Consider the following 45,922-nt stretch of genomic DNA (forward strand, 5'->3'; position numbering starts at 1 on the left):
TTGTAGTAGTTGTGGTTGTCGACGTTGTTGTAGTAGTCGAAGTTGTCGTGGTAGTTGTTGTTGTAGTTGTCGATGTTGTAGTTGTGGTGGTCGTTGTCGATGTGGTGGTAGTTGTAGCCTCCGCATCATTTACTTTGATAACACCCTTTGCCTTATCAACTAAGTAATAACCTGTTTCGGAAGCTGCATCAGCTGCCTCCTTGAGGTCCTTACCGCTTGCTGATATGATCTTGCTTCCCTTTATTGTAAAGTTCAGCTCGGAAGGAATAACAGTGTATGTCTTGTCACCGTCGATGACTTCGTCGCCATCCTCCCTGAGGGTATAATCGCCGTCCTTGAGAGCTTTGATGATCTTTGCAGTATCACCCGAGATCCACTGGATACCGATTACATTGCCTTCGCTGTCCACAACATTTGAGAAGTCCTTATCAGCCTTATTAGCCTCTGTTATCGTTGCCCAGTCGATATTGTAGTTTGTTATCTCTATATGAGCATTCTTTACTTCATTATCGCCTGTGATATCATGCTTGCTGATTGTGAACTCGTTGTTGGTATCTTCAACTACAAGCTTGCCGTTTTCATCTACGTAAGCCTTACCGTCCGTTACTGTGCTTACATTTGTTACATTGCCCTTTTCGTCAATATCGAATGTGAACTTTGTAACCGTTGTGAAGCCGTCAGGAGCTGCTGTCTCTTCGAGTGAGTAGGTTCCCTTCTTCAGACCTGTGAAGTTTACGTGGTTGCCTGTGAATTCGTATGACTTGTCCTTGGCTGTAAGTGTCTTTGATGATGCGCTTTCGCCTTCACCCATGCTTACAGTTACGTTTTCAAGTGTTGCTCCTTCGTCCTCTGCTGAGAGTACGAATGTTGCACTTCCTGCACTTGCAGGTATCTCCTCACCGCCAAGAGCCTTCTTGTCCAGTGTGAGACCTGTCTTGTCATCCTCTACTACGAGGTGACCATTTTCGTCTACGTAAGCCTTGCCGTCTGTTACTGTGCTTACATTTGTTACATTGCCCTTTTCGTCAATGTCGAATGTGAACTTTGTAACTGTTGTGAAGCCGCTGGGAGCTGCTGTCTCTTCGAGAGAATAGGTTCCCTTCTTCAGACCGATAAATCTTACATTGTTGCCCTCAAAGGTATATGAAGCATCCTTAGCTGTAAGCTTCTTGCCGCTTGTAGCTGTTCCTGTGATAACCTCAACACCTTCAAGTGTATTGCCTTCACCCTCGGGCGCGATCACGAATGTTGCATTGCCTGCGCTTGCAGGTATCTCTTCGCCGCCGAGTGCCTTCTTGTCAAGGAGTACATTGGTCTTATCGTCCTGTACCTCAACGGTCTTTCCGTCGTCCTTGATCTTTACATCGCCGTCAGTTACTGTATCAACACCTGTGACCTTGCCGTTTTCAACAGTAAATGTGAACTTGGTAACTGTTGTGAAGCCGCTTGGTGCTGCTGTCTCCTCAAGGCTGTACTTGCCGTTCTTGAGACCTGTGAAGTTTATGCTGTTGCCCTCAAAGGTGTAGGACTTTGTGCCTTCCTTGAGAGTCTCGCCTGCGGCTGTGCTTGTAGCTACTGTTACTCCGCCAAGATCGCCGTTCTTGTCCTCGGCTGTGAGAACGAACTTAGCGCTGCCTGCTTCTGCAGGGATCTCCTCTCCGCCGAGTGACTTCTTGTCAATAGTAACTGTTGACTTTGCATCCTCAACTACGAGATGACCGTTTTCATCCACGTAAGCCTTGCCGTCTGTAACTGTGCTTACATTTGTTACATTGCCCTTTTCATCAATGTCGAATGTGAACTTTGTAACTGTTGTAAATCCGTCGGGAGCTGCTGTCTCTTCGAGAGAATAGGTTCCCTTCTTCAGATATTCAAATGTTGCATTGTTGCCGTCGAACTCTGCGGAGCTTACCTTTCCGAGAGCCTCGCCTCCGTTGAGCTTAACGCCCTCGAGAGTGCTTCCTTCGCCCTCAGCTGTGAGAACAAACTTGGCTTTGCCTGCTTCCTCGGAAATAGGCTCACCGCCAAGTGCCTTCTTATCAAGCTTGATAATGGGCATATCCTCTACCTTGACGCGTGTGCCGCCGTCAACTGCTGTAACGACTCCGTCTGTAACTGCGCTTGTCTTTGTTACAAGACCGTCAGCAACAGTGAATGTAAACTCGGAAACTGTTGAGAATCCATCGGGAGAAGCTGTCTCCTTCAGTGAATACTCACCGTCCCTGAGATATTCTAACTTAGTGCTGTTGCCTTCAAAATCGAAGGTCTTTACCTTGCCGAGAGCCTCGCCGCCATTGACCTTGACGCCCTCCAGTGTAAGATCGTCGCTCTTAGCTGTGAGAGTAAAGTGTACATCGCTGCCCTTTATGATCTCTCCGCCGAGGTCGGTCTTGTCAATAAAGAGTGTGGGAGCATCTTCAACGATGATGCGTCCGTCCTCGCCTACGCTTACCTTGCCTGTTGTATCAGCAAGTGATACCTTTGCAACATTGCCCTTCTCATCAACATCGAATGTGAATGAGCTTACTACGGAATAACCGTCAGGAGCAAATGTCTCGGTAAGCTTGTATGTACCCTTCTTGAGGCCTGTAAAGGTTATATTGTTATCGCTGCAAACGATATTCTCAGCTTTGTCTGTATCCTTGAGAGCCTTTTCGCCGTTGATGCTTACACCGTTGAGTGTAGCGCCTTCGCCTGCTGCTTCAAGAGTGAACTTAGCCTGTCCTGCCTCTGCGGGGATAGTCTTTCCGCCGAGAGCCTTCTTGTCCAGAGTAACTGTACCCTGCTTTGTGTTGAGAAGAGTCTCGCTGTTTCTTGTGCTTACGATCTCGCCTGCGGCATTCATCTCAGCGATAACGCCGTCAACGATAGTAAATGTCTTTGCCTCGGCAGACTCATAGCCGGTGGGAGCATTTGTCTCCTCGAGCTTGTACTCACCGTCGAGAAGTCCCTTGAATGTTCTGGGATTCTCACTTGATGTGTTCCACTCTGCCGATTCGCCTTCCTTGAGACTGTCTGCACCCGCAACGGGCTTTACAGCCTTGGCAGCAGATGCCTTTACGAATGTGAGCTTGAGGTCTGCGCCCTCAGTTGTGCCTTCGGGAGCTGTTGAACCTGCTGCATCGAATGTCTTTGTGATATTTATCTCCGAGATGTCATCCATGATTATGAGATGTGAAGCATCGTCGGGATCAATAACAGCCCTGCCTGTTGTGGAAGCTCCTGTAACAGTGATCTTGCCGTCTGTTATGTTGAAACTGAACTCGGATTCAACCTTTGTATATCCGTTAGGTGAAGCTGTTTCCTTGAGTACATAGTCTCCGTCTGCAAGACCTGTCATGGAAGCGTCTCCGCCGCTGAAGGAATACTTTGTTCCGTCCTCAGTGAGATCTGCCATTCTGGAAGTCTTTATCTCGGGAGCGCTCATCTCGGTTCCTATAACGGTTATCTCATAGACATTGCCGTCACAGGTAACTGTGTAAGTGCCGTCGCGGAGGCCGTCCAGCTTGATGCTGCCGTCAACGACCTTTCCTGTGTACTCGTATACGTTCTGGCCTGAGGAAGCATCAGCATCATTTACCTTTACATTATTAAATGTGGGTCCGATGATCCTGAATTCCTTGCCGTCCTCTAAGCCCGTGATCTTTACGCCCTTGGAATCAAGTGTCGTACCGATGGACTTCTTTACTGTCTCTGCCAGCTCGGGAGCGGGAACTGTGATATTTCCGAGAGCCGAGCCGTCCTTGGCTGTAAGCTCGAACTCAGCACCTTCGATGATCTTGGCGCCCATATCGCCCTTGCTGATTGTTACTGTCTGCTTCTTGTTTACAATGTCTGCGAGCTTCTGAGCGCTTGCAGCGGAGATATCTCCTGTTGCTGTGAGCTTGCCCTCAGAGTCTCTTGAAACAGAGAAGGTCCTTGCCTTCTTGTCTGATGCATAGCCTGCGGGAGCGCTTACCTCTACGATGGAGTAGTCGCCCTCGGGGAGGCCTGTGAATACTACGTCAGAGCCTGTTGAGTACCACTCAAAAGCTGCTGATCTGTCACTTGCGAGATTTCTGATCTCGTTGTGTGAATTATCAAGTCTGTAAGCCTGCTGACCGTTCGCATCAGTGCTGTACGCCTTGCCGTCTGCTGTAAAGTAAGCAGAGCTGTGAGCCTTTACAGTGCTGAGGTCAGCGCCGCTTGTGCTTGTGAGTCGGAGAAGAGCACCTGCAACGGAAGTTCCCTCTGCATTTGTCTTGTTCTCCATGACAACGAAAACTTCATCTGTAAGAACGATCTGTTCTTCCTTTCCGTTAACCTTGCCATTGTCTATTCTGAACTCCATGGGCTTGATGGGCTGATAGCCGATAGGTGCGATCTCTGTGAGCTCATAGAGTCCGTCGGGAAGTCCCTCGAATTCGATGTCGAGACCGACCGTAGTCCATGTGATAGTATCTTCGCTGTAAACAGGCTTGCCGTTCACGCTGTCGTCCAGGCTTGACTTTACGCCCGAATCGAGCTTGCTTCCTTCTTCAGCAGCTGCCTTGAGCTTCAGAGTGAGCTGAGCTCCGGAGATCCTCTCCTCAGCCGATGTGAAGGAAACGTCTGAATCTGTCTCGTTCTCTACGGTAAGAGTATCCGAGAGCTTTGCGATCTTGATCTTGGAAATGATACCTTCGCCTGTATTGGCTACTGTTATCTTCTTGTTTCCTGCTGTTACGCCGTTGCCTTCATAGGAAACAGTGTAGCCCTTGGGAACATTTTCCTCGACGACGTAGTAATAGTAATTATTGCCGTCAATATCTGTCTTTGCAAGATCAATCCATGTTTCTTTCCAGCTGTTTGCCTCTTTGAGTGTCTTTGCCTCGCCGATCTTCTTTGCTGAAATTGCTTCACCGCTGATCTCTGTAACCTTGCCTCCCGCAACCGTAAAGGTAAGGTCCGTGCTTGACATACCAGATCTTCTTGTGTATGTGTACGTACCGTCTTCAAGCGTAGATGTTACTTCGTCGCCAGACTTCTTGAAAACTACCTCTGTTGAGGGCTCTGCGCCGGGAGCGCCGCCTGTAACGATACTGATGGTCTTTGCGTCTGTATCTGCCGAAAGAGTCTTTGATGCTCCGGGACCGCCCGCGCCGGGGCCGCCTGCTCCCTCACGGTAAGCCGACATTCCTGTTGCAAGACTTACTGCCCTGACAGCGTCATCAAATTTGTTTGCAACGCTGAACTCGTCAAGAACGTTCTTGAGTCCGCCCTTGCCTGCACGGTAAAGTGAGATCTGCACCTCATCTCCGCTGTGCTTTTCGTCTCCGTCGCTCCAGGATTTCTCAGCAGAAACGCTGATGGTCTTTTTTGTTGAAAGAGGATTCTTGAAGTAAGCCGCGTGAGTCTCGTTGGTAGCGTCTATCTTGTTAGCGATGACAGCACCGTTGATCTGGCCTACCTTGAAGTCACAGTCGGGAGCCAGTGCCACACCCATGGGGATAGGAGCTGAACCGCCGAAGTATACCTCTGTTCCGCCTTCCTTTGCATTGTAGAAGTTGAGAATGATATTTGTACCAACATAGCAGGTCTCTTCAGCGCCGTTGAGATCTTCGCCGTCAACGCTGTAATAATGCCATGTCGGGTTCCATGTGAAGCTTTCAGCCTGTTCGAGGTTGATATTGACGATGAGAGTCTGTTCTCCCTCGTATACACCTCCGATAAGGCCTTCTGCTGTACGCTCGCCGCCTACAAGATTGATATCCTTGACAGTGACGTTTTTGTACTTTTCGGCATCGCTTGCATTGATGCTGAGTACATTGGCGCCTTCCTTGGCAAGAGTAAGTGTTGATGTACGCTCCGGATCGAGCAGGGGATCAGGCTCGTCCCAGGGGTCACCGGCATCCCACACGAAATCGGCATATCTTTCACTGAGTTGTGCAAAGTCGTCTGATTTGATCTTGTATTCCTTCTTGAGAGCCTCAAAGTCGATGAACTTGTCACCTGCATGACCTATATAGCCGCTCGTGCCGAGCTGTGAGCTGATCCTAAGGAAAGTATCCTTTTCTCCGTTTTCATACTGATCCTTAGTACCGAAAAAAACATTTGCAGAGCTCCAACCTGTGAGCTTTGTCGGGTAAGACAGCTGCGTCCTTTTATTTGTTGACGGAGGATTAGTTGAATAATCCACGGTGTCATTAGCCCAGATCTCATAATCCTTCGGCAGCATGGCATCGTTCATATTGTTCATATTCATCGAACAGTATTCCTTGCCCGACTGCCAGTCCTTACCGTGGTCTGCCTCCTCACCCCAGGTTATGCTCTTTGTGATGACGTTGAGCATCTTGACAACATCACCCGAAGGCTTGTTCGGACTTGCGCCCGATCCTTTCTCGACAACGAGATTTGGAGTGGCGATGTTACCGTTTACATGGTTTCTTGTTATGACCTCTTCGAAGCCGAACAGGTGAAAGTCACCTGCTACTCCGAGAGGATTGTTCATGTACCACTGCGTGTCTTCGTACCTGTCAAGTACGGGGAGCCCGTCAGCAGGATGTACACTGTCTGCTACTGCCTGCAGCGGACTCAATCCCGACGGCAACGCATATGTCACAGCCAGAAGTCCTGAGGTAACGCCACTTAAAAAGCGCTTCCCCATCGGTTTTTTCATGGTCATCCCATCCTTTCCTTTTTTGTTTTTTTACAATCCCCCGTAAGTCTACCCTTCTGCTTGTTCGCAGGATGATACCATACAGTTTTTGCACTTATATTATATCATATTAGTATACTATTTGCAATATTTCAGTATTACTAAAAATGAAAAAATTTTGAACGGAAATTGTGCAACTTGTTATTAAAAGGCGACATTTCGGGGTTTTGAATGGATGTTCCACAAATTACCACAGCAGCGGTCAACTGGTTAAACCAATCTGTGTGACTCTTCGTAAAAAACTGTTCAAATTCAACTCCTAGTGATTAAACTTTTAGTATTATTTTACATGCATATAAGCGCATACACTTTTTATATTAGTTGAATGTGTACTATTATTTGAACACTTGTTGGGCTATTTCTGTAAAATGAGCTATTTACAAGTATTCCAAAAAATGGTATTATATAAGTATTGTATTATATCCTCAATAAGAGGAGTAGTAACAAGGAGGAATTTAATATTATGAAAGCTAAGTTCAACGTACGTTCCTTGGTATTGCTGGGCCTTCTGACCGCCGTTGTGGCGCTCTTCTCGCTCACACCCATAGGATCCATACCGATAGGACCGCTGTCCATAACTCTCAACATCATCCCAATAGCAATAGCTGCCATTGCCCTCGGGCCAATAGGCGGACTTATAATGGGCATAGTGTTCGGTCTTTTCAGCTTCGGCCAGTGCTTCGGCATAGGTGTACTCAGCGGAATGGGCGCAATGACACTGGAGATCAGCCCCGTGCTCACATTCATTCAGCGTGTGGTATCCCGTGCTCTTGACGGCCTCTTCGTAGGTCTCATCTTCCTTGGCCTTTCCAAGATCAAATCGACAAAGAAGCTTTCCGTCATCACCGGAATGGTTACAGGCGCAGTCTTCATCGGACTGTTCCTTTCGATCATGCTTCTCATCTGCTACGACGAGAACGGTAAGTACAAAATGTCTGACGGAATGTATAAATTCATGACATCAGGTCTCCCCGTAGCCCTTGTGCTTCTCGCTGTATTCGCAGTCGGCTTCGGACTTGCATGGTGGTTCGTAAACAAAAAGAACCTTTCAAGATTACAGCAGTCATGTGCCGTATCAGGCTTCTCGGCTGCTATACTCAATACGATATTCTTCATGTCCGCGCTGGTGCTGCTCTTCAACCACACAGCAACAGGACTTGACAACAAATACACCATCACCGTAAGCAACGGTGTTATCTCCGAAGTAAAGGACAACAGCGGCAAGGATGTGGATTTCTCCGCAGACGGCAAACGTATCCTCTTCGGCAATGATCTGGTATTCACAGTTGCGGATTCCGACGATGCACTGCCCACGACCACTGATTCCGAGGCAGTTAAATTCGCACTCAGTTCGACAAGCCTCAAAGGTGCTTCACTCAACGGAAGGACGATCAAAGGCAAGTCCGCAAAGTTCAAAGAATCCTACGCAGACCTCAGAGGTCTCAGCGACGGTAAATACACACTCAAGGTATACAAGAAGTTCAACTACATCGACAAGCTCAGAAACGGCAAGAGCATGATGCTCTTCCTGATAACTTCAGTAGGTATCAACGCACTGTTTGAAATGGTTATCTCGACAATATTCACAACTCTTATCTGTACCGCCCTTTTCAAGGCAAAGCTGATAAAGACTCCCGAAAATCTCAAGGACTGACCGCAAAAGCCTTTTCCCGGAAGGGAAAGGGCTTTTTTATAACATTTTGTGCAGAATTCTCTTCGTGGCGCACACCTTTGGTCTGCTGCCGGATTTATGCATCACGCTAAAAAACTGACAGTATATTTCACTCACCGAAGCTTATAAAAATACAATGTAGAGCTAACCGATATAAGTTTCCCATATGTCAACAAATTGCTATTTTTAGCAGATTAATACCATTTCATCCAAATCTGCATCAGATTATCGACGCAGATGCGTTGATAATACGCAAAGTATAACTGAAACATTTTATAAAATTCAATTCGAAGAATGTGAATTTTTTATCATTTTTCTCAAATTTATCAGGAACGCCATTTTTACTATTGACAGCGTTAATAATAGATGATAATATGTATATATAAATAATAAGGAGTGTCATAATGTACAACCGCGCATTCCTGTTCAACGGCATCGGTTCCAAGCCTGAAAAACTTCTTGTGAATATGCCGCCGGAACTTATGGATAAGTATGAATTTTACCTTGATTCTGCATTCGGCAGACTTGGTCTCAGCAAGGACCTTGAAAAGAACAGCTCCTATGACGGGAGAGTCGCGGAATGGATAATCTCCCTGATCTGCGACAGAGTGGTCTTCGAGCACTACATAAGCAAGGGGATAATCCCGGATATAGGCGCAGGCTACAGCTCCGGCATAGTCAGCATAAGCGGCTGCTTCGGCTGTGTCCCCCACGAATTCGCCCATGACATCATCATGATGAACCGCGCTACCATGCGCTGTCTCGATGAACAGGGCGAAGAACTGGATATGGGCATAGTCATAGGCTTCTCCTATAACGACATAGAGGAGCTCCTCTCCGCAAGATTTTCTCCCGATGTGCTCGTTATCGGTAGCGGCAATTCAAAATTCCACGTGATGCTCAGCGGCCGTACAGAGGCCGTTGCGGAGGCTCTTGACCTCTGCCAGAGGGAAGGCGCCCTCAAGGTGTTCAGCTTCGGCACGGGAGTTGCCTACCATCACCCTATAATGGAAAAATATTCGCGGGAATACGTTGATTTCTGTGCTTCCACAGAGTACCGTGCTCCCGATTATCCCATGCTTTCAATATTTGACAGAGAAATAATGACCACCGGGCAGCAGGTAATGAGAGAAAATCAGCTGAATGTTTATACTCCCATACGCTGGGATCTGGCTCTTAAAAAGCTTGAGGAGCTTGGCGTGACCGAGTTCTTTGACGTGAGCCCCAACGGCGCGGTGAGCAAATTCTCGCGCGTAAACAGGAAATGTAAGATTTACACTCTCGAAGATGTGTGAATCTGCATATATAGCATACCCAAAAATGAAAGGGAAAAAATAGAATTTGGAGGTTTTATTTATGAGAGAGATTACAGAAGAGATCAGACAGGAGATCAAGGATATGATCTTCGACTACTACGCAGAGGAGTGCGAAGTAGAAAAGGACGAAATCACTATGGACACAAATCCCCAGGAGGATCTGGGCAGCGATTCACTTATGTTCGTCGAGCTCATCGAAATGACAGCTGACAAGTATGACCTCGATATCAAGCTCCAGAGCATCGGCAAGTATATGCTCAAGGCTCCCATGGACACTATGAGTGATGTCGTTGAGATGTTCTGCAAGATATATCAGTACGGCAACGATATCGTTAATCAGTAAAAGAGACAGGAATGCTTAGATCAAAACTGTCTGAGCTTCACGCAGAGGATAATATAGCCGTACTTACCATCGACAACGGTCCCAAGAACCTGCTTACCGCCCCGGAATTCATTGACCGCAGAGAGTTCCTCAGCTGGCTGGACCATAATCCTCAGGTGGGGGCTCTTGTCATTACAGGCCAAGGCAGACATTTCTCCCACGGCGCAGACGTTTCACTTTTCGGCGAAGGAAGCGTCACGGAGCTGTCGGAAAAGCTCGAAAGCGCAAGGGAGCTTCTGCGTACCATTGAAAGACTGCCGATAATAACCGCTGCCGCAATAAACGGAGGCTGCTTCGGCGGAGGACTGGAGATCGCACTGAGCTGCCAGTTCAGGATAGCTTCTCCCTCTGCTTTTCTCGGACTTCCCGAGATAATGCACGGCGTGGTCCCGGGTATGGGCGGTATGGAAAGACTTTACAGGCTCCTGGGAAAGGAAAAAGCTCTCGGCATGATACTCCGCGGCGAGATGATAGGCGCTAAAACAGCGTTAGAGATGGGACTCGTCACAAAGCTCAGCGAGAACAAAAACTCCTTCGATGAGACCATAGCCTTCGTAAAGGAGCTTCTCAGCGGCAAATCACTCACTCAGATACACGCAATTATCGACACCGTAAACCTTGCCGAAGAGGGCGCTGCGGATCCCTCAAAGGGCAAATTCGAAGCGGCACTGGCGGAGACGTCGAAAAAATGAAAAAAAGCACTTTTGATCTGACGGTAAGGGGATATGAACTTGATTCATTCGGTCATGTGAACAATGCGGTATACCTTCAGTACGCAGAGTCGGCTCTGTGGAACTTCCTGAGGGTGAACGGACTTCTGGAGATACTCACAGCCGAGGGACTCTTCCCGGTCATACTTGAAAGCCGTCAGAGATATATACATGAGCTGAAAATGTTCGACGAGGTAAAGATAGATACGGAAGTATCCTGCACCTGCGGCGTTGTCAGCTACAAGCACATAATAAGAAATAAAAATACAGGTCTTGTATCATGCAGGATCTCGGGCAAGCTCGCCTATGTCAACAGCGAACGCATTATTTGCGACATTCCTGACAGGGTAAGAGAGTGCCTGGAAGGGGAAAAAAATGACCATAACGAAAAATGACATAACTGCTGAAGTCAGCCATATAGGTTCGCTTTACGAGCTCCTCGGCCAAAGGGAACAGATTGACGATACCTGCTTGCTTCTCATCCGTGCGGATGAGAGCACCGTACTCGGCGCTGACGAAACCGAAAAGTCCGAAGTGAGAGAATATCTTGCTCGGGCGTCTTTTATGTCAGCTGTCGTCAGCGAAGACAACGACCGCAGTGAGCTCTCGGAGGCCGCCGATATGGTGATAACGCCTCAGGAAGCGGAAGACTTTGCGGAAAAACTCTTCAAAGACAAGACAAAAAAGCAGATACAGGAAATAAACTCCTGCTTCACTGCGGCAAGAACAGCTCCTGCGGAGGAGGTCCTCGGCACAGAGTCGAGAGCATTCTACCGCCTTATGTCAGAGAAGAACGGAGGACAGCTCCGATGAACGAAAATAACGGTATGATACTTGAGGAACAGGACGGAGTCCTCATACTCTCAATGAATATGCCGGGGAATAACCTTATGACAGCGGATTTCTTCAGGGAATACGAAGCCGTTATGGCGGAGATCGAAGAAAAAGCCGCAAAGAAAAGCTGCAAAGGGCTCATAATAAAGGGCGCAGGCCGTCACTTCAGCGTCGGCGCCGACGTTGAGGCACTTTCCGAGCGCTCGGCAAACGAAACATACGATGACGCCACGGGCATACTTCCCGAAGGCCACATCAGGCAAAAGCATTACTTCACTTTCCTGCGTCAGCTGCCGTTCCCGGTGATCAGCGTAGTAACGGGCTTCTGTATAGGCTCTGGAAGTGAGATCGCGGTAAACAGCCATTACAGGATAATCGAAAAGAATGCAAGAGCAGGTCAGCCCGAATCCACCTTTGGCATACTCCCCGCACTGGGAGGCGTTGCAAGGACCATCGAGATCTGCGGCATGAAAAACGCCTATACCCTCGTTATGTCGGGAGAGCTCTTCTCAGCCGACACAGCATACGAGCTGGGCTGGGCGGACATATACACCGAAAAGAAGCAGGGCGTTCCCGAGGCTATGGCGCTTATAGGCTATATCTCCGAAAACTTCGGAGACTTTGAGCCTTCGCGGTACAGAGAGTACATAAGCTCCTACAAAAAGGACAAGGGGGCGCAGGCATGAAGATAGGAATAGTCGGCTACGGAAAAATGGGAAAGGACATCTTTTCCCTCTTCTTCGACAAGCTCCATGACGCAGAGTTCGTTGTTGCAGACCTCTCGGGAGCTGAAGAAAACACCGCAGCTGTAATGAAAAGTCTGGGAAAGAGCCTCAAAAGAAAAAAAATAACCGAAGAGCAGTACGAATTCAAAAAGGATTCCTTCCTCTTTACGGACGACATCTCCGCACTCAGCGGCTGCGACGCCGTAATAGAAGCTGTATTCGAGGATATGGCCGCAAAAAAGGAACTCTTCGCAAAGGCAGCCGCCGCAGTCTCTGAGGACTGCCTGCTGCTTACAAATACATCATCGCTGGATATAGCTTCAGTATTCGCAGATATACCTCACAGGGAGCGCTGCTTCGGTATGCACTTCTTCTACCCTGTGAAGCTCACGGGCTTCGTGGAGCTGAATGTGCTCCCCGAGACCTCACAGAGCAATACCGGAAAAGCTTCAAAGCTGGCAGAGGCCGCAGGCAAAAAGTCCATAGTCTTTTCCGGCGAATACCACATATACTTGAATCAGATACTTGCCTGCACAGTATCACACGCCATATATCTCCGCGACCGCTTCGGAGCTTCGGTCACCGAACTGGGCGGAGCTCTTGAGGAGCTATTCCCCGTGGCAGGTCCCTTCGAGGTGCTGGACAGCGTGGGACTGGGACTTATGGCAGGAAGCCCTGACAGCTTTCGCATCGAACGCAACAAAGGCCTTCTCGGCTACGGCTTTGAGAAGATGAAGGGCTGGCTCTCGGAGGGCTGCCCGAGGGAGACCATGAACTTCCTTGACTTCATGGCGGAGCGCGATAACAAAGCAGGCGCCGACTGCGGCAAAGCTGCGCTTTATATGGCAGCGCTCATACTGAATGAAACAGTCAATGCCGCTTCGGAATACAGCGGCGATAAAGCAGTCCTGAAGGAAGCGGTGCAGGATACTCTCGGACTTGCCGGGACACTGTCCGACTGCTGTGAAAAATACGGCATCGAAGCACTCTTTGCTGCTCTTGACGAGCTTTACGCGGATACGGGCTTCGGTTCCTATGTACATCAGGATAAAAGCATATGGGAAATGCTTTTAGGTTAAACAATATACAGGAGATATGAGTAGATTATGAAAAAAGTTGTTATCACAGGCATCGGTGCCGTAACCTCCATAGGAAACACCGCCGCCGATTACTGGGAGGGTCTCATTTCTGGAAAATGCGGGATGAGAACCATCACAAGGATTCCCCTTGACGGCCACGATACCACAGTTGCCGCCGAGGTCGACGATTCATTTGAGACAGAAACATCAAAATACTGGAAAAAGCGTCAGCTTAATGCTGCCACTACCACTACAAGAATGGGACTTGCTTCCGCAGGCGAGGCTATTGCCGACTGCGGTATCGACACCGAAAGCTGCGACGGCTCAAGGGTTGGCGTCATCTACGGCGTCATAGATAATTCCTATGAGGATTATGAGCTCGACAAGCCCCTCAACATCACATTAAAGAAGATGCCCAACGAGCTCCCTGCCCTGGTATCCATAAGATACGGCTTTACGGGACCTGCCTTCAATGTAAGCACAGCCTGTGCTTCATCTGCGTATGCTATCGCTCTCGGAAAGCAGTTCATCGAATCGGGACTCTGCGATATGGTAATCGCAGGCGGTATCTCAAACACAGTAACACACCTTGTAATAAGCGGATTCAATCAGCTTCTTGCAATGTCGGTAAATCCCGATCCCGAAACAGCAGCCCGTCCCTTCACAAAAGACCGCGACGGCTTCATCATGGGCGAGGGCGGCGGTACGGTCGTTCTCGAATCGGAGGAGTCCGCAAAGGCAAGAGGCGCTAAGATATACTGTGAGCTGGCAGGCGCTGCAATGTGCGGCGAAGCATATAACCTTACAGCTCCCAAGACCAACGGCACAGGTATGGCAGAATCCATGAGAAAAGCTCTGGACAACGCAGGAATATCCCCCGATGCTGTTGACTACATCAATGCACACGGCACATCCACAGGTCTCAATGATCTTTACGAGACAATGGCTGTGAAAGAGGTCTTCGGCAAGAGAGCATACGACATCCCCATGTCATCTGTCAAGGCTTCCATCGGTCATACTCTCGGCGCAGGCGGAGCTCTTGAGGCCATCGCCTGCATCAAAGCAATAGAAACGGGCATAGTGCCTCCAACCATACACTATGATACACCCGATCCCGAGCTTGACCTCAACTATGTCCCCAACAAGCCGCAGGAGCACAAGGTAGATGTTGCAATATCCAATTCCTTCGGATTCGGAGGACACAATGCAACTCTTGTACTCAGAAGATACGAGGACTGATAAGCTCATATACTGCCTGTACAGACGGTACGCAAAAACCATAACTGAAAGGATAAATAAAGGATATGCCTATCGCACAGATGAAAACAAACTATCAATTCAGCTCTGCTGCCGACCGCACCTCATTTCTCGACGCGGCCGCAAAGGAGTTGTCTGATATACTGAAAAAGCCCCTGCCTGCTGTCATGGTAATGCTCGATGACTGTGCAATGTATATGAATTCCTCGGAGGATACCGTATTCTTCGCCGAATTCCGTTATATACTGCCTCAGGAGTATGCCGGCGACAAGGCTCCCTTCCTCAAGGAGCTTGCAGACAGAATGCTCAGACTTATTCAACATCACACCAAGGTCAATCCGTACCGCATCTATATGCAGTTCACCGAAATGACACGTGAAGGTGCTTGGCGGTATACGGGCTGACTACACGACGAAAGGACACGATAATTATGAAATGGGCAATCAGAGACCTTCTCAATCCGGTAGCAACACGCTCTCTCCTCTACGGTGCAGATCCCTTTGATCTGGAGTACATCCTCAAGAAGATCGACAATGTTAAAGTCAAGAGCGGCAAACAGATCCAGGCCGTATGGCTCGACGAATGGCATAAAAAGCTCAGCCGCTATGATGAGCTCCGCGACAAAGCGGAAAAGGAAGGAAATTTAATATCAGCAAGAGCATACGCAAAGCTTTCCGCTCAGTGCCATTATGCCTGCTTTATGATAAATATAGAAGACGTTGAACACAAAAGAGAGATATACAAAGGTCTCGAAGAAAGCTACAGACGCTATATAAAGCTCTGCAAAAATAAGATACAGTATGTGGAGATAGACACAAAATACGGCAAGCTCCCCGCATACATACACTACCCCGATTCGGGCAGAAAAAAGGATTATCCCGTGGTTATCACCTATTCCGGCATCGGAAGCTGCAAGGAAGAGCTGGAAATGCTGGCTGCTCCTCTCAATAAAAGAGGTATAGCGGTAATAACTCCCGATATGCCCGGTGCAGGAGGAGCAATAATCCATAACAATATCAAATGCGGCGGCAAGCAGCTGGAAGCTGCTTTCGACGGTATATACAAATTCATCGACAGCACCGACAAGCTCAGCAGCACAGAAGTGGGCAACTTCGGCCTCTGCATGGGCGGCGGCTATGCCTTCCGCTCCACTGTAAAGCGCAAGAAGGCAAAGGTATGCGTAAGCCTCTTCCCCCTCCTCATGAACTTCGCCGATCAGGACAATATACCTGTATGGATGAAGCGCGGCAAGTGGAGCTCATACCAGTACAGCGAGGACTACCTTGAGGGTATGAAAAAGCTGGAGGAAGGCACACACAAGACAGACTTCCTTATGGTATACAGCAGCGATGACAACTGGATGACTCCCGAAGCCTCACAGAGACTTCTCGATAAGGCTAAGGGCTATAAGGAATGCATACATATAGAAGATAAACCTGCATATGTCTCGGAAGAGACCATAATGCACGCAATGCCCGTGGGCGAGCAGTACCACTGGGTAAAGCACATAGCAGCGGATTTCATCGCTACAAGACTTAAAAGGGGAAAATAAAGGTGTCAAAGAAGTTTTTTGATTACTACAGCAGATACGCTCAGGAAACGCCTGACAAGGTTCTACTGAGGATCGATGAGAACGAGCTCACCTACGGCGATTTTATGAAAAAGACCGCAGTTCTGGGCTCTGCATTGAAAAAACAAGGCATAGCCGAAAATGACAAAGTCGGCATATGTATGCCAAACAGTATAGAGTGGTTCCTGGTATTCTGGTCGGCAGTAAGAATTGGCGCACAACCTGTTCCGATGGATCCCCAGAGCGGCTCCCTTGAGCTGTCAAAGCTCATACCGGCAACTACATCAAAGGTGCTTTTCGTAACAGAAAAATACAGAAACAACAACATTATCGCAGCAGTCAGCGACCTTATCCCTTCAAAGATCACTCTTGACAAGGTGATATGCTTCGCTGATGACAGTGTTATCCCTCAGGACAGCTGCTACATCTCGGCAGACAGGTTCATGGCAGAGTACGGCAGCGATCAGTGCGAGATATACGCCCCCGACTATCTCCACACAATGTCTCTCGCCTGCACTTCAGGCAGCACTGGCACACCGAAGATACTTTCCGTACCTTCGGGAGGCTTCCTTGCCGCACAGGAGGATATGGGCGACTATCTGGAATTCAGATCCGATGACGTAATGATGCTGGGCATGACGCTCTATCATCAGGGCGGCTTCGGCATGGGACAGCAGATGGTCCTCAAGGGCGGTACGGTAATGTATCAGCCTCAGTTCAACCCTGTAACATTCCTCGAAACAGTACAGAAGTACAGGATAAGCGTTATCCAGCTCACCTCAACACTGGCAAAGGTGCTTCTCTCAACTCCCGACTTTGACAAGTATGACCTTTCAAGCGTCCGTATAAGCTACTGGGCAGGAGAAGTCCTTCCCAAGGAGATAGCAGATATATTCGTTGAGAAGCTGGGTATCCGTGTAGTAAACGTTATCGGCTCGTCCGAGACCTGCACAATGGTAGTATGGGACTCAGCAAGAGATGCAGGCACGGATCCAAGCGATTTCCGCAAGCTCAGCTTTACAGATTACCGCGTTATCGACGAGAACAAAAACGACGTTCCCGAAGGTGAAGTCGGCGAGCTCTGCGTATACACAGACGGCGTTATCACTGAATATTTCGGCAACCCCGAGCTCTCCGCAGAGAAGATACTCACAGACGAGCAGGGACGCCGCTGGTTCTGCACAGGCGACCTCGTAAACAAACTTCCTGACGGTATAGTACGTTTCGCAGGCAGAAGCAAGCGTATAATCAAGCGCGGCGGCAATCTCGTTCACGCTGAAGAAGTTGAAGCTTGTCTCCTTACTCACCCCAAGATAGCAGCTGCGGCAGTCACCGATGAGCCGCACCCCGTTATCGGACAGCAGATAGTTGCCTACATACAGCCCAAGGGCGATGAAAAGGTGACACGAGGCGAGCTGGCACGCTATTTCGACGGAAAGCTCTCTGCATACAAGGTGCCCGACAAGGTGGTCCTCGTTGAAGAGATACCCAAGGATATAGGGAAGATACAGTTCAAATACCTCAGGAAAAAGGAGTATAAATAATAATGAATAATCTTGATTTTGAAGAGTTTAAAAAGGCTATTTCGGATTATGTGGGCGTAGACACTGAAGAGATAAATGAGAATACAGATGTTTACGATGACCTTTATCTCGATTCGCTGGGACTTTTCGGCCTCGGCTCGGAGATAACCGATATATTCGGCCTTACTGTTCCTCTTTCGCTGGTCGCTTCTATCAGCAAGGTCGGTGAGATATTCGACCTGCTCAACGAAAAGGGCATACCCGCTGAGGACTGACATGGTATTATTCTTTCTCCCTCATGCAGGGGGCTCAGCCAAGAGCTACAGCGCCTTCAAGCGCTTTCTGCCCAAGGAACTTACCGTAGTGCCTATGGAGCTCTCGGGGCGTTTTACGCGCTACTCTGAGCCGCTCCTTGACACTGTGGAGGACTGCGTTTCAGACCTCATAGAAAAGCATTCAGAGCATTTCAGAGGAAGCTACGCACTTTTCGGCCACAGTATGGGAACAGTTCTCGTCACGGAGCTTGTGAAGCAGGCAAGGGAGAAGGGGCTTGAAATGCCTGTGCATATTTTCCTTTCGGGAAAAAATCCTCCCGATGATGATGTCAACTGCTTCGAGAACGTACTGAACGCGACGGATGATGAAATAGTATCGTTTTTTTCGGCAAATGCACTTTCGTCATCAGCCGCCGTACAGGATGAAGGACTGGTGCGTATGCTCAACCGCATACTCTGCACTGATGTGCGTATGGCAGAGCGCTACAGCGTATCCCCTGCTGACGTGAAGTTCCCCTGTGATATTACAGTGATATACGGCACAGAGGATCCCCTCATGCAGAAAGTGGATATGAGCAGCTGGAGGAGATACACCGACGGCAGTTATGAGATCTACCGCTTCTCAGGCGGACATTTCTACTATCAGCAGCACAGGGAAGAGGTCTGCGGAATCATAAAAGAGAAACTGAATTTGTAAGGACGGACAGTATCCGTCCTTTTTGTTTTCGGTACAAACAAAGCTCGTATGCGTTACCGGAACGCACAAAGAAACGCCATGGTACTTCTGACCATCATATCAGAAGCACTATGGCGTATATCTTTTATATCAGCGCTGTTCCTGTACAGTGCCTTTTATTACCAAGCCCATTCAACGTCAGTGATATAATCCTTGACGTCATCATATACTCTTGCTGTATTGCTTGTGACCTGAGTAACAACATATCCGCTGTAGTCATATGTCTTTACTACGCAGCGGTATTCAGTAAAGTAACGGATAAGATAGTGCAGGTCGCAGCGTCCGCCATACATTTTGCCGTCGCATGACGAATTATTGTGGGTATCACTTCTCTTGACAGTTAAAGTAGGCTTATAGCAATTTGCACTTACCCACTGACCATTGACATACTTCTGCCACTCATAGCCGTATGTTCCTGTTCCGCCAATTACTGATACTGAAAGAGAAGCTGTATCGCTGTATGAATTTGAAGTTACTGTAGTAGGCTGCTTTGTAAATCTGAGGATCTGATCATGTACAGTTACCTTTTCGCTGGTAACCTTGTCGTTGTATCCGTCATAAACGTTACAGTAGTATTCGCCTTTCTCGGTTGCATTGATGGAAGCTGTCTTATAGGGCATGATATATCCGTCGTGGATCCATTCGTATCTGTAAGGAGCCTGTCCGCCGGCAGCCTGTACCGAAATATTATAGCTTCCGCCTGCTGAATAGATATTGCCGCTTCTTGTAGTATATGTGATCCTCAGGAAATCCTCCGTAAGAGTTGCAGCTCTGCTCTTTAATGTTCTGCCCTTGCTGTCTGTTATTATGCACTGATACTTGCCGGGAGTGGTAACATTTATCATAGTCTTATTATGAGCAAGAGGCAGAACAGTACCGTCAAGTGTCCAGTCATAGGTATAGGGAGCAGTACCGCCTGTTACGCCTATATAGAGCTGACGTGAGAAATGCCTCTTTATAACAGCTTCATCCTGCGGCTGTCTTGTTATAGTGAACTTATTTACAACAGTTGCTTTGCCTGTGGTGAATGTAGTTGTCCTTGTAATATTTTTGCCGTCTGCATTTTTAGTGTTCACTGTCACAATGACCTTGCAATAATAAGTACCTGTTGATTTTGCAGCATAGCTTGATGATGTTGCTCCGGAAATAGCGCTGTCGTTCTTATACCACTGATATCTGATCCTTGGATTGCTGCCTGTGATCTTGCCTGACTGCACTACTTTCATAGTGACGCTTCCTCCGCTGGGAAGCTCGGGATCATAAGAATCCAGCCCGAAATACAACGATTTTCTTACACCAACTGAATATGTTGTACTTGCAGCAACACGGGACTCGGCATATGCCGGTACAGCACCTGCGGCACTGAAAAGAAGAACTGCACTTGATAATAAGCTGATGACCTTTTTTGATATTGCTTTCATAATAATACAACCTCCATTAAAATAATATACTGTTTTTTTATTAGTTTTGTCCGGCGCCTGAACAATACTGTCGTTTGGTATGGTCTTATTCTATCACGCTTTGACAGACTTTTTAAGATGTCATATGTCATTTCTCCGGTGACATATGTAATTTGATGAGCTACATATGTCATGGAGGCCGGTATTACGCAAAAAGCTCCTGCTTTGATGCAGGAGCTTCAACATGGATAATATATAATTTGCGGAATGTTATTGCTTTCCGCGGAAGTCTTCTTATGCGGCAGAGCTCAGCTCACAGCAGCCTTCTTTACGGCTGTGCCTATGGAAGCACCGCTGTATCTGATCCTGCGGACCAGAAGAGTAAGAGTCACAAATGCTGCGATGAAAGCAAGCTGCATAGCATAGCACTGGAATATCTTATCCTTATCAAATGCCTCGATATCGGCAATCATATTATTTGCCCTGATGTACCAGTATGCAGGCATGAATCTCGCCACGGAAAGAACTCCGTCGCTGAGTACATCCATGGGAATGAATATACCGCAGAAGAAGCTCATTCCCAGTCCCGTTATCTGAGTGATAAGGCTGAGCACGTTATCCTTGGGATCAAAGCTTGCAATGAATACTGCCATTGCAGCCACGATAACAGAGAATATCAAGCTGTTGAGCACCGCATACCACGCCCTGCCGGTATACATCTCCTCATTGAGCACTGCACCCACCGCGATAAGCAGCAGCCATACCGCAAGCACAAAGAGTCCGCTGCCGATGAAAAGCTGGGCTGTGTACTTTGAATTCTTTATGCAGGAGCAGTTGGTGCGGTAGCGTATATCCTTCTTGTTCATAGTCACCAGTACCTGACAAACAACTGCTAATATTACCGATATGAGCACATAGGGCATATACTGGAAATATCCTGCGAAATCCACACTGTAATGCGAATTTCCGCCCTTGTCGACTCTCAGCATATTCACCTCTGTCTGTACCGACAGAGCTTCCTCCGCAAGAGCTATTGCCTCGTCTGACGTCTTGCCCATGGCAAGGTAAGCCTTTATCGAGCTTGTATACTCGTTCAGGAACTGACCGATATATACCGTCGAAAAGCACTCATCCAGGTGGTAATTTCCGAAAAGGTCTGCCGTTTCCCCTGCCTTCAGCTTTTCCGCATAGCCCTCATTGATTATAAGGGCATAATTCAGTTTCTTATAGTAAAGAGCGTCGATGATCTTGTCCTTGTCGTCCTCTATCTCAACTATATCATTATTTTTTCCGAGGTACTCCGTAAGAGCGCGGCTCTCGGGAGTATCATCGTGATCGAACACGCTTATTTCCATTCTGCTCGCCTTGAACTGATTGTCCTTGGATGAAGCATTGGTGACCAGAACAGAGATCGTAACAAATACGATAATATAGACCATCGCAGAGGGAAGCCTCTTTTTCACGATCTTGAACATTGCCTTAAACACTTGCATATTTCTTCCTCCTTGAAGATATAAAGCCCAGGAATATGAATATCACGGTTATTACCGCAATATTTATGAGCTTGGATATAAATCGTCCGTAATCCTCGTAGATATTGAGACAGTAGAAGCAGTCCGATATGAGTGCCGCAGGATTTATATTATTGAACCAGGGCATCTTCTCAGCTATGAAGAGCTTCATATTTGCCATCATAAGACCGCTGCAGAAGCACATCAGCATGGCTGCAGACGTAACGATCGCTGTCTTTGCCTTTTCTCCCACGCGGGCAAGAGAGCCGACGAAGAAGCCAAAGGATACTCCCAGGATACCGCCCAGTATAGCCGCAGGATATACCAGCAACAGTCTGTCGCCGAAGTCCACCTTCAGTATAAAGGCAACAAAGGAGACACAGAGTATCATGCAGAATGTCTGCATAATGAAGCTTCCTGCAAGACAGGCAAGTATGCTGACTGATTTATGTGCGGGAGAGCAGTTGTTCCTTGCGCCCAGTGCCGAAAGATCTGCCTGATTCTGTATAGTGATGTGAACTCCCGTATTGCAGCCGAACAGTGCCACCATAGCGATGAGGTTGTAGAAATACTGGATATACAGATCGGGATTGCCCTGAGTAACGGGAATATCCCTGCATGAGGATTCCGTATTCTCCGTAAGTGCCGCTATGACCTCCTGAGCCTTTTCGGGAGAAGTCTTTATAGCATCGGAGATTATCCTTTCACGGACTGTAAACTGCTCCGTGAAGAATTTGAGCATGGTCTCGCGGAGTCCCTTCTCCTTTACTGTAAGGCTCAGTTCATCCCCTGAAAAGATTATTCCCTCCACCTCACCGTCGTCAAGGAGCTTTTCCGCTTTTTCCCTGGTGACGAAGCTTGCCTTCAGGAAGGGCTCCTCAGAGCTCTCTATGCTGTTTATGACCTGTCTGAAGGCCTCGTTCTCATTCTCCTCAACTATGGCTACGGGAATGCTGCTGAATTTTTCCGTTTTGTCGTATATGCTGCCGAAGGCTATCTTGAAGCATATGCCGAGGGCTATGGGAAAGAGTATGAGCCATATCATAAGGTCCTTTGTACGCAGACCGTTTTTCAGCTCATATTTAAGTATATGCAGGAACATGGTCAATCCTCCTTGTCTCTGAGAGCCTTGCCCGTTATCTCAAGGAATACGTCATTAAGTGTAGGCAGCTCTGTGTAAACTCTGCCGAATCCAAGCTCATGCTTATGGAGCACATCGAGAACTCTTGTGAGGTTATGCTTGCCGCCGGAGCAGCTGAGCACGAGCCTGCCGTCCACGTAGTCTGCGTCATATATATGAGGCAGACCCGCTACCTCGCCCAGAACCTTTCCGGGCAGCTCAAGTATCTCTATGGTTATGGTCTCTGTATTCTTTATCATGCGTTTGAGCTCGTCCTTGGTGCCCTCAGCGACCTTTCTGCCCTTGTCCATGATAGCTATGCGGGTGCATATCTGCTCAACCTCTTCCATATAGTGGGAGGTGTATATAACCGTAGCGCCGTTCCTGTTGAGCTCCTGTATACCCTCGAGTATCCTGTTTCTGCTCTGGGGATCAACTGCCACAGTAGGCTCGTCAAGGATTATGAGCTTCGGCTTATGGGCAATACCGCAGGCGATGTTCAGTCTGCGGAGAAGTCCGCCCGAGAGCTTCTTGGGATAGAATTTACGGAAATCCTCAAGCCCAACGAACTTTATAGCCTCCTCGACGTACTGTCTGCGCTTTGCCTTGTCGCTGATGTAGAGGCCGCAGAAGTAGTCTATATTCTCGTACACGGTAAGCTCATCGAATACCGCAACGTTCTGCATGATAACGCCTATCTCCTTTTTGATGTCATAGCTGACGGGAGTCATTTTCTTTCCGAATATCTCTATATCACCCTTGTCAAAGGAAAGAAGCGAGAGCAGACAGTTTATGGTAGTGGTCTTGCCCGAGCCGTTAGGTCCGAGAAGTCCGAATATCTCTCCGTCCTTTATCTCAAGCTCGAAATGATCCAGCGCAATAAGATCGCCGTAGCGCTTTACCAGGTCTTTGATCCTTACAACTGTATTTTCCATATTGATGTCCTCCTTGTGTTTTTCACTGTCCTTATTATACCTTACGGAAAAGACTTTTTGTAGTGTCCACAGTCAGTTTCTCATATGACATTTGTCACATTTCAACCCGCGGAATGTCACTTGCAAATACTGCGTCTTCATGTTATAATATATGTTATGACGGCTATAATGTCGGGTAATGTTGTAATATACATTATTATCAGCTGAGAGAAATCCTCTTTTCGTTCGTCTAATAAGTGAAAGAGGGTTATCTTCGGAAAGGAGGCGCTCATGGATAACGGTGCGAGCAGCTACCGCCGTTACCTGGACGGTGATGACAGCGGACTGGTAGAACTGATCCGCGATTACAAAGATGGTCTTGCCCTCTATCTTAACGGCATCACAGGCAATTTCTGTATTGCCGAAGAGATCGTTGAAGATACTTTCTTCAAGCTTGCTGCGAAAAAACCCAAGTTTTCGGGAAAGAGCTCGTTCAAGACATGGATATACGCCATTGCGCGAAATGCAGCCGTAGATCATATGAGAAAGATGCGCCGCTTTTCCGATACTCCTTCCGACGAATTTTATGATCTTTCCGATGAGCGTGACATAGAAAAGGATTACCTCAGGGAAGAACAACAGATCTCGCTCCACAGAGCTATGGAGACTCTCAATTCCGATTACAGACAGGTGCTTTACCTCACCTTCTTCGAAGAACTGAGCAATTCTGAGGCTGCTCATATCATGCACAAGAGTAACCGCCAGATAGAAAATCTCCTTTACAGAGCAAAGCTTGCGCTGAGATCAAAGCTTGAAAAGGAGGGCTTTGAGTATGAAAAACTATAACGATATAGCTGATCGTGTTTTTCGGCGCAGAGATGAGTACTTAGAAAAAAAGAAAAGGAAAAAAGCAATATTTATAAGACGTGCTTCCATTGCACTCAGCTGCTGCCTTATGATACTCGTGGGTATAGGAATCTGGAAAGCAGATGTCCTGCTCTCATTCATGCCTCCAAAGGACAGCAATCAGTACACCACCTCGGAAGCAGAAACGGCAACATCTGCAACAACTGCTGCAGCGATCACTGAGACCACTGCCGATATAACCACAACGAAAAACGCTGCCGCTACTACCGTGGCAGTAACCGAAACTACAAGGCCGACTGTCCATACAACTGCGGCCCTGTCAACAGCGGAAAGGACTTCCGCTACCACAACAAGAGGCGCTCCCTCGGGAAATAAGGATACTGCCCGTACTACCGCTTCGGGCATGGAGGTCACATCTCCATCACGTACAACGGTCACATCGGATAAGACATCATCCAATAGAACTTCCACAAGTACCCGCATCACATCATATATCATCACATCAACTTCGCGCACAACAAGTATCACACGGACCACACGAACTGCCACCAGCACTTCTGTGACCGCCCGTATAACCACTACATCTGTCAGAACTACCACTCAGAGCGCTGCGGTTGCTACGACATCAGCGGGAACGATGCCGCCGCCTGCTACCTCTATTGCATACACAACTATCACGGAAACTGCCCATACCACGGAACACTATGCTACTTTCCCGGTAGGCACGACCACCACCGGTGCCGCTGTACACACCACCACTACCACACAGGCAGCACCGACTACCGCAGAGACTACAGCAGTGACCTACAATAATTTCTATTACAATTACGTCCGTTACACCATAACAGAATGGCAATACGAAGCTGCGGATATAAACGGAGAGGAGCTGTCTCAGGGCAGGATGTATGTCGATTCCGTCAGCAGATACGTGAGATATACCGTATACAGCTACGCTGATTTCGATCCCAAGTTCCTGTGCATGGTAAAATTTGAAGATTCCGATGACGTATATATCGGCGTGAACGAAAAATTTACCGCCGAGACTGTTGCGGATTTCATAAATTCCACTAAAATATCAAAATACGCAAAACACTTCGATATGTACCTGTACGATACGGACGAGGTATACAGTGAGCTGCCAAAGGATAAGGTGATGGAGCCGTTTACAGACCTGCGGCAAGAGCTGCGGCAGCAAGACGAAAACACTGAAATGTCATGGGTCTCCATATACTTTATACTGTATGATCCATTAACATACGAAAGAATGATCAAACTAGGCGAAATCCGGATAAATCACGGCAACAATGCCACTATCTTTATGTTAGAACAGCCTCTGACATTTGATATGGAGCCTGACGCAGTCAACAAACTTATAGACGATCTGAAATAACCAAAAGTGCTCATACCGACCGCAATTTTTGGTCAGTATGAGCACTTTTTTGCATTTCCGTCATTTTGTCCACCAAATATTTATTTTATAGGTTGTTATCAATTCATATTTTATTTATAATAAAAATATAGCAATAATAGGTTGCTTAAAGGGATATATGATCTGAAGTGATCTTGTACGCACGTCAGATACATCGGTCGCAGTGCTCATGGACGTCCGGTGTTAATATATCGACTCCGAGGAATGAAGTGGAAATACTAAAAGGCCTGTTACCCCTCCCATAAATAACATATCCTGTATCAAGTATTTCCACATTTCCTTTGAGAAAAAAGTCTCCCTGCAAAGCTTTTTCACGCAAAAGCTTTTTTAAGACGAATACAAAGGCATAAAGACGGACCCTCTCCCGTCTGCCTTTGTTTTCGCCGTTCGTTATTTTATATGGGACACAGTTAATATAATGAGCTGTTTTCGGCTCAATAAAGCTCCGCACCGAAGCTTATCGGTGCTCCCTCATGTCAACAGGCCCGCAGGCGGGGAGATCTGCACTTTACTCCCCCCACCTGCATTCGGGTTTGCTGTTCCCGCGGTCTCGGTAGGATAGCTCAGGACTGCGGTTATATACAGTATCACGCAGAGATCGTATAACACACTTTACAAAGACTTTTGGGCGGTCTTTGTGATATATTGTAAGTAATTCCTTTTGCTATCCATCCTTTTGTAAGAGGGCAGATCAGAACAGTCTTATCTCCGATCAGGCGGGGGTAGGGCTGTTGCTCTTTTTACAGGTATATACCGACTATATCATCAACAGGTATGCGAAGCCCGCCGACGAAGACCAGCTGCCGCGTGGCTTCCTCTATAAGGCGCACATTCCCTGCTGCGGTGATATAAGTTCCTCCCGGTTTATGCTTATCCGGGACGAAATATGTGATCTTACAGTATGGCTCAGAGGCGATACGTGCGCCTATGAGCTGTATTTTTCTGTTCAGCTCCGCTGCGTCGTCGGCACATAGCTCCGCTTTGCAGTCGGTACGGCGTGCGGACTCGCCGATAGCGTCCTCATAGCCGTTAAGAGCCGCAAAGGGTGCAAACTGTGCTGCACGGCTGCGGCGGGACATCTGTGCCCTGCTTTCCGACACATGATGCGGCATATTTATTATATCGTCATACTGCCCTGACATAGTAAAGCCTCCCTTCCGAACGAGCTCTTTTGCATAACCATATCCCGCAGGATACCTGAATTTTCCCTATCAGCATTATTACAGCAGGTCACGCTTACGAAGGACTTAGGCCTCCGAAAGTCTATTTATAGTTTACCCCAACATTTATGCCCTGTGACCTCCTATCTGCTGATTGCGCGAACGTGCGGTGGCTCCCTCGCAGAGATTTGTTCCGCGCAGCACCGCGTTCCTGCCGTACCTCTCCTTTATATCCAGCATCGCCAGCTGAAGACTGTTCTCTCGCCTCAGCGCCGCCTCCCCGGCAGTGCGTCTGCGCTCTTCCTCCTCAAAATCGGTAAAGAAGTCCAGCTGCCGCTGTTCCTCACAGACCGTAGACTCAGGCCGCACCCCTTCGGCACATATAGTTATCCTGCGCACGGAGAGAAGAGCATCGGTAATACGGTCAAAAAGCTCCACAGCCGCCTCGGTTATCAGCTTTGACGACGACACGGGAGCAGTAAGATTGATCGTACCGTGAGCGTGTGCAGGCACATCCCTGCCGTAATGGTCGAGAACTACTTTCCCCTTGTAGCTCTGTATTATATCGTCTCTTCGCAGATTTTCCACATCATAGCCGATGGTCAGCGTAAGCTTGCCTGTCACAAGTCCTTTCCCCGCAAGGTCCAGTGAAAGCAGATCCGCCATCTCCCATGTGATAAGACGGGCGGTATCGTTGGGAGTTGCCTCCTGAAGCACCTGCCCCGAGCTTATGCTGCTGCTCTCGGGCCGATAGCCCTTTATATCAGCGATGGTACAGGGTTCCCAGCCCCATGCGTGATCTATGAGCAGCTCCGCATTCACGCCGAACATTCTGTACAGCGCACTCTCTCCGAACTCCGACGTTGACATACGCGCTATATCCCCCATAGTGAATATGCCGCTGTGCTCCAGCCTTCTCGCATAGCCTCTCCCCACCCGCCAGAAGTCCGTAAGCGGGCGATGCTCCCACATGAGGCGGCGGTAAGAAAGCTCGTCCAGCTCGGCTATACGCACTCCGTCCTTATCCGCAGGCATCTTCTTTGCGACTATATCCATCGCTATCTTGCACAGGTAAAGATTAGTTCCTATACCCGCCGTGGCAGTGATCCCCGTTGCCCTGAGCACATCCCTTATCATGATCATTGCAAGCTCATGAGCAGTCACGCCGTAGGTCTCAAGATATGGCGTCGCGTCTATTAATACCTCGTCTATGGAGTACACGTGTATATCCTCAGGAGCTACATATTTAAGGTATATCTGGTATATCCTCGTACTGTAAGCTATATAGAGCGCCATTCTCGGCACAGCCACTATGTAAGACAGCTCCAGTGAGGGATCCTTTTCCAGCTCCGATGCCAGATACGAGCTCCCTGTAAATCTGCGCCGCGGAGCCTTGTACCTGCGGACCGCATTTACATCGGCAGTCTGCGCCACGACTTCAAAAAGCCGAGGCCTCCCCGGAATACCGCAGGCCTTCAGTGAAGGAGATACCGCAAGGCATATGGTCTTGTCTGTACGGCTCTTGTCCGCCACCACCAGATTCGTGTCAAGAGGATCCAGATCTTTCTCCACACATTCCACCGAAGCATAGAATGACTTCAGATCTATTGCGATATATTGCTTTTTCACGGCGCACCTCCTCACTTATAGAACATTTGTTCTGTTTATATTATAACACTGCTTTTCTGATTTGTCAAGAGCCTCCCAAAAAAGAAAATATGTTTCCTTTTGATGCCGCTTCACGTTTTTTTACAATATTTTGCAACATATTACCATAGCATTAATATCAGACAAATATTTTCACTTCTGATTGTGCACATCTTACAAAAATCAACAACTTAAATCTTCCAATAAGCTATCGAGATAATATTGACACTTAACCCATTAAATGGTATAATTTTCATATGGGGACTGTTGCGGAAATATACATATATACCGCGATATATACACAAATACTTAATCGCACCTTCACTGCCGCTTTTACGGTGAAAAAATTCAGAAAGATACTGCAAAGGTGTAAAAAGTCCTGCTTTATTATTATTTTTTAGGGAGATGTGTAACAACATGAATCAGGATTACATTTCATTTGATCTGGGCTGCAATTTTGATTACAAACTTTTTGACTTCGTTGACCAGTATGACAAAAAGCACTCGATCACCAGCTTTTTCGGGAAGCTGAAGCACGACGGGCTCCCCGGAGGCCGTACCGCTTCTATCATTCCCGATTTTTCCTTGGATCAGCTCGCTGATTATGTAAAGGAATGTCAGAAGCGCGATATCACTTTCAATTACCTTATCAACCCGCTTTCAATGGATCAGAACGAGATCGATCCCGTTGTGGGCAAGCAGATCCGTGACTTTATCCACCAGATGTACGATATGGGCATCAGAGCCTTCACTCTCAATTCCCCTATCCTCATAAAGTACGTAAAGAGAGAGTTCAAGGACGTTTTTGTAACTCTCGGCCTTTACGCTTACCCCACAACTATCCAGCACATCGAATACTGGCGCAACTGGGGCGTTGACGAGATCACTCTCGATCACGGCTTCAACAGAAGATTCGATCTGCTCAGAAAGCTTCTCACACAGTACAAGGATACAGACCTTCATCTCCGCGTTATCGCTAACAACCTCTGTCTGAGAGAATGTCCCTTCCGTCTGGCACATGGATGCTTCGTAGGCCACTCGGATCCCGACAGGTTCTCTATGGACTATTCCCTTGTTAACTGCGCATACAAGAAGGTAACTCATCCCGCTGCTATACTTACAGCTGAATTCATCCGTCCCGAGGACGTTCATTTCTACAGAGAGCTGGCAGAGGAAACAGGCAACAAGCACTTCTCCATAAAGCTCATAGACAGAACAAGAACTACGGACTTCCTCCACAGAGTCGTAAAGAGCTACATGGAAGAATCCTATGACGGAAACCTTCTCGATATAGTAAACTGGCCTCAGGCCAAGACCATAGCTACACGCCCCGACGAAAAGGATCCTCTCCTTGCAGAAGGTGCAGGTGCTCCCGCTGGTGCTCCTATGGGTGCAGGCGGACCTCCCGCAGGTATGCCTGCCAGCGGACCTCCTCCGTGGATAATGGAAGGCAGACCTCCCAGACCCGGCGAGCCTGAGGAATGGGGAAAGGCACACGGCATCACAGCACCTCCTGCTGGTATGCCTCCCTTCGGTGCCGGCGCTCCCGCTGGTGCTCCTCCTATGGGTGCAGGCGGACCTCCCACAGGTATGCCTGCCGGTGGACCTCCTCCGTGGGTAATAGAAGGCAGACCTCCCAGGCCCGGCGAGCCTGAGGAATGGGGAAAGGCACACGGTATCACAGCACCTCCTGCTGGTATGCCGGCCGGCGGCCCTCCACCCTGGGCAGCAGGTATAAACGGTCAGCCTCCGATCGGTCCTCCTCCCGGAGCTCCCATTATGAGATGGATGGAGAGACTCAAGCCCGAGGCTATGATGAGATACGGCAGAACTATGCACCTGCCTAAGCTCTATGTGGACAACAAAAAGCTTGACGGCTTCCTTGAGCACTTCATAAACAACAATAACTGTGCAAGCTCCCTCTGCGTAAACGATATACTCGAAGAGGGACAGACTGCTCCCAATGCCTGCGCACACTGCAGCAACTGGGCAAAGAAGGTCATCTCCTACGACGAGGCTGAGGTGGCACAGTGGAAGGAGCTCTGCTCAAGCGTGCTCCAGAGTCTCGAAGACGGCTCTATCTACTTTGAACAATAATGCACATACGGAAAAAGCGCTGTACCGAGGTACAGCGCTTTTTTATGCCGAAAAAATATCCCCCCGTATATCCGGGGGGATAAAACATTTTATGGACTGGGTTCAAAACTGTTTTTACGGAATCTTCCGCCGCTTTCGATATAAACTCTGCCGTTGGCACATTCATACCAGCCTGCGGGGAATCCTGCCTTGCCCATATTTCCTGCATTATTATCTGTTCCTCCATTAACCGAATCTGGCAGGAGGATAGGTGTATCTGTGCTGAATGTCCATGTCTTTATAACATCTATTATAGCCTGATTTGACAGTGACGTACAGCCGTTGAACATATTGGTAACTGAACCACATTCCGTCATATCAGCACCCTTAAGGAAGTCGATATTTGTCAGACTGCTGCAGTTCAGGAACATTTCCTTGAACGACTGATTGTAATTGTTAGCATAAGTGAAGGAATCATCAGAAGTGCTGCTGTAAGGTCTCAAGGTCGTATCCTTAAGATTTACAACAGATTCAAGCGAAGTACAATTAGCAAACATCTGATTGAAGATATGTATGTGTTCAAGATTACTGTTGAAGGTAACATTCTTCAATGAAGTATCTCCGCTGAACATCGTTTTGAAGCTTTCACACCTCGGAAAATCGCCGTTTATTGTCACATCTGTAAGTGATGTACAGCCTGAGAACATACTAAGCGCAGTAATACAGTTATCAAAATCACTGTTTATAGTTACCGATGTCAGAGCAGGACAATTTATAAATGCTCTTTCCATTGTAGTTACGCCTGAGAAGTCAATGTCCTCAACTCCGCTTACGTCAGTAAGATTTACAAATTTATTGCCGTGGTAGAAGAGATCTTTGCAACTGCCGTCAATGAGTACTCTCGGTGATTTGCTGAACCAGTACACATCATATCCGTCCGCCTGAGTATCCGTGCGGTTCACAGCGTAGAGATATACTACATCCGGATATTCGGGATCCTCAGGATTGTTCGGATTGCGCGTTACCGATATTATAGCAGCCTTATGGATATTGCCCGCTATTTCATGATCATACAGATCATTTATTTCATAACGAACTTTCGTACTGTCGGGATTCTTCAGACATCTCTGCCACATTGCCATACCTTCATCGTAATCCACGTGTTGGAAACTTCTGAATCTTAAATATCTGTCATTACCGGTGGTATGTGCAACCCAATTCAGATTCTGTATAAAGCTGGTTTCTCCCGTATTAGTAGTATTAATTATCTTCGCAGTGGGATCAGGGTGGTTTTCCAGCTGAGCCACAAAGGTAAATACAGTATTGCCCTCATTCTCGGAGCTGAAAATAAAGTCCTTTATCTCCTGCTCGTTATTGAAGGTCTGCTCGGTAAGCTGTCCGTTTTCGTCCTCGTACTGCCAGCATTTAAATACATAGCCCGAATCCAGTATATGAAGCAGATGCTGATCCATATCGCTGGTTATCTCACCTGTGTCCGCAGACTTGGTGAATACAACATCTGCGGAAGTCTCGTCATCACCGAATACAGAGAGGTTATTGCTGTCCTGCCGCAGTGTGACATACTTCTTTATGTCGGACTTTGCTCCCTCATAGCGTATCAGGAGCTCAGCCGTCATGCCCGAACCGTCAGTGACCGTTACTGTCCTGCTTAACAGGCTGTAATCCTTGGTGTTGGGAACTTCGAGGTAATAGCTGCCTCCGTCCTCAACGATATTCACACTGTAACCGTCGCTGCCCGTATAGGTCAGGCTGCTCTTCTGCTCTGTATCCAGTATCTCTGTCTCGTCTTTGCTGTCTGTGCGGCTTACAGCTATATCATCGAGAGGTATTCTGTACGTCGATGAAGCTGCTCCCGAAACGGGAACGTAGCCGTCGTATACCGCTCTGATGCCTGTTATGTACCTGTTGGCCGCAGGGAAACGGTTATTTACAGCCGTAACATGGCTGAGTCCGTCAAAGCGTTCTATACTGTTGCGGTATTCTGCCCTGTACTGCGGTATCTCTCCCTCGGGAGCATCGCGGAGGTCGCAGTATGCTTTCCGCGAATCGGTCTGTACAGTACCTGCCGCAGGATAATAGCTGCTTATATTCGTATCATCCGTCACTGTTGCAAGGCGGCTGAACTCATAGCGTGAAACGCTTATCTCCTCGATCATATAGCAGCCCTGTGCAACCGATACCGCTGTATGTCCTGCGGTATCTCCCGCGCTGAAGCTCATGAACTCGGTGTAGCTCATGCCGTTTGCAAGAGGTGTACGGTCTGTAAGATTGTTTATTTCGGTTATCTTATAGATGAATGTAGGAGTTCCGAAGGCATCGGAATAATCTGTCCCCTCGGGGAGCAGCTTATCTATAAGGATATTCGCCATTGCACGGGGCTCTTCACATTTGCGGTAGATCTGCTGACTGCAGCTCTCCCTGTCCACTGTGAAGCTCTCCACTATGGTAGAAGCATATCCCCTGGGAGGCTCTGTCTCTATGAACTCATATGTGCCCCATACAAGACCTGTAACGTTTATCTGTCCGCTGCTGTCGGTTATAAGCTCCGTAACGGCGCCTGATGTGCTGCTGTCGGCTATTCTGTAAACGCTGCCGTCCCTGACAACGCTGCATCGCTTTGCGGTACCGTCTGAAAGCTTCTGCACAAGTCCGAACTTAGCTCCCGCAAGCTTCTTTTCCTCATGATCCTTTTCGTACTTGTCAAGAACCACACTGCCGCTTCTGGGATCGTTGTCCATAAACACACGGTTAACAGAGCTCGAGGTCTTTGCGCTCACTCTGAACTCCCTGGAGGTATCGTTCAGCTCATAGCCGGTAGGAGCACTTATCTCCTTGAAGTAATACGTACCCCATTCCAGATTGTCTATTACCTGAGTCCAGCCGTCGCTGTCGGTAACAAAGTCGTAGGAACCGCTGTGATATATTACCGTATCGTAATCCTCTTTATTGGCCAGCTCCTCATAATTACTAAGAGGAGGCGGATTCTGCTCGTCGCCGAGCTTCCTCAGCAGCGCGAATCTCGCACCCGAAAGAGGCGAACCGTCGGCGGAGCTGAGCTTCTGTATCTGAGCCTTGCCCTTCTTGCGGACGTCGTTATGCGTCATTGAGAAGTCCTTATCGGCTGCATTTGCATGAGCAGCCGCGCTCTCTGCGGTTATGGTGATTATACCCTCGCTTATTGAAGGATCGCTGCTGATATAGCCGTTCCTGTTGTTGTTTCGCTTGTATCCCGTAGGAGGAAGCTCCTCATACAGGAAGTATGTGCCGAAGGACACGTCGCCTACAGTACCCACGCCCGAAGCGTCGGTAATGAGCGTCTTTTCGGTCTTTGTCCAGTAACTGAGAGTACTTTTTCCGTCCCAGCTGTATATCTCCGACTTTGCAGCCTCCAACAGCTCATCATATGTACTGAAGCCCTCGACCTCCGAAAGCTCCTTCAGCTGATAGAGGATATATCTTGCACCTGCAAGATTTTTCTCCTGATCACTTTCATTTTCGTCATGCTTTACCAGTCTGAGCTCGGAACGTATCTGACTATTGAAGATATTGCTCACATCATTGAGCTGTCCCTCGTCAGTGAGGTCTACCATGCCGTTAGTGTCGATATTGCCGAGTCTTACCTGGAATTCCGTCATGCCTGTCGGAGCTGTGTAGCCAAGAGGTATAATTATCTCCTCCAGCATATATGTACCGACTTCAAGCTCAGAGATAAGGAATTTTCCGTCCTCGTCAGCGGTTATCACATCAGAGCCCTCTTCGTCACAGACATAGCGGTTCTGTGAGCTGTTATAAGTAACGTTCACTGTCTGTAGCTCACCGCTGTCATCGTACTTGTAAAGTCTGAAGCCTGCTCCGGCAAGGGGAAGGCCTGTGTCCTGATCGAGCTTTGTAAATTCAGCTGCTCCCACGGTATTTGCTCTGTTCCTGACATTGATTATGCCATAAATACCTTCGTTGTCCGTTACCAGCTCGGAATCGCTGGTAAACAGAGAAAGCTTCTGTCCGCCCTCTCCGTCATCTCTTATGTCGTATGTGTTCTTCAGCTGCGCCTCGCCCTTGTCATTGAAGTATATAAGGTAATACAAGGCGCAGTCTCCGTCATAGCCCTTGGGCGGATCCGTCTCTCTTATGAAGTAGAATCCCGGCGGGAGATTCAGCTCTGCAACGCCTCTGGGATCGACCTCAACGGAATCGAGAGTCTTTTTATAATACTTGTTGGTCTCCTCGTCGTAGACATTATATCTTACAGGAACTATCTCGTCCATGCTGAACTCTTCCGGAGCGAAATGATATTCCTCGGGAGACATATGATCCCTGAATGTAAGGAATTCGAATTTGGCACCGCTGAGTCCCTTGGTGCGGTGTTCGTAATCCACCTTCTTGATCTTAAGGGTATTCAGCAGCGTAAGATATGTTGAATTGCTTTCGATATAGCTGTAATCTTCCGAAATGCTGTCTCCGAAGGCTTCTACTCCCGTCATTGCAGAGAACCTGTTCAGAGCCATACAGTTGATCTTGTCATCATCTACCTCCGGAGCTGACATATTCAGATATATTGCCGAGCGGAATACATATCCACCGCTCATGCTCTCCATCGGCACCTTTGGGTCGTCCCTGGTAAGAAGAACAGCCGCAACAGCATAAACGGGCTCAGTCTCCCCTGAGGGAACTGTCCATATTCTGCCGTCCTCCGAATCCATAAGCTTCCAGCTGCTCTCTGAAGCCAGATGAGCTGTCATATCCGAAGCCTGATTCGTGCTCATGGACTTAGGCGTGAAGTATGCATTATGATCGGTAGTATAGTAGACCTTTGCGTTTGCAGGCAGATTGAGTTTGTCCACTGCCTCGCCTATGTCCACATAATTCAACTCGCCCTGCCATTTTGAGTTCTTGCCCGAGTTCTCATCCGAGTTCTCTCTGAAGTCCTCTATCTTATCCGTCAGAACTATCTCATTTACAGCTCCGTCATCACTTCCGAAGACGTTGAAGCTGAGCCTGTAGATATATTCCGAAGGCCTGTCCTCGGTGCTGCCTCTGACAGACGAACTGCGCAGATACAGGCCGTTGCTGAATTCGGTAAGGACACGCTTATCCAGCTCTGTGGTCAGTGAAATATCGGTAGTTCCAATATAGGAATCCGCATGGGACACAACAGTATCGCTGCCTCTCATGGTGCCGTTGTTCCAGCCCGCAGCAACAACGACCTTTCTGCCCGTATCCTTCAGCTTTGTGGCAGATTCCACTCTGAAGGGGCGTTCCTTGTCTATATATGGATTATCGTCCTCAACGTAAACATCATAGCTGAATTTCACAGACGTGAGCTCGCTTGCAAGGAGAGGATTTCCCGAAAAATCAAAATCTATCTCTATGGTCCTTGAACCGTCGGGATTTTCATGAAGACTGAAGGCCGTATTCTCACTGGTGAGTATGGACGAATCATATTCCGCCATGGTTCCGAAGTCAACGCCTCTGAATTGGATGGTATCTCTGAGAGACGCAAGAGTGGGATCTCTCAGCTCAACGTACTGAGGTATATTTGCAGTCAGTGTGAACTTCCTGAGAGTACCGGGGTTATCCGAAATGAGACTGCCCTCGGTAGTAACTGTTCCGTACCATCTGTCCATGCTGCTCTTGGAGTGATCGTCCCAGTGCTTGTTTCTCGCAAGAGGTGAGGTATATTCAGTCCTTGAAGATAATGAAGTCACATCGGTGCGCAGAAAGACATTTGAATAGCTTCTGCGAAGATAAGCGCCTCTTTCAAGGTCGTTTGTACGTCCGTTGACGATATCCTCTATGACCGAGTCACCGTTAACGCTGTTGCTGTAAGGAGTATCCTCAGCCGCCAGATCATAGAGATGTCCGTCCTTTTCGTAGATCATCTGCATATAGCCGTAGTTTACGACTCTTACATCAGAATCCTCGAACACGCTGTCGCTTCTGAGGAGGAGCTGGTTCTCTTCCTTATCGTGATCCAGTGTGAATTTAACATTTGCAGTAAAGGTCTTTTCGTTTACGACCTTGTCCATATCCTTTATTACGAGCCTGAAAGCGTCGCCGTTTATACGTACTGTCTGAGCGGCGTCCTTCATGGTCCTGCCCGTGACAGTGGGAGTATAGCTCTCGCCTCCGTCATTGCTCACATAGAGCACGAATTCATATCCGTCGCCCTCTGAGAAGCCTTCACCGTCACTTGCATGGAATATGCCGGCAGGAATTATAACATCTGTGAACTTATACTCATCCTTGTCAAGAACGCGCGGTTCTCCGCCGCTCTTAAGGCAGATACCGAGGGTATCGTCGCCTATTACCAGATCATATTTCACAGAATCGGGAATCTGCGTGTCACCTGCGCTGACAGCTGCATTAACTGCCTCCCTGACTCTCTCCGCAACGGTTATAAATCCTCGCGGCGCAGGACAGGGCTCAGCCTTCTTCAGTACGGATACCTTCAGCTTGAAGGGGATTATCTGACCGTTGAAGAGATTTCCCGAGAGGAGCTTCTTGGAGTTGTTATCTCCGGGATCGGTGTGGTTCTTGTTTTCGTATTTGTCATTGCTCTTTGCAAAGGTTATCTTTGACGCATCATAGAACTGATCGCCGTAATCGGGGATCTCAACGACGGTCACGTCCGTTACCTCTCCTGTATTTTCGTATATTGTCCTTGCAGTAGCACTTTTGTACTCAGGAGTATTCTCATCGTTGAACACTGTTCTTGTGATGCCTGTGAATCTGAGGATATTATTCTCCTCATTCTCACTGTCTATCTTAGTCCTGAGGACTCCCACGCGGTAGTCCCTGCTGTAGCTGTTTATGTCGCCCTTCCTGTTCTTGTACTCATAGAAGCCGAGACGCTCCACGCCGTCGATGGTCTGTGTAGTCAGCTCGACAGGCCTTCCGCTGCTGTCAAGAACGGTAATATCCGCAGGGTCCATTCCTGCGGGAATGTCCAGAGCGATAAATAGGTCTGAATCGTGTATTCCTCTTGCTTTCTTTTCCTGATCCACCCTGACATTGAAGTTGTACCAGGAATACCTGTTGTTGAGGTCCTCCGCCTGAAGTGCGGTAACGGGCTTTCCCGTAACGTCTATATTCAGCTCGTCGTGCTCGGAGAAATACCTGAATATAAGACTGTTTGTATCAACGGGCTCGCCGTCGAACTCCAGCACGGGAATGCCGGCCTGAGCACTGCCCGTTGCAGGGACACCTGTGATGGGATTGCCGTTGGTATCTGTTTTCCTGTGTCCCTCCTGATCGACCTCATAATAAGTATCGGTCTCATCATCGTAATAAAGTCTTGCTCCCTCTTCCGTGCGGTAATATCTGCCGTCAAAGAGGTAGCCGTACATGGGATCGCTGTCATCTTCGGGGATTATGCCCAGGAGCACGCCGTCGCTTCCGATACGTGCATACCTGCCTGCGCTGTCTCTGAGGTAGCCATCGTCATCAATGATGTTATCGTTTTCGTCCAGACGCTGTCCTTCGGGATCCCTCTTGTACCTGTTTATCTCATATGAAGCCTCTATGGTCCTCATGAACTCAACGAGCTCGTCGTTTTCGTTCTCCTCGAGGGCTACGGCGTCACGGGAATTTATCTCCCAGTGGAGAGTGGTGAGGACCTGCTTGTTTATGGGCTTTTTATTCACGAGCATATAACTGTTTCTGTCAATGCCCTCTGCAACTATCATCCAGTTTTCCGAAAAAACAGGATCGTCCTCAACGATGGTGAGCACGCCGTTTCTTTTCAGATTGGCAAGGCTCGATATATTGAGTATGAACTCTCCGGGCATGAGAGCCTGATTATTGGCATTCTTGATATTGATTCCCATGTAGATATACTCAAGCTTGCTCTGTGTCTCGTGTATATAGTATGGATCCTCGGCATTTCCCGAGTTATCGTCCTTACGCCAGATTATACTGGCAGAATACTTGTCAGCCTCATTTTCCGTCTCGGCCGCAAAGCCTCTCAGAGCCTCTGCCAGACCGCCGCTGCCCAGTATCATGGATATGCAGAGCAGCATTGAAACAACTTTTATAAGGATGCTTCTGTTCTTTTCCGTCATCATTCTCCCCCCCTTCGAGAGATCTCAATTATGTCAGCTCAGAAAACCGTTCCATGCGGCGGCATAGTCCGCATAGGTCTTTTCCTGACCGTTTTCCTCGTAAACGCAGTCCACCGACTCCGCATAGACTGTCAGGTCTGCGGCTTCGGGAGCGTCGCCTGTATGTATCATTACACTTTTGAACAGATCGGCGGTCTTTTCGCCGACCTTCACGGGCTTTTTGTAATAATAATATCCCCTGAGCTTCTCGCTGCTGTCGTCATCGGGAACGAATATCCAGTCTCCATCCTGACTGTTCAGCATATTCACAAAGCTCTGTGTATGTATGATCTTTCCGTTATCCTCCGATGAAGTGTCCGCGGAAAGCCCTGCATCCCTTACGGCGCTGTAATAGTTTACGCCGTCCGCTGAGTAGAAGGACTCCGCCGCCGCCGCAGAATCGGGAAGATCCGCATATACTCTCACATAGCAGTCCACATTGCCAGTATTTGCAATGCCGACTTCCTTGGTGTAGTAATTGTTCGCATTGCTTTCAAGATCCGACGGCTTCGGAAAATTTTCAGTGACTGCTATCTTGTCGTGAGCCACCTCCACAGTATTTTCGGCATCATCGGAAGCTCCGAGATACGCCATTATGCCGCCTGCCGCCGCAAGCACCGCAAGCAGGACAGCCGAGCCTGTAAAGACTTTTCTTTTTTTCATTTCCTGCCTCCGATCAGTTCTGTTTATTCAGGCATATATCGAATATATCCTTCAGATTCTGTACTGTAAGGCCGCTGCCGTCATCGGGAAGACCGCTGACTCCGCTTATGCTGTCCGCCTGTATGCCGTAAGCATTTACGGGAACGGTAAGCTCCGAGCCGCCCGGCACCTCTTCTTCTATAAAGCTTCTCAGTGCAAATTCATCAAAAAGGCAGACCGTTTCATCTCCCGGGGAGATCTTGCTGCTGTAACCGAAAACATAGGAAGCACTGTCCGAGGACTCCGTCCTGCTGAGGAATACCCAGCCGTCGTTCTCTACGGCAGCCCTGTAACTGAAATTATCACTTCCGCTGACAGCAGTACCGCTGCTGCCCGCATAAAAACCGAAAAGCTCACGAGGAGCCTTTGGACCTGCGGGAACGCCGTTTTCAAGGAGAGTGACCTCTCCCTTCGGCACCTTCACCTCAAGGAACACGAACTCGTCGTTTTTGCCTGTATTCTTCACCTTAGGATCCTTGCTGAGCCTTATATCCGCCCTTGCGAGCTGACCGCCGGTGAAATTCTCTTCCCTGAGCTCAAGGTCTACATTTCCCACTGTGAAAACGTTGGTTTTTGTATCGCTGTCGGTAAAATAGGCAACAGCTGCACTGACGGCTATCAGCATAACGCCTGCCGCAGAAGCTGCTATGAGCTTTTTCTTATCCATCTGCCTATCCTCCGTTTCCGTCATTTTTTCTTTCCCTTCTTTTTATCGGGTATGACCATTCCGATGAGTATGAACGCCGCCAGCGAAGCCGCTGCGGCAATAAGGCCGTGAGTGGTATGCACGAAGCCTATGAAGTAACCTACCGCAGGTATCGAGAATATGGTCCTGCCGATGAAGTTCCTGCTTGTTACGGGATCCGTATCCTCGGTATTATTCGCGTCGCCCTTGGTGCTGATGCCCTCATCGGTCACTCTGACCGCACGGTGAGTCACCAGAGTGCTGTCACCTGCCTTGAAGGCTATGATGTCGCCTTTTTTTACTTTTGAGAAGGAAGCATGATGATTTACCACGCATATGCTACCGACCTTTATAGCAGGCTCCATAGAGCCCGACACCACGGCATAAGGTCTTATCCCTGCCACCCAGAGCACAGCCGTGACAGCTCCCAGAGCTATCAGCGCCGTTGCAATGAGGTTATATACACTCCTGAGTATCCTTACGGCAAGCTTCTGCTGCTTTTTTTCTTCCATTACGCTCCTTCTCCCGAGCCGCTGAGAAATGCCCAGACGCTTTCGGGCTCCGAAGCCGAATCAGCACCGAGATACTCTGTCTGAATACCTCTTGCATTGACTCTTATGCTTACGGACTTGTTTTCTATGAAGGGCTCCGTGTCCGCCTCGCTCTCGCGGGCATTGCAGAACCTGACCGCGTCGAACAGCTTTCCCGTTACCTCATCGGGAGCAACTGTCTCCATAGAAGCGGCATCTGCACCTGTATAGGCATATATATACCTGAATACCTTGTTTTCCTCGTCCTTTACGGGAGTACCCGTCATTGCTGTCCAGCCGCTGTTAACGAGCTGAGCCTCTGTCTCAGTAGTGTCATAGCTTCCGCCGCTGACGAACTTCACCACAGGCAGGGACTTCTTGGCAGCCCCCGTACCGTCGGAGTTTTCGGTGACCAGCTCATCGTAATAGGGAACAATAACCTCTGCAAACACAAAAGCGTCAACATCGCCCTTGTTCCTTATCTGCGGATCCTTGGGCAGCTCCTCATTGGGCACGACCTTGTCGTGGCTGCTGCTCCAGCTTGGTTCCTCCAGCATTATATCGAATTTTCCTGACCTGAATCTGTTGGACACCTCGTCCGAGGACGAGAGCATAGCCGACATAGCCGCAATAAGCAGCAAAACGCCTGCGGAAACAATGAGCAGGATCCTTTTTTTAGGCGACATAAACTCCCCTCCTTTGCGAATATCCTATGGTCGGAATTGCATTATTATCCTATCATATTATACCATCTTTTTTTTATATAATCAAGAAAACAGCCACATTTAAAATAAAGAATTACCTTTTGTACAAGTGCCGCCGCCTCGGTTTATGAAAGTCGCACAAATAATCTTTTACATTCATTTACCAGCAGGAATTTTTGTGGAACAATTTACACTGCGCCCTCCTGATACCGTATATACAAAACAACAGGCCGCCGCTGCATAGTATTGCAGCGGCGGCCTGAGGGTATGCTGTTATTCATTCAAATCGTCCTATGCTCACCAGCTGAGCCGTAAAGTTCTGACACTTCGGACAAAAGGTCACGGAGCCTCTTGTCTTTCTCAGGAGAGATGAATGACAGGCAGGACATTCATGACGGAACTCCACGGACATATTGAATTCGTTCCTGTGCATATACATCTCCTTTGCTATCTGGACGGAGAACTGTCTGCACTCCATGCACTGATAGAGATCGGTATCACAGTTTATAACGATATTGTCCCTTTCATTCCTGACCAGCTGGCGTATGCTTTCGCCGTACTTTCCGTAAAGAGCGGCGCTTCTGAGCTCCTCCTCAGCTTCCTCGGTACGTTTATGATAGTCCTTTGTCATGATTCTGCCGCCTGTGAAGAACTCCTCCTCATAGCCGCAGTTATCGCATTTGTACTTGTATGATGTTCCCATAGTCACCGCCCCCTTATCGTTTTACTCTATATTATCACAAGTTCAGTGAAAAAGTCAAGTATAATGTGTTGACATTTATGGCGGAATGTGTTATAATCAGGCCTGCATCTTAGAAGGGACAGGTGAGATCAATGGAAATACGTCATATAAATCCCGGCGACGACCTTGCTGCAGTCAGTGAGGTCTACGAAAAAAGCTGGAAATACGCCTACAGGAATATTATCCCTGATGAGTACCTTGACAGCATACCCGCGGGAAAATGGATAAATGGCATAAATAAAAACGGAAGGACGGACATTATCGCCCTTGACGGCGGAAAAATCATCGGTGCGGCAAGCTTCTGCCCCTCCCGCTGGGAAAAATTCGGCAGCTGCGGCGAGATAGTTTCCGTATATCTTCTGCCCGAGTATACAGGCAGAGGCATTGGCTCGGAGCTTCTCAGGGAGTGTATAAGAGAGCTTGAATGGCTGGGCTACAGGAGCATACTGCTCTGGGTGCTTGAAGGGAACGTTCCCGCAAGGCGCTTCTACGAAAAGCACGGTTTTGTTGACACTGGCGACTCAATGGACGACAATATCGGCGGCAGAGATCTCCGTGAAATAATGTACATCCGCAGAGAATGAAAAGCAGCCTGTGAAGCTCACGAAGCAGACCAGATATGAACAAAAAGTAAACAAAACAACGCATTTCAGGCAAAAAAACTGCATTTCATGCAAAGACTATTGAAATTGACACGGAAATATATTATTATAATTATGTTGCTTGTGATGAGCAGCAAAAAGAACGCACCATGCATATATAACCATCTCAAAACATAAACAGTAACATCCTAATCACTATCCCCATGTATGGCTGCGAATCTTTTCTACCTTCACAAAGGACGTTTGTTATCTTGGCTCCTTTGTGTTTCCTCACTTGAAAAACAGACTCTGCCGCGGGTCTGTTTTTTACTTTATACGCATTAAAAAATCCGAAAGCGATCATATAACGACCGCTTTCGGTTTTTTTTGCTTATGAAGTTATTCTTCTTCCATATGCTCTTCCATGTATTCAAATGCGTCCTCGAATATCTCTTCCTCAAAGCCTGCCGACTCCTCCAGCTCAAAATCCTCGGTGTATACAGCATACTCCCCTGTCTGAGAGTTGAAAACGAGATAATCGAAGCAGCCTGTGAGACCTGCAAGGATAACATACTCCACCCCGTCGATCGGATCAAGCTTATAACCCTTTCTCAGAGCGTCAAGGCTGAGTATGAACTTATGCCCAAATTCGCTTCCATTTGAGATCTTAACCCAGTTTCTGTACTCCTGCGGCAGCTTCATGCCGTTCTCGGCTTCCCATCTGCACAGAGCCTCCTCGTCAGCAGGGGGCTCCAGAACTATGTTCATCTTGGGGAGCGGCCCGTCGCCCGCAAATTCCAGAAGCCTGTCATACATAGGTCTCAGAGGATTGTTCCTGCTTTCCTCAAGAAGCAGCCTGTACTTTTCCGAATTTGCCAGTTCCTTTTCAAGGTGCTTTATCACAGGCTCCAGCACCTCTTCCGCAAGATCCTTTACGGGCTGATATTTGCAGCGCTCATACTCTATAAAGACCTGCCCGGAAAAGACATCAAAATAGAGACAGTGATGATTTATCCAGCCGAAGCATGACTTGAATGGTATCTTCTTTTTCAGCATATTAAGCTGATTGACAGTAAAGCACTGCTCAAGATCGCGTTCCGTATCAAAGGACTCTATCCTGAAATATCCCACCGTAGAAGAGTAATCCACCGTGAAACCATTTGCAACGGTGAGAATGTCAATGTATTCACTGGGAAGAGAGATATTATACTTTTTTTTCCACTCCTCAAGCTTCTCATGGGATACAGGCTTACCTGCAGCGCAGTACCACCATCTGGCTTTTTTCTGTATCTCCTCAGAAAGCTCAATTATACGTGACATTTTTTCTTTAATGAGCTTGTTTTCAGTGCTTTTCTTCGTCATAATCGAACTAATCTTATCTATCAGACTCATAAAATGTCCTCATCCGTTTATTGAAAATATTACTATCACTTGTTATAGCCGTCGGGATTGTTTTTCTGCCAGTTCCACGAATCACGGCACATATCCTCAAGGGTTTTCCCGGTCTTCCAGCCCAGCACCCTGAGAGCCTTGTCCGCATTGGCGTAGCATTCAGCAAGGTCACCCGCGCGTCTTGCGCCGTAAACATGGTTTACCTTTATATTATTGACCTTCTCAAAGGTGTCAACTATCTCGGTAACACTGTAAGGAACACCTGTGCCAAGGTTGAAGATCTCCACGCATCTGTCATTTGAAAGTATATAATCTATAGCCTTGACGTGTCCCTTTGCAAGATCCACAACATGGATATAGTCACGGGTGCAGGTGCCGTCGTGTGTGGGATAGTCATTGCCGAATATAGTCAGGCATTCTCTCTTTCCCACAGCAACCTGTGAAACATAGGGCATAAGGTTATTGGGTATGCCCTGAGGATCCTCGCCGATAAGTCCCGATTCGTGAGCACCGATGGGATTGAAGTATCTGAGAAGTATCACGGAGAGCTTCTTATCTGCCGCGGCAGCGTCTTCAAAGATCTGCTCCATCATAGCCTTTGTCCAGCCGTAGGGATTTGTGCAGACACCGCGCTTCATGGTCTCTGTATATGGAACGGGATTTTCCTCTCCGTAAACCGTAGCGCTTGAAGAAAAGATGATATTCTTTACATTGAATTTCTCCATAGTTTCAAGCAGAGAAAGTGTCGTATCAATATTATTGCGGTAATACATCACAGGCTTCTGAACGGACTCGCCTACAGCCTTAAGGCCTGCAAAATGGATAACAGCGTCGATGTTGTTTTCGCTGAATATCTCCTCAAGCTTCTTATTGTCTCTTATGTCCGTTTCGTATAGCTTTACAGACTTTCCCGTGATCTTCTCAACTCTTTGTACAGCTTCGGGAGAGCTGTTGTAGAAGTTGTCAGCAATGATCACCTCATAGCCTGCATTAATAAGCTCTACAGCGGTATGGGTACCTATATAGCCAGCACCGCCTGCAAGAAATATCTTTGCCATATTTTTACACCTCTTATTTCTATGGATTTATATACTGATCGCCGCGGATCAGATCTTAACATATAGTAAAAAGACCACTTCCGAATGAAAGTGGTCTTAATGGCTCCCCCTGCCCGGCTCGAACGGGCGACAACTCGGTTAACAGCCGAGTGCTCTACCGACTGAGCTAAGGAGGAATATATGTGTCGGCACTGATCTAATTTCCCGGGCCGTCGCCAGCCAAGTATCATCGACGTGAATGAGCTTAACTTCCGTGTTCGGAATGGGAACGGGTGTGACCTCATTGCCATAAGCACCGACTATTTAAAGTGACCCGTACCAGAATCGAACTGGTGTTACCGGCGTGAGAGGCCGGTGTCTTAACCGCTTGACCAACGGGCCAAAAAATTGGTGCACCATCGGGGACTCGAACCCAGGACCCACTGATTAAGAGTCAGTTGCTCTACCAACTGAGCTAATGGTGCATTTCAAACTGCTTAACTATTATATCACATTTAAAAGGATTTGTCAAGCGATTTTTTATTTTTTT

Annotated in this window: 33 protein-coding genes, 3 tRNA genes and 1 rRNA gene; 18 read left to right on the forward strand and 19 right to left on the reverse strand. The window is 48.0% G+C overall.

Annotated features, from left to right (window positions below):
• The coding region (locus RF007C_RS03865; protein ID WP_161634869.1) for a SpaA isopeptide-forming pilin-related protein at window positions 1-6,637 on the reverse strand (6,637 nt) is incomplete at its 3' end.
• A gap of 502 nt (window positions 6,638-7,139) precedes the next feature.
• Here RF007C_RS03865 and RF007C_RS16890 point away from each other — a divergent pair.
• The 14 genes from RF007C_RS16890 to RF007C_RS03940 all read left to right on the forward strand — a co-directional run bounded on the left by RF007C_RS16890 (window position 7,140) and on the right by RF007C_RS03940 (window position 18,716).
• The gene (locus RF007C_RS16890; RefSeq protein WP_082316684.1) at window positions 7,140-8,330 is read left to right on the forward strand and encodes an ECF transporter S component; all 1,191 of its coding nucleotides are present in this window, start codon (window positions 7,140-7,142) and stop codon (window positions 8,328-8,330) included.
• 422 nt (window positions 8,331-8,752) lie between these two features.
• The gene (locus RF007C_RS03880) at window positions 8,753-9,643 is read left to right on the forward strand and encodes a malonyl CoA-ACP transacylase (RefSeq protein WP_037297430.1); all 891 of its coding nucleotides are present in this window, start codon (window positions 8,753-8,755) and stop codon (window positions 9,641-9,643) included.
• 61 nt (window positions 9,644-9,704) lie between these two features.
• Window positions 9,705-10,007, forward strand: a complete 303-nt coding sequence (locus tag RF007C_RS03885; protein ID WP_019678946.1) for an acyl carrier protein — start codon at window positions 9,705-9,707, stop codon at window positions 10,005-10,007.
• 11 nt (window positions 10,008-10,018) lie between these two features.
• On the forward strand, window positions 10,019-10,738 hold the full coding sequence (locus RF007C_RS03890; protein ID WP_037297431.1) for an enoyl-CoA hydratase/isomerase family protein: 720 nt from the start codon (window positions 10,019-10,021) through the stop codon (window positions 10,736-10,738).
• Complete coding sequence (locus RF007C_RS03895; RefSeq protein ID WP_037297433.1) at window positions 10,735-11,151, forward strand: acyl-CoA thioesterase; 417 nt, start codon at window positions 10,735-10,737, stop codon at window positions 11,149-11,151. The genes RF007C_RS03890 and RF007C_RS03895 overlap by 4 nt, the downstream gene beginning before the upstream one ends.
• On the forward strand, window positions 11,132-11,569 hold the full coding sequence (locus RF007C_RS03900) for a hypothetical protein (RefSeq protein WP_037297434.1): 438 nt from the start codon (window positions 11,132-11,134) through the stop codon (window positions 11,567-11,569). Before RF007C_RS03895 ends, RF007C_RS03900 begins: the two co-directional genes overlap by 20 nt.
• Window positions 11,566-12,276 carry an enoyl-CoA hydratase/isomerase family protein gene (locus tag RF007C_RS03905; RefSeq protein ID WP_019678942.1) on the forward strand — a complete coding sequence of 237 codons (711 nt, stop codon included), beginning with the start codon at window positions 11,566-11,568 and terminating at the stop codon, window positions 12,274-12,276. Before RF007C_RS03900 ends, RF007C_RS03905 begins: the two co-directional genes overlap by 4 nt.
• A complete protein-coding gene (locus RF007C_RS03910) occupies window positions 12,273-13,394 on the forward strand; it encodes a 3-hydroxyacyl-CoA dehydrogenase family protein (protein WP_037297436.1) in 1,122 nt (373 codons plus the stop codon). The genes RF007C_RS03905 and RF007C_RS03910 overlap by 4 nt, the downstream gene beginning before the upstream one ends.
• 27 nt (window positions 13,395-13,421) lie before the next feature.
• Complete coding sequence (locus RF007C_RS03915; RefSeq protein WP_037297437.1) at window positions 13,422-14,633, forward strand: beta-ketoacyl-[acyl-carrier-protein] synthase family protein; 1,212 nt, start codon at window positions 13,422-13,424, stop codon at window positions 14,631-14,633.
• Between the two features lie 65 nt (window positions 14,634-14,698).
• Complete coding sequence (locus RF007C_RS03920) at window positions 14,699-15,055, forward strand: hypothetical protein (RefSeq protein ID WP_037297438.1); 357 nt, start codon at window positions 14,699-14,701, stop codon at window positions 15,053-15,055.
• Window positions 15,056-15,081: 26 nt separating this feature from the next.
• Window positions 15,082-16,203: an alpha/beta hydrolase gene (locus RF007C_RS03925; RefSeq protein ID WP_037297444.1), complete on the forward strand. Its 1,122-nt coding sequence runs from the start codon at window positions 15,082-15,084 to the stop codon at window positions 16,201-16,203.
• Between the two features lie 2 nt (window positions 16,204-16,205).
• Window positions 16,206-17,765: a class I adenylate-forming enzyme family protein gene (locus tag RF007C_RS03930; protein ID WP_037297446.1), complete on the forward strand. Its 1,560-nt coding sequence runs from the start codon at window positions 16,206-16,208 to the stop codon at window positions 17,763-17,765.
• Window positions 17,766-17,767: 2 nt separating this feature from the next.
• Window positions 17,768-18,019, forward strand: a complete 252-nt coding sequence (locus RF007C_RS03935) for an acyl carrier protein (RefSeq protein WP_019678936.1) — start codon at window positions 17,768-17,770, stop codon at window positions 18,017-18,019.
• Window position 18,020: 1 nt separating this feature from the next.
• Window positions 18,021-18,716 (forward strand): thioesterase II family protein, encoded by a 696-nt coding sequence (locus RF007C_RS03940; protein ID WP_019678935.1) that lies wholly within the window; start codon window positions 18,021-18,023, stop codon window positions 18,714-18,716.
• Between the two features lie 158 nt (window positions 18,717-18,874).
• On the opposite strand, the gene RF007C_RS03945 is transcribed toward RF007C_RS03940, so the two are convergent.
• The 4 genes from RF007C_RS03945 to RF007C_RS03960 form a co-directional block, all read right to left on the reverse strand.
• On the reverse strand, window positions 18,875-20,176 hold the full coding sequence (locus RF007C_RS03945) for a hypothetical protein (protein ID WP_037297448.1): 1,302 nt from the start codon (window positions 20,174-20,176) through the stop codon (window positions 18,875-18,877).
• A 287-nt stretch (window positions 20,177-20,463) separates the two neighbouring features.
• Window positions 20,464-21,648, reverse strand: a complete 1,185-nt coding sequence (locus RF007C_RS03950) for an ABC transporter permease (RefSeq protein ID WP_037297450.1) — start codon at window positions 21,646-21,648, stop codon at window positions 20,464-20,466.
• On the reverse strand, window positions 21,635-22,768 hold the full coding sequence (locus RF007C_RS03955) for an ABC transporter permease (protein ID WP_037297453.1): 1,134 nt from the start codon (window positions 22,766-22,768) through the stop codon (window positions 21,635-21,637). Before RF007C_RS03955 ends, RF007C_RS03950 begins: the two co-directional genes overlap by 14 nt.
• A 2-nt stretch (window positions 22,769-22,770) precedes the next feature.
• A complete protein-coding gene (locus RF007C_RS03960) occupies window positions 22,771-23,721 on the reverse strand; it encodes an ABC transporter ATP-binding protein (RefSeq protein WP_037297456.1) in 951 nt (316 codons plus the stop codon).
• Between the two features lie 270 nt (window positions 23,722-23,991).
• On the opposite strand from RF007C_RS03960, the gene RF007C_RS03965 reads away from it, so the two are divergent.
• Window positions 23,992-24,546 carry an RNA polymerase sigma factor gene (locus RF007C_RS03965; protein WP_019678930.1) on the forward strand — a complete coding sequence of 185 codons (555 nt, stop codon included), beginning with the start codon at window positions 23,992-23,994 and terminating at the stop codon, window positions 24,544-24,546.
• Window positions 24,533-25,957 (forward strand): hypothetical protein, encoded by a 1,425-nt coding sequence (locus RF007C_RS03970; protein ID WP_037297458.1) that lies wholly within the window; start codon window positions 24,533-24,535, stop codon window positions 25,955-25,957. Before RF007C_RS03965 ends, RF007C_RS03970 begins: the two co-directional genes overlap by 14 nt.
• Before the next feature lie 779 nt (window positions 25,958-26,736).
• Here RF007C_RS03970 and RF007C_RS03975 read toward each other — a convergent pair.
• Together RF007C_RS03975 and RF007C_RS03980 are read right to left on the reverse strand one after the other, a co-directional pair.
• A complete protein-coding gene (locus RF007C_RS03975; protein ID WP_037297459.1) occupies window positions 26,737-27,138 on the reverse strand; it encodes a hypothetical protein in 402 nt (133 codons plus the stop codon).
• Window positions 27,139-27,282: 144 nt separating this feature from the next.
• The gene (locus RF007C_RS03980) at window positions 27,283-28,785 is read right to left on the reverse strand and encodes a DNA methylase (protein ID WP_037297461.1); all 1,503 of its coding nucleotides are present in this window, start codon (window positions 28,783-28,785) and stop codon (window positions 27,283-27,285) included.
• Between the two features lie 435 nt (window positions 28,786-29,220).
• Between RF007C_RS03980 and RF007C_RS03985 the strand changes: the two genes are divergently transcribed.
• A complete protein-coding gene (locus RF007C_RS03985; protein ID WP_037297463.1) occupies window positions 29,221-30,900 on the forward strand; it encodes a hypothetical protein in 1,680 nt (559 codons plus the stop codon).
• An 89-nt stretch (window positions 30,901-30,989) separates the two neighbouring features.
• On the opposite strand, the gene RF007C_RS03990 is transcribed toward RF007C_RS03985, so the two are convergent.
• The 6 genes from RF007C_RS03990 to RF007C_RS04015 all read right to left on the reverse strand — a co-directional run bounded on the left by RF007C_RS03990 (window position 30,990) and on the right by RF007C_RS04015 (window position 42,323).
• Window positions 30,990-38,963, reverse strand: coding sequence for a SpaA isopeptide-forming pilin-related protein (locus RF007C_RS03990; RefSeq protein WP_082316685.1), 7,974 nt, complete (start codon window positions 38,961-38,963; stop codon window positions 30,990-30,992).
• 30 nt (window positions 38,964-38,993) lie between these two features.
• Window positions 38,994-39,662: a hypothetical protein gene (locus RF007C_RS03995; RefSeq protein ID WP_037297467.1), complete on the reverse strand. Its 669-nt coding sequence runs from the start codon at window positions 39,660-39,662 to the stop codon at window positions 38,994-38,996.
• A gap of 13 nt (window positions 39,663-39,675) precedes the next feature.
• Window positions 39,676-40,368, reverse strand: coding sequence for a SipW-dependent-type signal peptide-containing protein (locus RF007C_RS04000; protein WP_037297470.1), 693 nt, complete (start codon window positions 40,366-40,368; stop codon window positions 39,676-39,678).
• Window positions 40,369-40,388: 20 nt separating this feature from the next.
• Window positions 40,389-40,898 carry a signal peptidase I gene (locus RF007C_RS04005; RefSeq protein WP_051456505.1) on the reverse strand — a complete coding sequence of 170 codons (510 nt, stop codon included), beginning with the start codon at window positions 40,896-40,898 and terminating at the stop codon, window positions 40,389-40,391.
• The gene (locus tag RF007C_RS04010; RefSeq protein ID WP_037297471.1) at window positions 40,898-41,602 is read right to left on the reverse strand and encodes a hypothetical protein; all 705 of its coding nucleotides are present in this window, start codon (window positions 41,600-41,602) and stop codon (window positions 40,898-40,900) included. The genes RF007C_RS04005 and RF007C_RS04010 overlap by 1 nt, the downstream gene beginning before the upstream one ends.
• 295 nt (window positions 41,603-41,897) lie before the next feature.
• On the reverse strand, window positions 41,898-42,323 hold the full coding sequence (locus RF007C_RS04015) for a hypothetical protein (RefSeq protein ID WP_019678921.1): 426 nt from the start codon (window positions 42,321-42,323) through the stop codon (window positions 41,898-41,900).
• A gap of 131 nt (window positions 42,324-42,454) precedes the next feature.
• On the opposite strand from RF007C_RS04015, the gene RF007C_RS04020 reads away from it, so the two are divergent.
• Window positions 42,455-42,946, forward strand: coding sequence for a GNAT family N-acetyltransferase (locus RF007C_RS04020; RefSeq protein ID WP_037297473.1), 492 nt, complete (start codon window positions 42,455-42,457; stop codon window positions 42,944-42,946).
• A gap of 396 nt (window positions 42,947-43,342) precedes the next feature.
• Here RF007C_RS04020 and RF007C_RS04025 read toward each other — a convergent pair whose 3' ends face one another.
• The 6 genes from RF007C_RS04025 to RF007C_RS04050 form a co-directional block, all read right to left on the reverse strand.
• Window positions 43,343-44,335 carry an SMI1/KNR4 family protein gene (locus RF007C_RS04025; protein WP_037297476.1) on the reverse strand — a complete coding sequence of 331 codons (993 nt, stop codon included), beginning with the start codon at window positions 44,333-44,335 and terminating at the stop codon, window positions 43,343-43,345.
• A gap of 35 nt (window positions 44,336-44,370) precedes the next feature.
• Window positions 44,371-45,393 carry a UDP-glucose 4-epimerase GalE gene (gene galE / locus RF007C_RS04030; protein WP_037297478.1) on the reverse strand — a complete coding sequence of 341 codons (1,023 nt, stop codon included), beginning with the start codon at window positions 45,391-45,393 and terminating at the stop codon, window positions 44,371-44,373.
• A gap of 100 nt (window positions 45,394-45,493) precedes the next feature.
• Window positions 45,494-45,569: transfer RNA gene (locus tag RF007C_RS04035), tRNA-Asn, on the reverse strand.
• Between the two features lie 7 nt (window positions 45,570-45,576).
• Window positions 45,577-45,693: ribosomal RNA gene (gene rrf / locus RF007C_RS04040) — 5S ribosomal RNA — on the reverse strand.
• 9 nt (window positions 45,694-45,702) lie between these two features.
• Window positions 45,703-45,774: transfer RNA gene (locus RF007C_RS04045), tRNA-Glu, on the reverse strand.
• Between the two features lie 7 nt (window positions 45,775-45,781).
• Window positions 45,782-45,857, reverse strand: a tRNA-Lys gene (locus tag RF007C_RS04050).
• Window positions 45,858-45,922: the final 65 nt, after the last annotated feature.

It is taken from the genome of Ruminococcus flavefaciens 007c, assembly GCF_000571935.1.
GTDB lineage: Bacteria > Bacillota > Clostridia > Oscillospirales > Ruminococcaceae > Ruminococcus > Ruminococcus flavefaciens_F.

What these genes read in the sequence shown, in the direction of transcription:
- RF007C_RS03960 (WP_037297456.1), bottom strand. Translation starts at nt 23,721, where the DNA reads ATGGAAAATACAGTTGTAAGGATCAAAGACCTGGTAAAGCGCTACGGC.
- RF007C_RS04000 (WP_037297470.1), bottom strand. Translation starts at nt 40,368, where the DNA reads ATGGATAAGAAAAAGCTCATAGCAGCTTCTGCGGCAGGCGTTATGCTG.
- RF007C_RS16890 (WP_082316684.1), top strand. Translation starts at nt 7,140, where the DNA reads ATGAAAGCTAAGTTCAACGTACGTTCCTTGGTATTGCTGGGCCTTCTG.
- RF007C_RS03950 (WP_037297450.1), bottom strand. Translation starts at nt 21,648, where the DNA reads ATGCAAGTGTTTAAGGCAATGTTCAAGATCGTGAAAAAGAGGCTTCCC.
- RF007C_RS04025 (WP_037297476.1), bottom strand. Translation starts at nt 44,335, where the DNA reads ATGAGTCTGATAGATAAGATTAGTTCGATTATGACGAAGAAAAGCACT.
- RF007C_RS03970 (WP_037297458.1), top strand. Translation starts at nt 24,533, where the DNA reads ATGAAAAACTATAACGATATAGCTGATCGTGTTTTTCGGCGCAGAGAT.
- RF007C_RS03920 (WP_037297438.1), top strand. Translation starts at nt 14,699, where the DNA reads ATGCCTATCGCACAGATGAAAACAAACTATCAATTCAGCTCTGCTGCC.
- RF007C_RS03935 (WP_019678936.1), top strand. Translation starts at nt 17,768, where the DNA reads ATGAATAATCTTGATTTTGAAGAGTTTAAAAAGGCTATTTCGGATTAT.
- RF007C_RS03885 (WP_019678946.1), top strand. Translation starts at nt 9,705, where the DNA reads ATGAGAGAGATTACAGAAGAGATCAGACAGGAGATCAAGGATATGATC.
- RF007C_RS03955 (WP_037297453.1), bottom strand. Translation starts at nt 22,768, where the DNA reads ATGTTCCTGCATATACTTAAATATGAGCTGAAAAACGGTCTGCGTACA.
- galE (WP_037297478.1), bottom strand. Translation starts at nt 45,393, where the DNA reads ATGGCAAAGATATTTCTTGCAGGCGGTGCTGGCTATATAGGTACCCAT.
- RF007C_RS04020 (WP_037297473.1), top strand. Translation starts at nt 42,455, where the DNA reads ATGGAAATACGTCATATAAATCCCGGCGACGACCTTGCTGCAGTCAGT.
- RF007C_RS03995 (WP_037297467.1), bottom strand. Translation starts at nt 39,662, where the DNA reads ATGAAAAAAAGAAAAGTCTTTACAGGCTCGGCTGTCCTGCTTGCGGTG.
- RF007C_RS03880 (WP_037297430.1), top strand. Translation starts at nt 8,753, where the DNA reads ATGTACAACCGCGCATTCCTGTTCAACGGCATCGGTTCCAAGCCTGAA.
- RF007C_RS03925 (WP_037297444.1), top strand. Translation starts at nt 15,082, where the DNA reads ATGAAATGGGCAATCAGAGACCTTCTCAATCCGGTAGCAACACGCTCT.
- RF007C_RS03945 (WP_037297448.1), bottom strand. Translation starts at nt 20,176, where the DNA reads ATGAAAGCAATATCAAAAAAGGTCATCAGCTTATTATCAAGTGCAGTT.
- RF007C_RS04010 (WP_037297471.1), bottom strand. Translation starts at nt 41,602, where the DNA reads ATGTCGCCTAAAAAAAGGATCCTGCTCATTGTTTCCGCAGGCGTTTTG.
- RF007C_RS03990 (WP_082316685.1), bottom strand. Translation starts at nt 38,963, where the DNA reads ATGATGACGGAAAAGAACAGAAGCATCCTTATAAAAGTTGTTTCAATG.
- RF007C_RS03975 (WP_037297459.1), bottom strand. Translation starts at nt 27,138, where the DNA reads ATGTCAGGGCAGTATGACGATATAATAAATATGCCGCATCATGTGTCG.
- RF007C_RS04005 (WP_051456505.1), bottom strand. Translation starts at nt 40,898, where the DNA reads ATGGAAGAAAAAAAGCAGCAGAAGCTTGCCGTAAGGATACTCAGGAGT.
- RF007C_RS03895 (WP_037297433.1), top strand. Translation starts at nt 10,735, where the DNA reads ATGAAAAAAAGCACTTTTGATCTGACGGTAAGGGGATATGAACTTGAT.
- RF007C_RS03910 (WP_037297436.1), top strand. Translation starts at nt 12,273, where the DNA reads ATGAAGATAGGAATAGTCGGCTACGGAAAAATGGGAAAGGACATCTTT.
- RF007C_RS03915 (WP_037297437.1), top strand. Translation starts at nt 13,422, where the DNA reads ATGAAAAAAGTTGTTATCACAGGCATCGGTGCCGTAACCTCCATAGGA.
- RF007C_RS03965 (WP_019678930.1), top strand. Translation starts at nt 23,992, where the DNA reads ATGGATAACGGTGCGAGCAGCTACCGCCGTTACCTGGACGGTGATGAC.
- RF007C_RS03985 (WP_037297463.1), top strand. Translation starts at nt 29,221, where the DNA reads ATGAATCAGGATTACATTTCATTTGATCTGGGCTGCAATTTTGATTAC.
- RF007C_RS04015 (WP_019678921.1), bottom strand. Translation starts at nt 42,323, where the DNA reads ATGGGAACATCATACAAGTACAAATGCGATAACTGCGGCTATGAGGAG.
- RF007C_RS03890 (WP_037297431.1), top strand. Translation starts at nt 10,019, where the DNA reads ATGCTTAGATCAAAACTGTCTGAGCTTCACGCAGAGGATAATATAGCC.
- RF007C_RS03905 (WP_019678942.1), top strand. Translation starts at nt 11,566, where the DNA reads ATGAACGAAAATAACGGTATGATACTTGAGGAACAGGACGGAGTCCTC.
- RF007C_RS03900 (WP_037297434.1), top strand. Translation starts at nt 11,132, where the DNA reads ATGACCATAACGAAAAATGACATAACTGCTGAAGTCAGCCATATAGGT.
- RF007C_RS03940 (WP_019678935.1), top strand. Translation starts at nt 18,021, where the DNA reads ATGGTATTATTCTTTCTCCCTCATGCAGGGGGCTCAGCCAAGAGCTAC.